General features: G+C 71.7%; 49 protein-coding genes and 2 tRNA genes (2 of these 51 running past the window's edge). 15 read left to right on the forward strand and 36 right to left on the reverse strand.

The annotated features are described in order from the left end of the window. Positions 1-746: the 5' portion of a glycosyltransferase gene (locus tag CI089_RS15615; protein WP_094262336.1), read on the reverse strand. The gene continues 373 nt to the left of window position 1, outside the view; only the first 746 of its 1,119 coding nucleotides appear in the window; it begins with the start codon at positions 744-746; its stop codon lies off the left edge, out of view. Next, positions 743-1,870: a glycosyltransferase gene (locus CI089_RS15620; RefSeq protein WP_256978049.1), complete on the reverse strand. Its 1,128-nt coding sequence runs from the start codon at positions 1,868-1,870 to the stop codon at positions 743-745. Before CI089_RS15620 ends, CI089_RS15615 begins: the two co-directional genes overlap by 4 nt. A 115-nt stretch (positions 1,871-1,985) precedes the next feature. Between CI089_RS15620 and CI089_RS15625 the strand changes: the two genes are divergently transcribed. Both CI089_RS15625 and CI089_RS15630 read left to right on the forward strand, forming a co-directional pair. Beyond that, positions 1,986-3,026 carry a hypothetical protein gene (locus tag CI089_RS15625; RefSeq protein WP_094262337.1) on the forward strand — a complete coding sequence of 347 codons (1,041 nt, stop codon included), beginning with the start codon at positions 1,986-1,988 and terminating at the stop codon, positions 3,024-3,026. Then, positions 3,023-4,300 (forward strand): glycosyltransferase, encoded by a 1,278-nt coding sequence (locus tag CI089_RS15630; RefSeq protein ID WP_094262540.1) that lies wholly within the window; start codon positions 3,023-3,025, stop codon positions 4,298-4,300. The genes CI089_RS15625 and CI089_RS15630 overlap by 4 nt, the downstream gene beginning before the upstream one ends. Positions 4,301-4,307: 7 nt before the next feature. Here CI089_RS15630 and CI089_RS15635 read toward each other — a convergent pair whose 3' ends face one another. From CI089_RS15635 to CI089_RS15645, 3 genes are all read right to left on the reverse strand, one after another. Continuing rightward, positions 4,308-4,940, reverse strand: coding sequence for a flavodoxin family protein (locus CI089_RS15635; protein ID WP_094262338.1), 633 nt, complete (start codon positions 4,938-4,940; stop codon positions 4,308-4,310). 72 nt (positions 4,941-5,012) lie between these two features. After that, positions 5,013-5,987, reverse strand: coding sequence for a squalene cyclase (locus CI089_RS15640; protein WP_094262339.1), 975 nt, complete (start codon positions 5,985-5,987; stop codon positions 5,013-5,015). 19 nt (positions 5,988-6,006) lie between these two features. Continuing rightward, the gene (locus CI089_RS15645; RefSeq protein WP_094262340.1) at positions 6,007-8,061 is read right to left on the reverse strand and encodes a beta-galactosidase; all 2,055 of its coding nucleotides are present in this window, start codon (positions 8,059-8,061) and stop codon (positions 6,007-6,009) included. A gap of 62 nt (positions 8,062-8,123) precedes the next feature. Here CI089_RS15645 and CI089_RS15650 point away from each other — a divergent pair, with 62 nt between their 5' ends. Next, the gene (locus CI089_RS15650) at positions 8,124-8,720 is read left to right on the forward strand and encodes a TetR/AcrR family transcriptional regulator (protein ID WP_094262541.1); all 597 of its coding nucleotides are present in this window, start codon (positions 8,124-8,126) and stop codon (positions 8,718-8,720) included. Positions 8,721-8,861: 141 nt separating this feature from the next. Here the strand turns inward: CI089_RS15650 and CI089_RS15655 are convergent, their stop codons facing one another. The 7 genes from CI089_RS15655 to CI089_RS15685 are packed head-to-tail and all read right to left on the reverse strand — an operon-like array spanning position 8,862 to position 16,541. Beyond that, positions 8,862-9,668: a sugar nucleotide-binding protein gene (locus CI089_RS15655; protein ID WP_094262341.1), complete on the reverse strand. Its 807-nt coding sequence runs from the start codon at positions 9,666-9,668 to the stop codon at positions 8,862-8,864. Between the two features lie 43 nt (positions 9,669-9,711). After that, positions 9,712-10,668, reverse strand: coding sequence for a sugar kinase (locus CI089_RS15660; protein ID WP_094262342.1), 957 nt, complete (start codon positions 10,666-10,668; stop codon positions 9,712-9,714). Then, the gene (locus CI089_RS15665) at positions 10,665-11,327 is read right to left on the reverse strand and encodes a bifunctional 4-hydroxy-2-oxoglutarate aldolase/2-dehydro-3-deoxy-phosphogluconate aldolase (RefSeq protein WP_094262343.1); all 663 of its coding nucleotides are present in this window, start codon (positions 11,325-11,327) and stop codon (positions 10,665-10,667) included. Before CI089_RS15665 ends, CI089_RS15660 begins: the two co-directional genes overlap by 4 nt. Beyond that, a complete protein-coding gene (manD, locus tag CI089_RS15670) occupies positions 11,317-12,558 on the reverse strand; it encodes a D-mannonate dehydratase ManD (protein WP_094262344.1) in 1,242 nt (413 codons plus the stop codon). The genes CI089_RS15665 and manD overlap by 11 nt, the downstream gene beginning before the upstream one ends. Positions 12,559-12,571: 13 nt before the next feature. Continuing rightward, the gene (locus CI089_RS15675) at positions 12,572-13,972 is read right to left on the reverse strand and encodes an MFS transporter (RefSeq protein ID WP_094262345.1); all 1,401 of its coding nucleotides are present in this window, start codon (positions 13,970-13,972) and stop codon (positions 12,572-12,574) included. Between the two features lie 41 nt (positions 13,973-14,013). Further along, a complete protein-coding gene (locus tag CI089_RS15680; RefSeq protein ID WP_094262346.1) occupies positions 14,014-15,018 on the reverse strand; it encodes a zinc-binding dehydrogenase in 1,005 nt (334 codons plus the stop codon). Further along, a complete protein-coding gene (locus CI089_RS15685; RefSeq protein ID WP_094262347.1) occupies positions 15,015-16,541 on the reverse strand; it encodes a mannitol dehydrogenase family protein in 1,527 nt (508 codons plus the stop codon). Before CI089_RS15685 ends, CI089_RS15680 begins: the two co-directional genes overlap by 4 nt. Before the next feature lie 149 nt (positions 16,542-16,690). Here CI089_RS15685 and CI089_RS15690 point away from each other — a divergent pair, with 149 nt between their 5' ends. Continuing rightward, positions 16,691-17,656 carry a LacI family DNA-binding transcriptional regulator gene (locus CI089_RS15690; RefSeq protein WP_094262542.1) on the forward strand — a complete coding sequence of 322 codons (966 nt, stop codon included), beginning with the start codon at positions 16,691-16,693 and terminating at the stop codon, positions 17,654-17,656. 44 nt (positions 17,657-17,700) lie between these two features. On the opposite strand, the gene CI089_RS15695 is transcribed toward CI089_RS15690, so the two are convergent. The 4 genes from CI089_RS15695 to CI089_RS15710 form a co-directional block, all read right to left on the reverse strand. Then, a tRNA-Ser gene (locus tag CI089_RS15695) sits at positions 17,701-17,792 on the reverse strand. A gap of 90 nt (positions 17,793-17,882) precedes the next feature. After that, complete coding sequence (locus CI089_RS15700; RefSeq protein WP_256978050.1) at positions 17,883-19,193, reverse strand: LCP family protein; 1,311 nt, start codon at positions 19,191-19,193, stop codon at positions 17,883-17,885. Between the two features lie 273 nt (positions 19,194-19,466). Continuing rightward, a complete protein-coding gene (locus tag CI089_RS15705; RefSeq protein WP_256978051.1) occupies positions 19,467-21,107 on the reverse strand; it encodes a RecQ family ATP-dependent DNA helicase in 1,641 nt (546 codons plus the stop codon). A 4-nt stretch (positions 21,108-21,111) separates the two neighbouring features. Beyond that, complete coding sequence (locus CI089_RS15710) at positions 21,112-21,873, reverse strand: hypothetical protein (RefSeq protein ID WP_143739020.1); 762 nt, start codon at positions 21,871-21,873, stop codon at positions 21,112-21,114. Between the two features lie 119 nt (positions 21,874-21,992). Here CI089_RS15710 and CI089_RS15715 point away from each other — a divergent pair, with 119 nt between their 5' ends. Both CI089_RS15715 and CI089_RS15720 read left to right on the forward strand, forming a co-directional pair. After that, positions 21,993-24,425, forward strand: a complete 2,433-nt coding sequence (locus CI089_RS15715) for an acyltransferase family protein (RefSeq protein WP_094262350.1) — start codon at positions 21,993-21,995, stop codon at positions 24,423-24,425. A gap of 302 nt (positions 24,426-24,727) precedes the next feature. Beyond that, positions 24,728-25,582 (forward strand): hypothetical protein, encoded by an 855-nt coding sequence (locus CI089_RS15720; protein ID WP_094262351.1) that lies wholly within the window; start codon positions 24,728-24,730, stop codon positions 25,580-25,582. Between the two features lie 57 nt (positions 25,583-25,639). On the opposite strand, the gene CI089_RS15725 is transcribed toward CI089_RS15720, so the two are convergent. The 3 genes from CI089_RS15725 to serS all read right to left on the reverse strand — a co-directional run bounded on the left by CI089_RS15725 (position 25,640) and on the right by serS (position 27,979). Beyond that, positions 25,640-25,727, reverse strand: a tRNA-Ser gene (locus CI089_RS15725). A gap of 48 nt (positions 25,728-25,775) precedes the next feature. Continuing rightward, positions 25,776-26,717: an HAD family hydrolase gene (locus tag CI089_RS15730; protein ID WP_094262352.1), complete on the reverse strand. Its 942-nt coding sequence runs from the start codon at positions 26,715-26,717 to the stop codon at positions 25,776-25,778. After that, positions 26,714-27,979 (reverse strand): serine--tRNA ligase, encoded by a 1,266-nt coding sequence (serS, locus tag CI089_RS15735; protein WP_094262353.1) that lies wholly within the window; start codon positions 27,977-27,979, stop codon positions 26,714-26,716. The genes CI089_RS15730 and serS overlap by 4 nt, the downstream gene beginning before the upstream one ends. A 115-nt stretch (positions 27,980-28,094) precedes the next feature. Between serS and CI089_RS15740 the strand changes: the two genes are divergently transcribed. The 3 genes from CI089_RS15740 (at position 28,095) to CI089_RS15750 (ending at position 31,823) form a co-directional block, all read left to right on the forward strand. Next, positions 28,095-29,285, forward strand: coding sequence for a diacylglycerol/lipid kinase family protein (locus CI089_RS15740; protein ID WP_094262354.1), 1,191 nt, complete (start codon positions 28,095-28,097; stop codon positions 29,283-29,285). A gap of 62 nt (positions 29,286-29,347) precedes the next feature. Then, complete coding sequence (locus CI089_RS15745; RefSeq protein ID WP_094262355.1) at positions 29,348-30,712, forward strand: cryptochrome/photolyase family protein; 1,365 nt, start codon at positions 29,348-29,350, stop codon at positions 30,710-30,712. Between the two features lie 64 nt (positions 30,713-30,776). Next, on the forward strand, positions 30,777-31,823 hold the full coding sequence (locus CI089_RS15750; protein WP_094262356.1) for an LLM class flavin-dependent oxidoreductase: 1,047 nt from the start codon (positions 30,777-30,779) through the stop codon (positions 31,821-31,823). A gap of 566 nt (positions 31,824-32,389) precedes the next feature. On the opposite strand, the gene pheA is transcribed toward CI089_RS15750, so the two are convergent. Continuing rightward, on the reverse strand, positions 32,390-33,352 hold the full coding sequence (gene pheA, locus CI089_RS15755) for a prephenate dehydratase (RefSeq protein ID WP_094262357.1): 963 nt from the start codon (positions 33,350-33,352) through the stop codon (positions 32,390-32,392). Beyond that, positions 33,349-34,245 carry an EamA family transporter gene (locus CI089_RS15760; protein WP_094262544.1) on the reverse strand — a complete coding sequence of 299 codons (897 nt, stop codon included), beginning with the start codon at positions 34,243-34,245 and terminating at the stop codon, positions 33,349-33,351. The genes pheA and CI089_RS15760 overlap by 4 nt, the downstream gene beginning before the upstream one ends. Before the next feature lie 73 nt (positions 34,246-34,318). On the opposite strand from CI089_RS15760, the gene CI089_RS15765 reads away from it, so the two are divergent. Together CI089_RS15765 and pgm are read left to right on the forward strand one after the other, a co-directional pair. Beyond that, the gene (locus tag CI089_RS15765; RefSeq protein WP_094262358.1) at positions 34,319-35,245 is read left to right on the forward strand and encodes a LysR family transcriptional regulator; all 927 of its coding nucleotides are present in this window, start codon (positions 34,319-34,321) and stop codon (positions 35,243-35,245) included. A gap of 52 nt (positions 35,246-35,297) precedes the next feature. After that, complete coding sequence (gene pgm / locus CI089_RS15770) at positions 35,298-36,938, forward strand: phosphoglucomutase (alpha-D-glucose-1,6-bisphosphate-dependent) (protein WP_094262359.1); 1,641 nt, start codon at positions 35,298-35,300, stop codon at positions 36,936-36,938. A 116-nt stretch (positions 36,939-37,054) separates the two neighbouring features. Here pgm and CI089_RS15775 read toward each other — a convergent pair whose 3' ends face one another. Continuing rightward, positions 37,055-37,549, reverse strand: coding sequence for a MarR family winged helix-turn-helix transcriptional regulator (locus tag CI089_RS15775; RefSeq protein WP_094262360.1), 495 nt, complete (start codon positions 37,547-37,549; stop codon positions 37,055-37,057). A gap of 93 nt (positions 37,550-37,642) precedes the next feature. On the opposite strand from CI089_RS15775, the gene CI089_RS15780 reads away from it, so the two are divergent. Further along, entirely contained in the window at positions 37,643-38,572 is a 930-nt protein-coding gene (locus CI089_RS15780; protein ID WP_094262361.1) for an NADP-dependent oxidoreductase, read from the forward strand. A 103-nt stretch (positions 38,573-38,675) separates the two neighbouring features. Here the strand turns inward: CI089_RS15780 and CI089_RS15785 are convergent, their stop codons facing one another. The 11 genes from CI089_RS15785 to CI089_RS15835 form a co-directional block, all read right to left on the reverse strand. Next, positions 38,676-39,311, reverse strand: a complete 636-nt coding sequence (locus tag CI089_RS15785) for a bifunctional 4-hydroxy-2-oxoglutarate aldolase/2-dehydro-3-deoxy-phosphogluconate aldolase (protein WP_094262362.1) — start codon at positions 39,309-39,311, stop codon at positions 38,676-38,678. Next, positions 39,308-40,258, reverse strand: coding sequence for a sugar kinase (locus tag CI089_RS15790; protein WP_256978055.1), 951 nt, complete (start codon positions 40,256-40,258; stop codon positions 39,308-39,310). Before CI089_RS15790 ends, CI089_RS15785 begins: the two co-directional genes overlap by 4 nt. Continuing rightward, entirely contained in the window at positions 40,255-41,103 is an 849-nt protein-coding gene (gene kduI, locus CI089_RS15795; RefSeq protein WP_094262363.1) for a 5-dehydro-4-deoxy-D-glucuronate isomerase, read from the reverse strand. Before kduI ends, CI089_RS15790 begins: the two co-directional genes overlap by 4 nt. Positions 41,104-41,168: 65 nt before the next feature. Next, positions 41,169-41,933 (reverse strand): 2-dehydro-3-deoxy-D-gluconate 5-dehydrogenase KduD, encoded by a 765-nt coding sequence (gene kduD / locus CI089_RS15800; protein ID WP_094262364.1) that lies wholly within the window; start codon positions 41,931-41,933, stop codon positions 41,169-41,171. Next, on the reverse strand, positions 41,930-42,802 hold the full coding sequence (locus CI089_RS15805) for a fumarylacetoacetate hydrolase family protein (RefSeq protein WP_094262365.1): 873 nt from the start codon (positions 42,800-42,802) through the stop codon (positions 41,930-41,932). Before CI089_RS15805 ends, kduD begins: the two co-directional genes overlap by 4 nt. Further along, on the reverse strand, positions 42,799-44,013 hold the full coding sequence (locus CI089_RS15810) for a glycoside hydrolase family 88 protein (RefSeq protein ID WP_094262366.1): 1,215 nt from the start codon (positions 44,011-44,013) through the stop codon (positions 42,799-42,801). Before CI089_RS15810 ends, CI089_RS15805 begins: the two co-directional genes overlap by 4 nt. Positions 44,014-44,033: 20 nt before the next feature. After that, a complete protein-coding gene (locus CI089_RS15815) occupies positions 44,034-44,705 on the reverse strand; it encodes a DUF624 domain-containing protein (protein ID WP_094262367.1) in 672 nt (223 codons plus the stop codon). A 4-nt stretch (positions 44,706-44,709) separates the two neighbouring features. Beyond that, on the reverse strand, positions 44,710-45,630 hold the full coding sequence (locus tag CI089_RS15820; protein WP_094262368.1) for a carbohydrate ABC transporter permease: 921 nt from the start codon (positions 45,628-45,630) through the stop codon (positions 44,710-44,712). Further along, positions 45,630-46,565, reverse strand: a complete 936-nt coding sequence (locus CI089_RS15825) for a carbohydrate ABC transporter permease (RefSeq protein WP_094262369.1) — start codon at positions 46,563-46,565, stop codon at positions 45,630-45,632. Before CI089_RS15825 ends, CI089_RS15820 begins: the two co-directional genes overlap by 1 nt. Positions 46,566-46,657: 92 nt before the next feature. Further along, positions 46,658-47,941 carry an ABC transporter substrate-binding protein gene (locus CI089_RS15830; RefSeq protein WP_094262370.1) on the reverse strand — a complete coding sequence of 428 codons (1,284 nt, stop codon included), beginning with the start codon at positions 47,939-47,941 and terminating at the stop codon, positions 46,658-46,660. Beyond that, the gene (locus tag CI089_RS15835; RefSeq protein WP_256978058.1) at positions 47,938-49,956 is read right to left on the reverse strand and encodes a DUF2264 domain-containing protein; all 2,019 of its coding nucleotides are present in this window, start codon (positions 49,954-49,956) and stop codon (positions 47,938-47,940) included. Before CI089_RS15835 ends, CI089_RS15830 begins: the two co-directional genes overlap by 4 nt. 137 nt (positions 49,957-50,093) lie before the next feature. Between CI089_RS15835 and CI089_RS15840 the strand changes: the two genes are divergently transcribed. From CI089_RS15840 to CI089_RS15850, 3 genes are read left to right on the forward strand one after another with little or no spacing between them, the layout of a single operon-like run. Continuing rightward, positions 50,094-51,977, forward strand: coding sequence for a heparinase II/III-family protein (locus CI089_RS15840; protein ID WP_256978059.1), 1,884 nt, complete (start codon positions 50,094-50,096; stop codon positions 51,975-51,977). Then, positions 51,974-53,089, forward strand: coding sequence for a substrate-binding domain-containing protein (locus tag CI089_RS15845; RefSeq protein ID WP_094262373.1), 1,116 nt, complete (start codon positions 51,974-51,976; stop codon positions 53,087-53,089). Before CI089_RS15840 ends, CI089_RS15845 begins: the two co-directional genes overlap by 4 nt. Beyond that, positions 53,086-54,729 carry an acyltransferase gene (locus CI089_RS15850; protein ID WP_094262374.1) on the forward strand — a complete coding sequence of 548 codons (1,644 nt, stop codon included), beginning with the start codon at positions 53,086-53,088 and terminating at the stop codon, positions 54,727-54,729. The genes CI089_RS15845 and CI089_RS15850 overlap by 4 nt, the downstream gene beginning before the upstream one ends. A gap of 45 nt (positions 54,730-54,774) precedes the next feature. Here the strand turns inward: CI089_RS15850 and CI089_RS15855 are convergent, their stop codons facing one another. The 3 genes in view from CI089_RS15855 to CI089_RS15865 are tightly spaced (at most 9 nt apart) and all read right to left on the reverse strand, a layout consistent with a single transcriptional unit that may run on beyond the window. Continuing rightward, complete coding sequence (locus CI089_RS15855; protein WP_094262375.1) at positions 54,775-55,917, reverse strand: glycerate kinase; 1,143 nt, start codon at positions 55,915-55,917, stop codon at positions 54,775-54,777. 1 nt (position 55,918) lies between these two features. Continuing rightward, the gene (locus CI089_RS15860) at positions 55,919-56,956 is read right to left on the reverse strand and encodes a LacI family DNA-binding transcriptional regulator (RefSeq protein WP_256978060.1); all 1,038 of its coding nucleotides are present in this window, start codon (positions 56,954-56,956) and stop codon (positions 55,919-55,921) included. Positions 56,957-56,965: 9 nt separating this feature from the next. After that, positions 56,966-57,467 carry the 3' portion of a sugar phosphate isomerase/epimerase family protein gene (locus CI089_RS15865; RefSeq protein WP_094262377.1) on the reverse strand. 383 nt of this gene lie beyond the right edge of the window, so only the last 502 of its 885 coding nucleotides appear in the window; its start codon lies off the right edge, out of view — the gene reads right to left on this strand; it ends in the stop codon at positions 56,966-56,968.

Below are 57,467 nucleotides of genomic sequence, written 5' to 3' on the forward strand. Positions count from 1 at the left end.
AGCTCACCGGCCACCGTGATGTCGTCGCCGAGCAGCGGACCGAGCACGTCGTCGGCGTACGCTCGGTCACCGACGCGGCCGGCGATCGTGAGGCGTCGCCCGAGCGCCCGGGCGACGGCCACGGCCAGGTGCGGGGCCTTCTCGGGAACGATGCGGCCGAACCAGACGAGGTCGTCGCCACCGGGACCGGCGGACCAGACGCGCGGGTCCACGCCGTTGGCCAGCAGGGTCGAGGCAACCCCCGCGTGCTGCCATTCCCGGCGGGTGTGCTCGCTGACCGAGAGGAACGTGCTGCCACGGCCCGCGGCGGCGCGGTGCGCGCGCACGAAGTCGTCGTCCACCGGCGTGTGCAGGGTCGTGACCATCGGCACGTCCAGCTGCGGTGCGAGCTGCAGCGGGAGGGCGTGCAGGCAATGGTTCGAGATCACGTCGAAGTCGGCGGCCCGCGCGCCGATCGTCTCGAGCGCACGGCGGAGCATCGGCACGCTGAGCGTCTCGTACGCGGGCGGGTACGTCTTGTCGGTGCGCACCGCGTCGGCATCCCAGCCCAGCTCGGGCATCTCCCAGACGCTGCCGGGCTCGACGTGGTCCGACCCCGTCACCGCGACGAGGGTCACCTCGTGGCCCCGTGCCCGCAGTGCCTCGACCTCCGACCAGACGGCGGCCTCGAGACCGCCGGCGTGTGGCCTGCGGATCGGGAACCGAAGCGGCGCGATCACCGCGATGCGCAGCGAACGCCCCGTCACGAGACACGCTCGCTGCGGAGCCGGCGGTACAGCGCGGCGTGCGCCGCTGCCGTCGCCGCATCCTGCTCCCGGCGACGGGCGCGGCGTCGCTCCATCAGCTCGGCTCGTGCGATCGACCCGGGCCGCGCCGCATCGTCGCACGACAGCAGGGAGCGCAGTGCCGCCGTCAGCGTCTCGACGTCGCCCGGGCGGAAGCTCGCGGTCGAGGCGTCGTCGTGCTGATCGGCGAAGTGTCCGACGTCGGGGACGGCGACCGGCACCCCCAGGTCCCAGCACAGCTCGAGCCACCCCGAGTGGCTGCCGAAACGGTAGGGCAGCACGCACACGTCGAGGCCGCCGAGCGCGGTGTTCAACGCGGCGTCGGGCAACCGGCCCTGCTCGACGAGGACCGCGTACGGGTGTCCGGCCACGGCGGCGCGGACGTCGTCGCGGGCGCCCTGATCGCGGACCGACCGGTGCATCCGGATCTCGGCGACGGCGTGATGCCCGTCGTCGCGGAGGCGCTCGACCGCAGCGATCAGGGTCCGCGCGCTCGTGGGTCCATCGGTGCCGGGGCGGAGGTCCTTCAGGTGCATCCCGATCCGGAGGTCCTCGCTCACCGCCACGATGGACGGGCTCTCGCCGTCGTGCAGGATCGCGGGGTGCGGCAGCACGGCGGCGTCCCGTCCCCAGCGCTCGCGCACCTCGGCGGCGGCTCCTCGGGTCAGGGTCACGAGAGCGTCGGCCCGCGGCACGAGCTCGTCGAGCTGCGCGGCATAGGGGCTCTGGTCGGTGAGCTGCGGATGCGTCAGGTCGTGCACGGTGAACACGACGGCCCATCCCGCCGCGTGCGCGGCCTCGACGCACGCCGTCAGATGACCGGCGGGGAACGATTCGGTGCCGAAATGGACGTGAAGGATGTCGGCGTCATCGGCGTTGCGCCGGATCCAGTCGGGGTCGAGCGCGACGGGAGGCCACCAGACGCCCTCGGCCGCGCCGGGCACGGGCGGGTCGGGCAGCACGTCGATGCCCGCGGCATCCGTCACACGCCGCACGTACGGATGCCCCGCGGGCACCGCCACGACGCGCACGTCGGGTGCACCGGACATGTCGTCCAGGGGCACGCTCGCGGTCACGATGGTCACGACTCTCCTTGCTGGAACCGCCGAGACAAGGGCGATCCGAGTCGGACGCTAGCCGAGCGCGCAGTCCGGCGCCTCGCACTTGCGCGAACCACAGGCGACCGGTAACGATGACCGGATGCCGGTCGACGCCCCTCCCCTGTGCCTGGTCTGGGGCCCCGCCGGACACGGAGTGACCGAGTACGGTGCCGACATCGCCTCAGCCGCCCACCGGGCCGACCCTGCCGTCCGCACCGTCGAGGTGACCGACCTCGACGCCGCGCTGGCGGCGATCGCGCCCGGCGAGCGCGTGCACCTGCACGCGACGGACCGACTGCTCGGAACGAGCCTCGAAGCGGCCGCCGACGCCGTCGAGACGCTCGCCGGGACCTGCCGGCTGACCCTCACGCTGCATGACCTGCCGCAGCCCTCCGACGGCACGAAATACGACCGTCGGGTCGCCGCGTATCGCCGGTTCTTCGCCGCAGCCGACGCCGTGGCCGTCAACAGCGATCACGAACGGCTGCTGGTCTCCGAGCACCTGGGCGACGACCTGCGGCCCCGGGTGATCCCCCTGGGAACCCGCGTCGCCGCCGCCCCCGAGGCCGACGCACCCGTCGCGTCGGCCGACCTCGTCGTGCTCATCGCCGGCTTCGTCTACCCCGGAAAGGGGCACGAGCCCGCCGTGCGCGCCGCGACGGCCGCCGTGGACGCCCTGCGGGCGTCGGGACGGCCGGTCGGCGAGGCGGTCGTCCGCGCTCTGGGCGCCGCGTCGCCGGGCCATGACGGGGATGTCGCAGCACTCGGACGCCTGGCGGCCGACCTCGGCGGTCGCTTCGAGATCACCGGGTTCCTCGGCGACGAGGAGTTCGCCCGGCGGCTGCGCGAACCCGGCATCCCGGTCGCCGCCCACGAGCACGTCTCGGCCTCGCGGTCGATGCTCGACTGGATCGAGGCGGGCCGCCGCCCGCTGGTCGTCCGCTCGCGCTACAGCGACGAGATGGACCGGTTGCGGCCCGGCACCGCGACCCTGTTCGATCCGGCGGAGCTGACCGGCCTGCTCGTCGCCGCGTGGGAGGATCCGGCCTCGACGCGCCTCGTGCCAGGGCACCCGCTGCAGCCGGATCTCGCCGACGCGGCCGGGTCGTACCTCGCGTGGTGGCGCGGGATGCCGCGATGACGGCGGGCCGCCCGGCCGGGGTGCCGCTCCCCGGAAACCGGTGGGACCTCCTCGACGGCCGGTGGCCCGAACAGCCGCCCCGCGTGTCGGTCATCGTCGCCCATTACCGTCAGCCCGAACAGCTCGCGCGGACGCTCGCCGCGCTGCGGTCGCAGGAGCACCCGGCTGACCGGCTGCAGATCATCGTCGCGGACGACGGCTCGCCCGAGCCGCCCTCCGTTCCGGACGGGGTCGAGCTCGTCCGCCACGAGGACCGGGGCTTCCGGCTCGCGGCCGTCCGCAACCTCGGAGCGGCCGCGGCAGGCGGCGACGTGCTCGTGTTCCTCGACGCCGACACGGCGCCCGAGCCCGCCTTCATCCGTGAGCTGACCCGGCTGCCCGCACTCGCGCCGGACTGCGTCACGGTCGGGCGGCGCCGGCACGCCGACCTGCGCGGCGTCGACGCCGCCCGGCTCGCCGAAGAGGCGGCGCGCACGGCGCTGCCCGAGCCGGAATGGCTCGCGGCGGAGTATCGGCGAACCGCGAACCTCCTCCACGCCGACGACCGCAGCTATCGCCACGTCATCGGGGCTGTCATCGCGTGCTCGCGGGTGCTGTTCGACGCGACGGGCGGATTCGACGAGTCGTTCACGTCGTACGGCGGGGAGGACTGGGAGTGGACCTATCGTGCGTGGCTGCGCGGCGCGCTGCTCGCCCACGTGCCCGCGGCCGTCGCCTGGCACGACGGCCCGGATGCCGCCGGACGCGACGAAGGCGCGATCGCGCGCCGCAACGCCGAGACCATCCGGCTCAGCGACCTCATCCCCGTCGCCGGTTCCGCCGGCCGGGGCCTGCGGCCCGCCCACCCCGACGTCGCGGTCATCGCGCCGCCGCACGCGAGCGCCGGGCAGCGGTTCCTCGCGCTCGACAGCACCCTCGCGGCGCTCGGCGCCGCCTCGGCCCGCACCGCGGTCCTCCCCGACGACTCCGAGCCGGATCCCGCGTTCGATCGCGTCCGGGTCATCATCGAGCTGCTCCGCCCGCTCCGCATCGACGCCGACGTCGACATCCTCGCCGTGTCGCTGGCGCGGATCGGCGACGAGGCGCTCGGCGAACTGACGCTGCGCTCCCCCGACGGCGAGCCGCTGGTGCGGATGACGTCGGCGCGCGCCCGCGCCCGGGGCGAGCGCTGGGGCCGTGACGATCTCTTCCCGACGGCGTCGGTGACGACAGCGGAGATTCGCGTCGTCACCGACGAGCCCGATCTCGCCGCCTACCTCGGCGGCTGGGGCTGACCGGCGCTCACTCCGCCGGGTAGCGGGCGGCGCGCAGCACGCGCGCGAGATGCGCCGCGTTGCGTGCGAGAGTGGCGGTCGTCGAGGCGACCGGGTCGGGGGTCTTCTCCAGATCCTTGAAGTCGACCGTCTGCATCGCCTCGCCGTTCCAGTAGGTGCCGCCCTGCGCGGGGATCGTGAACCCGACGTCGTTCAGCCCCTGGAACAGGTCGGCGGTGGCCTTGTGCGCGCCGTCCTCGTTGCCGACCACGGCCACCACGGCGACGCGGTCGAAGAGGATCGGCCGACCGGCGTCGTCCGTCTCGGAGAGTTCGGCGTCGAGGCGCTCGAGCACGCGCTGCGCGAGGCTCGAGGCGTGTCCCATCCAGATGGGCGTCCCGACGACGAGGATGTCGGCGGCGAGGATCTGCTCGCGAACGGAGGGCCACTCGTCTCCCTCCCCCATGTCGGTCTCGACGCCCGGCGCGATGTTCAGGTCGGCGATGCGCACCTGCGTGCCCGAGGCGCCGTGCTCGGCGAGGGCGTCGAGCACCTGCTGCAGCATGAGCTGCGTGCTCGACTCCGCGGGTGCGGGCTTCAGGGTGCAGTTGAGGGCGACGACCCGGAGCGGGGCGTCGGAAGCGGGTAGGTCTGTCGTCATGGCGAGTCCTTTCGTTCGCCGCCATCGTCGGCGACGATCCGTGACGGATGACAGGCCGTTGACAGGACCGCGTCAGGCCGGAACGGCGGCATCCCACCACCGCAGCACGCGCAGGGCGATCATCGTCAGCCAGGGCGACGGCTCGCCCTCGGCGACATCGATGTCGAACCAGACGCGCCCGGCCAGCGGCGTTCCCTGATGCCACGTGCCGTCGGCGGCGCGTGCGTTCCGGACCATGTCGATCGCCTCCGCCAGCCGCGGGTCGGGTGCGGCGCCCTCGAGAAGCGCGGCGGCGCGGAAATGATCGAGGGCGACGAGCGCGCTGTAGCGGTGGCGATTGGGATAGACGAACTCCGTCACGAAGTCGCCGACGGGCTCGCCGGTCGAGGCGCGGAAGGCGAGCCGGCGCGACAGCAGGTACTCCTCCCCGCGGTGCCGGCTCTCGCGGAGGGCCGGGTCGCCCGTGATTCGCTCCCACGCGAGCATGCCGCGCAGAGCGTTGAGCGTCGAGTGGAATGACCCGCGGGTCGACCGCCCCTCCTCCGCCTCGCAGTTCCACCCGCCGTCGGCCAGCTGATGCTCGCGGAACCACCGCGCCAGGCCGCTCATGTCGACACCGAGCCAGGCGCCCGTCGCGAGCGTGTACGAGTTGATGCACACGTCGATCTCGCCGTCCCAGTACGGCAGGTCGTCGTACTCCCACCGGCTGTTGCGCCGGAGCCGTTCCGCGGTGTCGCCGAGGACGGCGGCATCCAGACCCCACTCCCGCAGATCCTTCAGGGTCCAGGTGGTCGCCGTCCAGGGCTGTCCCGGCGCGCGGGCCTCCGGGCTGTCGAAGAACCCCGCGGGGAAGTACGCGCCACCCTCCCACTGACCGTCGTCGCCCTGCTCCCGCAGGAGGCGCGCGCCGTTGCCCTCGGTCGCGACGCGAGCCCGCGTGGCCTGCCACACGGACGGCGGAGCGTCCGCGAGATAACGCTCCACCTGCCAGCGCAGCGACGGGTCGGTGTCCAGAAGCCACGCCAGCGTGCCGTCCGTGTCGGTCATGCGGTCATTGTCGCGCGGCTCAGCCCTCCTGCGCGAGCACCGCGACACCGCGCGGGGCGATCGCGACGGCATCCGCGGAACCTCGCTCGGCGGCACCCGCGATCAGGTCACCCGATGCGGCCACCACCACCTCGGCGTCGGTGCGGTTCGCGAGGAACACGAAGCGCCCACCCTCGTGGCGGCGAATGATCACGTCGACGTCGCCGTCGGCCGCGAGGGGGTCTGCCGCGAGCGCCGGGATGTCGCCGGCCAGGCGGCGCGCGACGTCGGCGGCACCGGCGCGACCGATCGCAGCCGATACGTACGTCGCACTGCCGCCGCTGCCCCGGGTGCTCCGACGCCGAGTGATGGCCGGGGCGCCGTCGAGGTCGCCGCCAACGTAGGTGTCGAGCACCTCGACATCCGGTTCGACGCGCGCGATGCGCTCGCTCCAGTCCCGGACGACCGTGCCGGAGGCGAGGGATGCGGTCTCCCCCGGCAGCATCGGCACGAACTCCTCGATCGTGATGCCGAGCAGCTCGCGCAGCGCACCCGGGTAACCGCCGAGCCACACCCGGTCGTTCTCGTCGACCACGCCCGAGAAGTAGGTCGTCACGAGGTGACCGCCGCCGGCGACGAAGGCGGTCAGGCGCTCGCGCAGCGCGGCCGGGACGACGTGGAGCATCGGAGCGATCACCACCTCGTAGTCGGCGATTTCGGTCGCGACGGGCACGACGTCGACGCGGACGCCGAGGTCGAGGAGCGCCCGGTACCACAGCAGCGTCTCGTCGTCGTAGGCGGGCGACTCGGAGGGGTGCGAGTCACGTCCGCTGACCCACCACGACTCGTAGTCGAACACCAGCGCCACGCGCGCCCGCTCGCGCCGGCTGCCGGTGACCGGCGCCAGGTCGCGCAGCTGCGAACCGAGGTCGACGACATCGCGGAACACCCGGCTCTCGGCGCCGGCGTGCGGGACCATGCCGGAGTGGTAGCGCTCGCCCCCGGCGCGGGACTGCCGCCATTGGAAGTAGCAGACCGCGTCTGCCCCGTGCCCGACGTGGGTCAGGGCGTCGCGGACCAGCTCGCCGGGACGCTTGGGCGGGTTGACCGCACGCCAGTTCACCGCGCTCGGCGCGTGCTCCATGAGGAACCACGGCCGGCCACCGGCGATGTTGCCGGTGAGGTTCGACCAGAACGACAGGTCGTCGCGCCCGAGCTCGCCCGGGCGCAGGTAGTGGTCGTTCGAGACGAAGTCGACGTCGCCGACCCACGAGGGGTAGTCGATGTCGCGGACGTTCTGGGCGACCATGAAGTTCGTCGTGCGCGGGACGCCGGGGGTCACTTCGGCCAGCACCGCGTTCTCGGCACGCAGGTGGTCGCGCACGGCATCCGACGAGAAGCGCTCGAAGTCGAGCTGCTGTCCGGGGTTGCGCTGCGTCGGCGCGGCGCGCGGCGGCAGGATCTCGTCCCACTCCTCGTAGTGCTGCGACCAGAAAGCCGTGCCCCAGGCCTCGTTGAGCGCGTCGAGGGTCGTGTAGCGGGCCCGGAGCCACACCCGGAACGCGCGGGCGGCGTCATCCGAGAAGTCGTACAGGTTGTGGCAGCCGAGCTCGTTCGAGATGTGCCAGGCGACGAGAGCGGGATGGTCGCCGTAGCGCTCGGCGAGGGCGCGGGTCAGCCGCAGCGCGTACTCGCGGAAGACCGGCGACGTCGGCCGCCAGTGCTGGCGCGACCCCGGCCAGAGGGTCGTTCCGTCGATCGTCTGCGGCAGGATCTCGGGATGCCGCTTCGCGAGCCACGGCGGCGGCGACGCGGTGGCGGTCGCGAGGTCGACGTCGATGCCGTTGGCGTGCAGCAGATCGATGACCTCGTCGAGCCAGCCGAAGTCCCACTCGCCCGGACGCGGCTCGAGCAGCGCCCACGAGAAGATCCCGAGCGAGACGATGTTGACCCCGGCCTCGCGCATCAGTCGGACGTCCTCGTCCCACACTTCGCGCGGCCACTGCTCCGGGTTGTAGTCGGCGCCGTAGCGCATCCGTCCCGGGCCGAGCGCCCCGTCCTTCACCCAGCGGTAGGTCGTGTCATCCGTTGCCATGCGATCAGCGTAGACCGAAACACGTGCAGATGCACGGGATTGATGTGATCTACGCTCGGGTCATGCCATCCGACGCCGTCCACCCCCGCGGGCCGTACGCGAAGAGCGCGGCCCGGCGTGCGGAGATCGTGGCGTCGGCGACCGTCGTGTTCGGAACCCACGGTTACCGCGGCGGGTCGCTCCGCCAGATCGCCAAGCAGCTCGATCTGAGCCTCACCACCGTGATGCACCACTTCCCCACGAAGGTCTCGCTGCTGGCAGCCGTCCTCGAGCAGGAGGATGCCGCCGACACCGACTTCCCCGCGCGCGCCGCCCGCGACGGGTTCATCCCGAGCGTGCTCGCGATCGTCGAGCGCAACCTCGCCCGGCGCGAGCTCGTCCGCATGTTCTCGATCGTGTCGGCCGAGGCGACGCACCCCGAGCACGAGGCGCACGCCTGGCTGCTCGAGCGCTACCGCGCCGTCACCGAGACCTACGCGGCAGCCATCGCCGACGACCGCGCCCGCGGCCGACTCGACGCCGACGACGACCCTCGAGCCCTCGCCGACCTCGTGATCAGCGGGTGGGAGGGCATCCAGATCCGCTGGCTGACCGACGACACCGACCCCGTCGCGGCGATGCGCCTGCTGCTCATCGGCCTGCTGCGGCCCCGCGCCTGAGCACGCCGCGCCTGAGCCGATACATTCGTCGGACTGCCGGGGCTGGTGTGGCCTCGGCGCCCGCCACAGGCGACACCGGCACCACCGGCCCGACGGCTGTATCGGCTCCGACGGCCGAATCGGCGTCGCTGGGCGCAGCGATCAGCCGCGGTCGGCGATGACCTGCCCGTACCCCTCGACGAACGTCGGGTACGTGAAGTCGAGCATCGCCGCGAGGCGCGAGCCGTCGAGGACCTTGCCGCGGTCGGCGTCGGGCCCGGCCTCAGCGCGTGGCGGTGCGGCGACCCCGAGGCGATGCGCGATGAACTCGACCACCTCGCCGAGGGTCGCGGGGCGCCGGTCGACCCCGTGCAACAGCGCAGGCGGCGCGTCCGCGTCGAGCAGCTGCGCGATCGCGCTCACGAGGTCGACCTCGTGGATGCGGTTGGTGCGACGGTCGTAGTCGACTGCCTCGCCCGCGAGGACCTGCCGGATCAGCCGCTCGCGACCGGGACCGTAGATCCCGGCGGGCCGCACGACGATCGCGTCGAACAGCTCGCGGGCCACACGCTCCCCGTCGACGAGCTGTTCACCGCGCGCGCTCGTCGGCCGAGGCTCGTCATCCTCGTCGAGAGCACGCTCCGGACCCCACCCCTCGAAGACCCGCGTCGACGACACGAAGACGGTGCGCTCGGGCGGCTTCGGCAGCGCTCGCGCGATGCGCTCCAGCGCGGCGCGGTAGAAGCCGGGGTCATCCCCCGGCGGAAGCGTGACCACCATCGCGTCGACCGCGGGCAGCGTGGTGTCGAGAGGCGCAGACAGGTCGGCGACGATCGGTGTGAACGCAGGCCGGATGCCGCCGGCGCTCCGCCGGATCGCGACGACCTCCTGCCCGGCCTCGACCAGGCTCTCGCCGAGGCGAGTGGCGACCTTGCCGGATCCGACCAGGATCGTACGTCGAGCAGTCATGCCCCCATCCTCGCAGGGGGCGCCGGGGCCGGGGCCGACACGTTCAGCGTTGCACGGGATCGACGCCCGCCGCCTGGAAGCGCTCGAGATCGGCGAGCGTCGGTGACGCCTCCCAATCGCCCGGGCCGAGACAGGCCATGGCGCCGCACGCGTTGCCGCGGCGCAGCGCCTGAGCGACGCCATGGCCCGCGAGCCGCGCGCTGAGGTACCCGGCGACGAACGCGTCTCCCGCGCCGACCGTGTCCAGAGGATCGATCACGAAGCCCGGCGAATCGACGACGCCACCATCGGCGTGAGCGGTCGCTCCATGCGGTCCGCGCTTGATGACGACCTCCGCCACGCCTGCCGCGCGAAGGCTTCGGGCGGCGGTGTCGGGGTCCTCCCCCGTGATGAGCTCGAGCTCCGCCTCGCCGCCGAAGACGATGTCGGAGGCTTCCGCGAGCTCTCTCAGCACCGGTGCCGCGACGCCAGGGCCGGCCAACCGGGCGCGGTAGTTGACGTCGAAGCTCACCGCCACGCCCGCTGCCCGCGCCCGCGACACCGCATCACGGACCGAACCCGCGGCGGATTCGGAGAGCAGCGGAGTGATACCCGTGACGTGCAGCAGCGTCGCGGCCTCGATCCGATCGGGCGGGATATCCCCGGGTGTGAGGCGCGACCCCGCCGAGCCGGTCCGGTAGTAGTGCACGGCCGTCGCCGCGGCGGCCGGTCGCTCTTTCACCATGAGACCCGTCGGAGCATCCGGGTCGACGACCACGCCGACGTCGATGCCCTCGCCACGGAGTTCTCGGACGACGCGCTCACCGAACGGGTCGTCGCCGACACGCCCGAACCAGGCCACCGGCACGCCGAGTCGACGGAGAGCGACGGCGACGTTCGATTCAGCTCCACCGATCCCGAGCGCGAGCGAGCCGATATGCCGCAACGACCCGATCTCCGATGCCCGGATGAGCGCCATGGTCTCCCCGAGCGTCACGACAGACCGCGTCGGCTCGGTCATCGAGCGACACCCCCAGCGCACACCTCGACGAACCGGAGCGCGCGATCGCGAAGCGCCGCGAGGTCCCCACCGTCGAAGGCGTCACCGAGCAGCGGCCCACCGACACTGACGGCCTCCGCCCCGGCATCCAGCCACGCCCGAGCTCCCCCGAGATCGACGCCGCCCGAGGGGACGACCTTGATGCCCGGGAACGGGCCGCGCAGGTCCTTCACGTAACCGAGAGTCACCTGGGTCGCAGGGAAGACCTTGACCGCCGCAGCTCCCGCCGTCCACGACGCGAACAGCTCGGTGGGCGTGAGCCCGCCGGGGACGATCGGGAGGCCCGCCGCGACGGCGCGCTCCACCAGGACCCTCGAGGTGATGGGGGTCACCGCATACGCCGCTCCTGCGTCGATGACCCGCCCGAGCTCATCGACCGTGGTGACGGTCCCGACGCCGATGTCAGCCGCATCGCGGTGACGCTCGACGATCGCGGAGACTCGGTCGAACGTCCCCGGGGTGGTCAGAGTCAGCTCGACGCTCTTCACGCCCGCGTCGATCAGGACATCGAGCACGCGGTCGTAATCCTCGGCCCGCCGCGCCCGCGCCACCACGACCAGACGGCCCTCGCGGGTGAGGTCGGGCATGACGGCACGGGCGCACATCGTCTCACCAGTCATGCATGGTCCCATCGAGCAGCCGATTCACCGGCAGGTAGGCCTTCGTGTACTCGAACGCGTCGGCGGCCGACTCATCCAGCTCGACCCCGAGCCCGGGCGCATCCCCGGGATGCAGGAATCCCCGGTCGTAGACGTAGGAGGTGCGGAACACGTCGAGCGTCGCGTCGTTGTGCGGCATGTACTCCTGGATGCCGAAGTTGTGGAGGGCGAGTCCGAGATGAAGCGCCGCCGCCATCCCGACCGGCGAGATGTCGGTCGGACCATGCATGCCCGATTTGATCCCGTAGATCGCCGCGAAATCGAGGAGCTTCTTCATCGCGGTGACGCCACCGGTGTGTGTGACGGCCGATCGCACGTAGTCGATCAGGCGCTCGGTGATGAGGGTCTGGTAGTCGTAGATCGAGTTGAAGACCTCGCCGATCGCCAGAGGCGTGGTCGAGTACTGCCGCACGGTCCGCAGCGCCGTCTGGTCCTCACCCGGCGTGCAGTCCTCGAGCCAGAACAGGTCGTACGGCTCGACGTCCCGCGCGAAGCGGGCCGCCTCGATCGGCGACATCCGGTGATGGCCGTCGTGGAGGATGCGCAGGTCGGTGCCGAAATCCTCGCGGAGCCGGGAGAAGACGCCCGGCATGTGCGCGAGGTACTTCCGGGTGTCCCAGGCTTCCTCTGCGGGGCGCGCCGCCGACGAGCCGTCGGCGGCGCGCTTGGCCGGCTCGTAGTCGTACTTCGCCCCGGGCTTGTTGCTCGCGACGCCGTAGATCTGGCCGAGGCCCGGGATGCCGGTCTGCACCCGCACCGCCGTCACCCCCGCGTCGACGTACGCACTGACGGCATCCTTCAACGAGGCGTAGTCCGCTCCCGACGCGTGCACGTACACCCGGAGGGCGTCACGGCTCGCGCCACCGAGGAGCTGATAGAGCGGCACCCCGGCCTTCTTCGCCTTGATGTCCCACAGGGCCATGTCGACAGCTGCGATCGCAGCCATCGTCACCGGGCCGCGTCGCCAATATGGCGCTCGGTACAGATACTGCCACGTGTCCTCGATACGGTCCTCGTCGCGCCCGACCAGAGTCGAGGCGACGTGATCGCGGAGGTACGACGCGACCGAGAGCTCGCGACCGTTCAAGGTCGCGTCCCCCCATCCGACGAGGCCGTCGGATGTCGTGATCTTGAGGGTGACGAAGTTGCGCCCCGGGCTGGTGATGCTGACGTCGACGCGGTCGATGCTCATGCGACTTCTCCCCTCACATCGCGGCGCGCGGATCGGTCAGATCGCGCCCCGTCCACTCCGGTGCCCAGATCGCGCCGATGAGGGCCGCCGCGGTGAACAGTCCCATCAGCACCATGACCGGGATGATGCTTCCGGTGGCTGCTGCCACCCAGCCTGCGGCGATGATCGGACCGATGCCCGTCGCGATGATCGCCGCGATCTCGCGCACCATGGCGGTGAGGGTGTACCGGTTGCGCGCGCCGAAGATCTCCGGGATGGAGATGTTCTCCATCGAGGCGAGGCCGAGCACCGAGATGTTGTGGATGATGGCGTACCCCACGAAGATCCACAGGGTCTCGGCGGTGTTGATCATCAGCAGCGTCGGCACGATCAGCACGAGCGACAGCCCGGACATGACGATGTACATGCGCCGACGGCCGAATCGGTCACCGAGGAAGCCGACGAGCGGGATCGTGAGGAACCCGATGAGGGACGAGACGATGACGACCTCGGGTCCGACTTCCTTCGACACCGCGAGAGTGATCGTGATGAACGAGATCAGATAGGTCTGCACGAGGCCCGAGTTGCCCGCCTGGCCGAATCGCAGCAGGAACGACACGATAATCGCCTTGATCGGCTTGCGCTCGAGCGACTCGAGCGTGCGGATGTCGTTGGTCGCGGTTGCGAGCTTGACCATCTCGTCGCGGGAGAGGGCCTTGCCGTCGACGACGTCGGCGCGCTCCTCGAAGACCGGGCTCTCCTTCAGGTTGAACCGCACCCACAGCGCGAAGAGCATGATCACGGCGCTGCCGATGAACGGGATGCGCCACCCCCACTCGATGACGTCGGACTCGAGCATCACGGCGAGCAGGATCGCCCAGATCGCCGAAGCGAACAGCGTGCCGCAGTTGGTCCCCAGAGCGACCAGGGACGCGATGATGCCGCGGCGGTTGTCGGGAGCGTACTCGGAGAGCATGACGCCCGCGCCGGAGATCTCCGCGCCGGCGCCGAAGCCCTGGGCCAGGCGCAGGACGACCAGCAGGATGGGGGCGAGCATCCCCACCTGGTCGTAGGTGGGAAGGAAGCCGATCAGCGTCGTCGCCGCGCCCATCAGAAGGATCGTGTAGAACAGCACCTTGCGGCGGCCCACTCGGTCACCGATGCGGGCGAAGACGAAAGCGCCGACCGGGCGTGCGACGTAGCCGACGCCGTACGTCGCCATGGCCAGGACCACGGCCATGCCGGGGTTGTCCGCTGCGAAGAACAGCTGGCTGAACACCAGCGCGGCGGCGAGCGAATACAGCTGGAAGTCCATGAACTCGAGAGCGGTGCCGAGCCAGCCCGAGACGGATGCCCGGACGAGGTCTCCCATGGATCGTTTGGCGATCGGCGGCGCTGCGGCGGCTGCCCCGGCGGGGGTCGGTGAGTTGCTCATCGCATTACTCCTTCGTAGTGATGTGCGTGAGGTCGGGTGAATCAGAGCGAGAGGAGAACCTTCGCGGAGCGCGAAGAGTCTCGGGCGAGGTCGAACGCGCGGACGGCGTCCACCGCGGGGACCACGTCGGATACGACGGTGTCCAGCGCGTCCGAAGACGCGAGCATCGACACGGCCTCGTCGATCTCGTCGGCGAATCGGAACGCGCCTCGGATCGTGATCTCTTTCGACAGCAGACGCGCGAGGTTGACGCCGATCTCCGCGTCGGGCAGCATCCCGACCTGGACGATCCGGCCTGCGCGACGGACAGCGCGGACGGCCTGAGTCAGCGCCGCGCCGACACCGGAGCATTCGAAGACGACGTCGAACGATTCGTCTGAAATGGTGTCACGGCCCACGAGGTAGCCCTCGACCGCGGCGAGGCGGCGCGCCCGGTCCAGCGGCTCGGCACGCACGTCGCTGACGCCCACGGCTCCGGCGCCCGCCCGCTCGGCGGCCGCAGCGACGAGAAGGCCGATCGGGCCGGCGCCGACCACGAGGACACGCGCGGCCGCGATGTCGCCCGCGATGCCGACGGCATGGAGCGCGACCGCGAGCGGCTCGGCGAGCGCGGCCCGCTCGAGCGGGAGTCCCGCGGGCAGCTCGCGGATCATGAAGTGCTCGACCAGGAGGTACTCCGAGGCGCCGCCCTGCCGGTGCGGATCCGCTGCCGCGCTGCCGAGATAATCGCCACCCGGACGCAGGTGGGGGTGGGCTTCGAGACCCGCGACGTCGGGTCCGAAACGAGCGGGATGGACGGTCACGGGAGTCCCGGGCGCCCAGCGCCCGGACGGGTCGAGGTCGACGGTCGCGGAGAGCTCGTGCCCCGGCGTCAGCGGCTCCCGAATCGTGTACTCGCCGTTCGCGCCGTAAAAGTAGTAGTGCAGGTCGGAGCCGCAGATGCCCACGAAGGCCACGCGCAGCCGCACCTGGCCGGGGCCGGGCTCGGGCACCTGGCGGTCTTCCCAGCGGATGTCCTGCTTGCCGTGGATGGCCAGCGTCTTCATCGGAGCTCCTTCGCGGTCGTGGGTTGTGTCGCATCGGACGCGGCGGACACGCAGTCGTCGAGGGCCGCGTCGATGCCGTGCCGGGCGATCGTGTCGACGAGGTCGCCCACACGATCGATGAACGGGATCTCTTCCGCCAACTGATCGCCGAACAGACGGCGCTCGGCGATGACACGCAGGGCGAGCTCGCGACCAGCAGCCGACTTCGCGGCGAGCTCGGCGAGGCCCTGCTGCGCGGGATCCTTCATGGCACCGGCGTGCGCACCGGGATCGAAGCCCGGCAGCGGCGCGATGCAAGACAGGTAGCCCGCGACCGTCAGGGCGATCAAATGCGGCATCCGGCCTTCCGCGAGAGCGAGCAGCGCCGGCTCTGGAATGCGCTGACGGAGCTTCACCGACCCGTCGCTGCCGACCTGGGAGGTCCGGTGCCCGAGCGCGCTGTTGCCCCAGCGCTCGAACAGCTGTCGCTCGTAGGCGCGGACGTCGACGCCCGACGGCACGCGCACGGACGGCTCGTACTCGTCGCGCAGCACGACCCGCGCGGCAGCCTCGACACCGGCGATCGAGATGGCCTCGGGAATGGTCGCGACGCCCTTCAGCGCGCCGAGGTAGGCGATCAACGAATGCGTGCCGTTGAGGAGGCGCACTTTGAGCTGCTCGTAGCTCCCGACTTCATCGGTGAACACGGCGCCGCCGGCCTCCCACGCGGGGCGACCGCCGGCGAAGCGGTCCTCGATCGCCCACATGGTGAACGGCTCAGCCGGAACCGGTACGGCGTCGAAGGCCCCGAGACGGGTGGTGACGTCGGCGCGCAGAGAGTCGGTGGTGGCGGGAACGATGCGGTCGACCATGCTCGAAGGAAAGGTGACCGCTTCGTCGAGGTACGCCAACGTATCGGCTGCATCCGTTGCCGGCAGTGCCGAGAAGAACTCGCGAACGAGCTTCTCGGTATGCGTGCCGTTCGACGACAGGTTGTCGCAGCTGAGGATCGAGATCGGCGCCCCGCCCGACGCTGCGCGTCGTCGGAGCCCGAGCGCGAGCTGTCCGATCGTCGAGCGCGGGGCCGCTCCACCGAGATCGGCGCGGACCACGGCGTCGTCGGTATCGAGATGCTGCGTCGCGGGCGAATAGCTGTAGCCGCTCTCGGTCACGGTGATGGTCGCGATCCGGATGCGCGGATCGGCGAGGTCGGCGACGACGCGGTCAGGGTCGTCCGCGGCGACGTAGGCGTCGGTGTGCACGCCCGGGATGCTGAGGACCGTGCCCTGGGGTGAGACCGTCGCAACCGCGTAGAGCATGTCCTGCGCGTGCAGCGCGTCGACGATGCCGCGAGAACGCGAGGCGACGCCGACGATCCCCCAGTCGCCCCCGTGCGCGTCCATCGCGGCCGCGGTGTAGACGGCCTGGTGGGCACGGTGGAAGCTGCCGAGCCCCAGGTGCAGGATGCCCGAGGCCCGGGGGCGACTGCCGATCGTGATGCCCGTTCGAGCGTCGCGGCCCAGCCGGGCGTGCCCGGCAATCATGTGTCGGCCCGGTTTCGCACAGCGGCGTCGCGCACCGGAGGATCGGCGATGATCGTCATGCAAAGCATCCTGCTTGTTTTGTACAAGCTTGTCAACCAATTGCACGCCGCGATGCACGATCATGGATGGAGGAAAGAGATGGGGTGAACGTGGCAGCGACTTTGACCGACGTGGCGCGGCAGGCGGGCGTGTCCGTGGCGACGGCGTCTCGCGCTTTCGGCGAGCCCGATCGCCTCGCCGCCGCCACGCGGGAGCGAGTTCTCCGCGCCGCCCACGAGCTCGGCTATGCCAACGCTCAGTCGGGCACGATCCGCCGGACCATCGGAGTGGTCTTCCCCGATGTCGCCAATCCCGTCTACGCGACCACCCTCAAGGCCATCCAGGGCCAGGCCTGGCACGGGCGCCACCGCACTGTCGTGTTCGACGCCGACGAGGATCCGCGCCGCGAGCGCGAGCAGATCGAACGGGCGCGCGAACTCGACGGCATGCTGCTGTGCTCCCCGCGACTGCCCGACGCCGATGTCATCGAACTGGTGGGCAGCACCCCGTGCGTGATCGTGAACCGGCTGATCGACCCTCTGCCGAGCGTGCTGATGGACACCGAGTACGGACCGACGCAGGCCGTAGAACACCTGGCTGCGCTCGGCCATCGGCACGTCGCCTACGCGTCCGGTCCGCGCGGCTCGTGGGCCGATGTGCGGCGCGCCGACGCGGTCGCCCGCGCATGCGACCGCCACGGCATCCGGCTCACCCGCCTGAGCCACCAGGCTGCATCGATCCAAGGAGGACGTGCGGCAGCGGCACCCGCCTCAGCGAGCGGAGCCACAGCCGTGATCGCTTACAACGACCTCGTGGCCCTGGGGGTCGAGGCCGGGATGTCCGAACTGGGGGTCGTCTGCCCCGACGACATCAGCATCGTCGGCATCGACGACATCGATCTGGCGGGCGCCGTCACTCCCGGCCTGACGACGGTCCGCATGCCCATCGACCGCTGCGGCGCGCTCGCGGTCGATCTGCTGCTCCAAGCCCTCGCGTCGGGGAAGAGCCCCGAAACGGTCACCCTGAACTCTCAGCTGATCGTGCGCGCTTCGACGTCCACTCCGCCGCAGCACTGAACGCCGAGAAACGAAGAAGCCCCGGCGGACCGGGGCTCTCGTCGTGGCGGAGACGGAGGGATTTGAACCCTCGGTCCCCTTACGGGGACTCCACCTTAGCAGGGTGGTGCACTAGGCCTGACTATGCGACGTCTCCACGGCATCCGACGCGAGACGGCGCGGATGCACCCGGCAATCATAGCCCGGACTGCCCCAGGCTCCGAATCGAGGGCCGGACGGCGCCGTGTCAGCCCTGGCCCACGGTACAGGTCACCTGTGCCGCCGTCTGGCCCGTGACCGACTCCGGCAGCACGACCGGGGCACCGGCCTCGGGCGCCTCCGTCGCGGGCGCATCCGGCGTCGCCGCGGGGTCGGCGGGAGCCGCGGAATCGGTCGGGGCAGGTGCGGGGGGTGCCGCCTCGCCGACGACCTCGGTGCTGTAGCCGTCGCTCGTCGATCCGCTCAGCTGCACCGGCTGGTTGGCGGCGAGCGCGTCGAACAGCACCTTCGCGGCGCTCTCGACGGGCCGGACGCGCAGCCCGCCGTCGACGTACGCCGTGGGGTACTGCACGAACACGATGTCCTCGTAGGGCACGCTGCGCATGGCGAGGGCGATCTGCACCATCCGCTGCGGGCTCGACAGCGACGAGCTCAGCTTGATCTGTCCGCTGGCGACCTGGTCGACGGCGGTGGTGGCGAGGTTGAGCAGCGCCGTCGGATTGCCGAGCACGCCGTCGGACTGCAGCTTGCGCACCATCGAGCTCATGAACTGCTGCTGGTTCGAGATCCGCCCGAGATCGGAGCCGTCGCCGATCCCGTACCGCGTGCGGAGGAATTGCAGCGCCTCGGTGCCTTGCAGGGTGTGGTTGCCCTTCGCGAGACTCAGGCCCGTGTAGCGGTCGTTGATGTCGGCCGACACGCAGACGTCGACGCCGCCGATCGCGTCGGACATGTTGATGACGCCGGTCCAGCGGGTCGCGGCGGCGAACTGGATGTCGATGCCCGTCAGCTCTTCGATCGTGCTGACGGTGCACGCGAGTCCGCCGTACATGTACGAGACATTGAGCATCTGAGCGCTCATCGCGGAGTACTGGGTGCCGTCCTCGCCGGTGCAGGCGGGGATCGGGACGATCATGTCGCGCGGGAACGAGATGACGGTCACGCGTCGCGGCTCGTCGCTGATGTGCACGAGCATCGTCACATCGTTGCGCTCACCGTCGGTGTCCTTCGCCTGACAGGCACCCGACAGCTCGGCGTTCGCGCCCTCGCACGAGTCGGTGCCGACCACGAGCAGGTTCACGCCGCCCTCGATCTCGCCGATCGTCGGGGGGAGCTGCGAGTCGTCGTCACCGATCGAGACGCCCGCGTCGGCCACGACCTGGGTGGCGTTCCACACGTAGAAACCGCCGACGGCGGCACCGCTCACGACCACGACGGCGACCATGACGCCGAGCACCGCCAGGATCTGGGTCAGCGGGTTCGGCGACCGCAGCTGGCCGTGCCGGGCGACGGGACGACGACGGCGCCGCGACGCCTTCGCATCGGAACGTGCGCTCACGGGTGTCCTCTCGACGAGCAGGCGAGGAGTGCGTTCGGGTGCACGCTCTTCGCGTCGCGCAGGCACTCCCGGTGACCGACTCATCATAGGGACGGATGTCTGGAAAGTCTGTGAGCGCCCCGGACATGCGAGGCGGTGACGCCCCCCCCAGTCAGCCGCCACCGCCCGACATGCTCGTCGCGCTCACCTGCACGCTAACCAGCCGCGAGCGGGCAACCGGCCGGAACGGAGCGAGACTGGTAACCGCTCCCAGGGGCGAGTCGCGTCCGGGGATCAGGCGGGGGCGAGCAGGCCGCGCTCGGCCACCAGCTCCGTGGCGAGCACCTTGTACCCCTGCGATTCGAAGAAGACGGTCACGCGGTCGTCCTCCACCGCCATGACCGTCCCCTCGCCCCACTCGTGGTGGCGGACGACGTCGTCGACGCGGAAGGGACCGCCGGCGTGATCACCCCGTTCCTCCGAGGTGTCCTCGCGCGCCGCGCGGTCGTTCGCGGATGCCGCGCACGTGTCGCAGTTCTCGCACGGCTCGACGTAGTCCTGACCGAAGTAACCGAGCAGCGTCGCCCGCCGGCACCGACGGGTCTCGGCATAGCTGCGGAGCATCTCGATGCGGGAGGCGTCGATGCGTTCCCGCTCGGCCGACCTCTCCAACGCAGCGTCGACAGCGCGCTCCACGGTCATCCCCCGCCGCAGCGCGACCCCGGCGCGACTCGTCCGCACCGCGCCCGCATCCACGAGAACCGTCAGCAGCGCGGTGACGCGACGGGCCGACAGCCCGCCGGCTGCGGCGATCTCGGCGCGCGACCGCGTCCCGCCGGCGATGGCGTCGACGAGTCGCTTGAGCTCGCCGCGCTTCGGTGCCGACGCCGCGAAGAAACGTCGCAGCGACAGGTCTTCGGGTCGGTAGTGGAGCGTCGCCGTCGCAGGCTCGCCGTCCCGACCGGCGCGACCGAGCTCCTGATAGTAGGCGTCGATGGAGTCGGGGATGTCGGCGTGGACGACGAAGCGCACGTCGGCCTTGTCGATCCCCATCCCGAATGCGGAGGTGGCGACCACGACGTCGACCTCGCCGTCGTGGAATGCCTCGTGCACCCCGTTGCGTTCCTTCGCCGACAGGCCGGCGTGGTACGCGACCGCGTTGATCCCCCGTTCCTGCAGCGCCTCGGCGTACTCCTCGGTGCCGCGCCGGGTGGCGGTGTACAGCAGCCCGGGCCCCGGCAGCTTCACTACCTCGTCGATCACGGCGTCGCGCTTGCCCGACTTCTCGGAGTGCCGGCGGACGTTCAGCTCGATGTTCGGCCGGTCGACATCGCCCACGAGGATGGCCGGGTCGTCCATCCCGAGCCGCTCGATGATCTCGGTGCGGACCGGGCTCGTGGCCGTCGCGGTCATTGCGAGGATCGGCGGACGCCCCAGGCGCTCGGAGACCTCGCCCAGCATCAGGTAGTCGGGCCGGAAGTCGTGCCCCCAGGCTGCGATGCAGTGCGCCTCGTCCACGACCAGCAGCGAGACCCCGGCCTCGGCGAGCTCGGCGACGACCTCGTCCTTCGCGAGCTGTTCGGGCGCGAGAAGGACGTACGAGGCCTCCCCTGACCGGATCGCGTCCCAGGCCTCGCGCTGGGCGCGCACGCCCCGGCTCGAGTTCAGGGCGACGCCGTCGGGCGCATCGGGCGCCTCCTCGATGCGCGCGAGCTGGTCCTCCTGCAGCGCGATGAGGGGCGAGACGATCGCGGTCAGGCCGGGCCGGAGGGCCGCGGCGACCTGGTAGACGGCGGACTTGCCCGCGCCGGTCGCCCAGACGACCAGCACGTCGCGCCCGGCGACCGCCGCCTCGATCGCGTCGAGCTGCTGCGGACGCAGCTCCTCGATGCCGAAGGACTCTCGGGCGACACGGGCGATCTCGTCGGGCTGCACCGGCTCAGTCCATCGCGCCGGCCGCGACCGTGCACGCCGCTTGCGCCGGCGCCTCCGGTGTGGAAGGCGCGTCATCAGCGGGCGACAGCCCGCGCCGCTGCACGCGGTCGTACGACGGCTGGCGCAGCGCTCGCACCCAGGGGTAGACCCGGGCGCCGGGTAGCACCCGCCGTCCGGCGTCGAATCGGGGCTGGGCACCCGGCCACGCGGCGCGCGTGAGCCGTATGAGCGCGAACGGACGCCACGGGCCGAGCGGCGAGGCGAACGAGAGCATGAGCCGCCAGTCCGCGGCATCCGGGCCGCCGTCCACGGTCGTCGCCGAGAGCAGCACCGGACCCCGGCGACCGCGGTAGGGCAGCAGGATGCCGAAACGCGCGCGCTCGGGCCGGCGCAGGGGCAGCAGCGCGTAGCGCAGCGGCACGCCCCGTCCTGTCGAGGCGAACTCGATGTCAGCCGCGCCGGCCTCCGGCGACTCGGGGTCAGCGGTGACGCGGAGCGCGAGCCCGAAGATGTCGGGCAGAGCGTCCGGGAGTCCGAGTGATCGCGACAGGCGCGCGACCACCGGCGTCTCTCCGGCGGCCGGCGGGTGGTCGATCCACGAGATCCCGGATCGCCGTTCCGGGCCGACCCAGCGCAGCGTGCCGCTGAACATCGTTCCCCGCACGTGGATCGGACGCGGCCGACGCAGAACCAGCAGAGCGGCGAAGAGCCCGCGGAGCAGCATCCCGGCGACGCGGGCGAGAGGCGCTCGAGGAAGAGCTGTCATAGCACCAGCGAACCCGGTTTCCTGCTCCTTGCGCACAGGGGTTGCGCTGGGATGCCGATGCGCTATCGCCGCAGTGAGATCGCTCCCACTACACTCGGTGGCGCCCTTCCGGACGCCATGTGAACAGCCCGACGCTCCCCCACCCGACGCCGCGACGCGACATCCAGGGCCTCCGGGCCCTCGCCGTCCTCGCGGTCATCGGCGCGCACGCGGCCGGCTGGCCACGCGGCGGTTTCGTCGGGGTCGACGTGTTCTTCGTCGTCTCGGGCTTCCTCATCACCGGCGCGCTGCTGCGCGAGGTGCAGCGGTCGGGCGGCATCCGCCTCGCCGCCTTCGCCGGCCGGCGCGCCCGCCGCATCCTGCCCCTCGCTGTCGTCGTCCTCATCGCCACGGCGGCCAGCGCCTTCGTCGTGTTCAATCGCCCACGCGCCGAGCAGACGCTCGTCGACGCCCTGTGGTCGGCGGGATTCGCCGCCAACTGGCGATTCACCGCGGTCGGCACCGACTACTTCCACGCCGACGACGCCGTCTCGCCGCTCCAGCACTTCTGGTCGCTCGCGGTCGAGGAGCAGTTCTACCTCGCGTGGCCGCTGCTGCTCCTGCTGGCGGTCTCGCTTCTGCCCGCCGCCCGTCGACGCGGCGCCGCGGCGGCCGCGGCCGCGGCGACGCTCGCGGCAGCCGTCGTCGCCACCTCGTTCGCGTGGGCGATGCTGCAGAGCGCGGATGCCGCCGTCGCGGCCTACTTCTCCACCTTCACCCGCGCGTGGGAGCTGGCGATCGGGGCGCTCATCGCCGCGATGGTGCCGCTGCTGCGCCGCATCCCGCCCGTCATCGGCGGACTCGCGTCGTGGGTCGGCGTCGGAGGCCTCATCGTGGCGTTCGCCGTCATCGATCCCGCGGCGGGCGGGTTCCCGGCTCCGTGGGCCGCCCTGCCCGTGGTCGCCACGGCACTCGTGCTCGCGGGCGGCGTGCCCGGCGACCCGCGGCATCGGCACCTCTTCCCGCTGACGAACCCGGTGAGCGTCTTCGCGGGCGACGTGTCGTACTCGCTGTACCTCTGGCACTTCCCGGTCATCGTGTTCGCCGACGTTCTGCTGCCCGCCCGGGAGGCCACGACGGTGCTCGTGCTCGCGATCACGGCCGTCCTCGCCGTGGCCTCGTACCACCTCGTCGAGCGTCCCTTCCGCTTCGCGCCGTACGTGCGGTCGGCGAGCGCCACATCAACGGAGACGGCGCGCGAGGATGCCGCTGCGGCCCCGGTGCCGGCTCCCGATGCCGCGCCGGTTCGGGATGCGGCGCCCGCTCGGAATGCCGCGCCGGCACCGGCGCCGCGCGCGCTCAGCACCCGGCCCGCGGGCTGGACTCCCGGGACGCGCTATTACCCGGGTATGCCCCGCCCCGAGTCCGCGGGCATTGCTCGTCACGATGCGCCCGCACCGATAGCCGCACCCGCACCCGCACCCGCACCCGCGCCCGCGACGGCGACGGCGACGACCACAGAACCTACGTCCGACGCTTCTGCGCCCTGGGCCGCGTGGCGCGCTCGTTTCGGCCCGCCGGCGCTGCTCGCGGCATCCGGGCTCGGCATCGCCGCCCTCGCGGTCGTGCTGGTCGTCCAGAACGTCTTCGGCGGCCTCACGGCATCGCTCGTCGCCTTCCCGCCCGCGGGCGCCGCCGACGCCGCGAGCGACGCGGCCGACGCAGACCCCGGCGACGCGGTCGCCGCCCTGCAGGCAGAGCTCGCCGCGGCCGCGACCGCGAGCGAGTGGCCCGAGCTGCATCCCTCGCTCGACGAGGTCATGACGCGGTCGTCGGCGAGCAACCCGGCGCGCGACTGCTTCTCGCCCGATGTCTCACCGACAGCAGCGGGCTGCTCCTCGGGCAGCTCGGACGCGCCCGTCCACATCTATCTCGTCGGCGACTCGACCGCGATGGCCTACGCCCCGGCGTTCCGCAAGCTCGCCGATGACAGCGACGGCGGCATCCGCGTGACGACGGTGGGCCTCTACGGATGCCGTTTCACCGACGTCGCCGTGCAGAACGACGGCGCGGGCGTGATGGCGGCGTGCCCGCAGCGGAAGGCCGATGTCCGCGCCATGATCCTCGCCGACGCGCCCACCCTCGTCGTGATCTCGAACGCGTACACACTCGGGCACACCCCCGACGGAGCCGACCTTTCGGCTGATGCACTGCTCGCCGCCCAGGAGGCCGAAGCCGACAGCTACGGGATGCCGGGGCGCATCGTCCACCTGGCGCCGCCGCCGGAGGGCGCCGATCTCGGACGCTGCTACTCTCCCGCCGCCTCGCCGTACGGCTGCGCCGCGGGCGTCTCGAGCACGTGGGGCCAGATGGAGTCGGCTGCCGAGCGCGTGGCGGCGGCATCCGGAAATCACGCGGTGAGCTCGCTCGCGTTCACCTGCTGGGAGCTCGTGTGCCCCGCGTTCGCGGGCGACATCCCCACGCGCTACGACCGCACGCACCTGACCGTCGCGTACGCCGAGCACATCGTCCCGGCGCTGCGCGCCGAACTCGCCGCACGCGGGCTGCTCTAGCAGGGCGAGCCGCGGACGGGGACCTTCATCCGTTTGGATGAACTTCGGGCCGGAATGTGCGTGTCGTATGCCAGCGATGGCTGATCCGTCACCCGACTCCGGTCGTGGTCTCGCCCGCGTTTCCGGGCGTCGGCAGCGCCGGATCGTCGCGTCGAAGGCGGCCGCCAGCGATTCGCACGTCCGGGTCTGCGCGAGCGGAGGACTAGTTTGAGGTGCCCGTTCGACGTGGCTGCTCTGGGGGCGCCACCTGACGACGCTCGTCGTGTCTGCGTGGCATCACACCGTTCTATCTGGAGATCCGCATGACCACCACTCCGCCGCCGTCCAGCGCGCCCGAAACGCAGCCCGCTCCGTACTACCCGCCTCAGCCCGCCGGCGTGCCGGCGAAGCGCCGCAACGCCGTCGGCATCGTCGCCCTCGCGGTCTCCGCTGTCGGATTCCTCTTCGCCTGCATACCCGGCGCGCTGCTCCTCGGCTGGATCCTCCTGCCGGCCGGCTTCATCCTGGGCATCGTCGCCGTCTGCCTGTCGGGTCGTGTCAAGTGGCAGGGACTCACGGCGATCATCGTCTCGATCGTGGGAACCATCGTCGGCTTCCTCGTCTTCACCTTCGTCGTCGCCACCGCGCTCTCGGACGCTGTCGATGAGGCGAGGGGCGGAAGCACGACGGTGAACGAAGCCCCCGCCGATGCCGCACCGCAGGCCGAGACGGCCGACGAGGCCACGACCGACGGACCCACCGGCACGCGCGAGGACCCCCTGCCGTTCAGCGCGTCGATCAGCAACAACGACTGGGACGTGACGCTCAACTCTTTCGAGCGCAACGGAAACGATGTCGTGATGGCGGGAAACCCGTTCAACACGGAGCCCGGCGAGGGCACCCAGTACGTCATCCTCGACATGACGGCGACCTACAAGGGAAGCGGCGACGGCAGCTCCATGCTCGTCCAGGTCGAGTACGTCGCCGCGGACGGCACCGTGATCTCCACCTGGGACAGCCTCGTCTCCGGCGTGGAGCCCACCTTCGGCACGGCGAGCCTGCTGGCCGGGGCGTCCGACACCGGCAAGCAGGTGTACCTCGTGCCGTCCTCGCTCGACGGCCTCATCCGCGTGACGCCGGGCATCCTCGGCGACGAGGTCTACTTCCGGCTTCCGTGACCATCAGCTGTTCGGCCGGGTACGTCGCCGTGCCCGGCCGAACAGCCGGCCGGATTCTGGCGGAGGGTGTGGGATTCGAACCCACGGGACATTGCTGCCCACCAGTTTTCAAGACTGGATCCTTCGGCCGCTCGGACAACCCTCCCAGCGGCGCGAACCGCTGAGCTTCGATCCTAGCCGCCCGCGACCCCGGTCAGAGCGAGCGGAGGATGGCCGCGACGCCGCCCTCCTGAACCGACACGGTGGTCTCGGATGCCTCGGCCAGCAGCTCGGTCGCACCCTGCGCCATCGCGATCGCCCGCCCACCGCGCTCGCGCGCCCAGCGGAACATCCCGATGTCGTTGCGGCCGTCGCCCATGACGAGGACGTCGGCCGGCTCGATGTCGAGCCAGGTGCGCACCCGCTCGAGCGCCGTGGACTTGTCCACGCCCTGCGGCGCGATGTCGAGCCACGCCGACCAGCCCACCGCGTACGACACCTTGTTCAGGCCGATGCGGTCGACCAGCTCGACGAAGTCGGAGTCGGTCTCATCGGGAGAGACCACGACGACGCGGCACACCTCCTGCTCCGACAGCTCCGCGAAGGCGACCTTGTCGGCATCGTGGAGGTTCCAGTCGTGGAGCTCCTCGGTGTAGAGGCGGCGCCCGTCGGGCAGCTCGACCATGTAGCGGGCGTGCGGCAGGTGCTGGCGCAGCAGGCCGAGCACCTCGGCCGGATCGAACGTCTCGATGAAGAAGCGCTCGTACGCGAGCACGTCGGCGAAGTCGTCGTCGATCCGCTTGAGGATGACGGCGCCGTTCGAGCACACGACGTAGTCGGGGTTCAGCGCGAGCGACCCGAGGATGCCGTGCGTGCCCTCCCACGAGCGCCCTGTCGCGAGCATCACCTCGTGACCGGCGGCGTGCGCGTCGGCCACCGCCTCGACCACGCCCGGGCTGAGCGTCTCGTCCTCGAGCAGCACGGTGCCGTCGATGTCGAGCACGATCATCAGCCGTGAGGCGCCGGCGACCGCCGGCATGACCTCGGCGACGTCCTCGACGATCTCGGCCGCATCGCGCGGGGCGACGACCTCGATGCCGCCCTCGTCGGGAAGCGCGTCGGGGGCTTGAGTCATCCCGCCGTCTGCGCCGGTCATGCGATCGGCTCCGCGACCTCGAGGCCGCCGAGGTAGGGCCGCAGCACCTCGGGGATCACGACCGAGCCGTCCTCGCGCTGATGGGTCTCGAGAAGGGCGACGATCCACCGGGTCGTGGCGAGCGTGCCGTTGAGGGTCGCCACCGGCTCGGTCTTGCCGCCGTCGGGGCGGTGACGGATGTCGAGGCGACGCGCCTGGTACGTCGTGCAGTTCGAGGTCGACGTGAGCTCGCGGTACGCGCCCTGCGTGGGCACCCACGCCTCGATGTCGTACTTGCGCGCGGCGCTCGAGCCGAGGTCGCCGGCCGCGACGTCGATGACGCGGTACGACAGCCCGAGGTCCTGCAGCATCCGCTCCTGCATCTCGACGAGGCGCAGGTGCTCGGCCTCAGCGTCGCCCGGCGTCGTGTAGACGAACATCTCGAGCTTGTTGAACTGGTGCACGCGGATGATGCCGCGCGTGTCCTTGCCGTACGAGCCGGCCTCGCGCCGGTAGCAGGTCGACCAGCCGGCGTACCGCTTGGCGCCGCGCTCGAGGTCGAGGATCTCGTCCATGTGGTACCCGGCGAGGGGAACCTCGCTCGTACCGACGAGGTAGGCGTCGTCCTCTTCGAGGTGGTAGACCTCCGCCGCGTGCTCACCGAGGAAGCCGGTGCCCCGCATGACCTCGGGGCGCACGAGCGTCGGCGGGATCAGCGGCGTGAACCCGGCGGCGAGCGCACGGTCGAGGCCGAGCATCATGAGCGCGATCTCCAGACGCGCGCCGATGCCGCTGAGGAAGTAGAACCGGCTGCCGGCGACCTTCGTGCCGCGCTCCATGTCGATCGCACCGAGCTTCTCGCCGAGAGCGAGGTGGTCGAGCGGCTCGAAGTCGAACGACGGCGGCTCACCGTGCGTGCGGAGCGTGACGAAGTCGGCCTCGCCGCCCGCGGGCACGTCGTCGATGACGATGTTCTCGATGCGCGCGAGCGCGGCATCGGCGGCCTCCTCGGCCGCGGTGACGGCCTGCTGCGCCTGCTTGACCCGTTCGCTGAGCTGCTTGGCCTCGGCGACGAGAGCGGCCTTCTCGTCCTTCGGGGCCTGCGCGACCTTCTTGCCGTGAGCGTTCTGCTCGGCGCGGAGCCGCTCGAACGTCGTGATGGCCTCGCGGCGCTCGCGGTCGGCGGCGATGGCGTCATCCACGCTCTCCGACGAGTTCCCGCGCTTCACCTGCGAGAGTTTGACCAGGTCGGGCTGTTCACGGAGCAATGCGAGGTCGATCACGCGTCAAGTCTAGGGTCGCGAGCATCGGCCCAGCCGGACCGCGAACACCGGGACCCGCGCGGAGTCACGGCGCAAGGGGCAATCCCGCATCGGCGGCCGCGCCTAGGGTGTAGCCATGGCGACCGAGTCCGACGACACCTCCGCGCGGGAGCGTTCCGACGATCCCACCTCCCCGGCCCCCGATCCGGAACAGGCGGCGGCTCCCGACGACGTCATCCGCGAACCCGAAGACATCGCCCCCGACACGACCGACGGCGAGACCGGCGAGGCTCGCCGCGTCGGCCCCGAGGGCGAGACGGAGCCGATGGCGGGCGGCGCGGAGAAGCCCCACCCCAAGGCGGCCCTCGTCTACAACCCCATCAAGGTCGACGGCGACGCCCTGCGCGAGCAGGTGCTGCGCGCGGCCGAGGCCGCGGGATGGGAGGAACCGCTCTTCTACGAGACGACGGTCGACGACCTCGGCGACGACGTCACGCGTCAGGCGCTCGAGTCGGGCGTGAACGTCGTGCTCGTGGCGGGCGGCGACGGCACGGTGCGTGCGGTGTCGGGTGAGATGAGCGGCAGCGGCATCCCGCTCGCCATCGTCCCCAGCGGGACGGGGAACCTGCTCGCCCGCAACCTCGGCCTGCCCCTCAGCGAGCCCGAGACCATGATCGAGGCGGCCTTCAGCGGTGACCGGACCGCGATCGACGTCGGCTGGGCGCGGATCACCCGTGAGAGCGGCGAGGTCGAGAAGCACGCGTTCGTCGTCATGGGCGGCATGGGGCTCGACGCGGCCATGATCGCCAACACCAACCCGCAGCTGAAGAAGTCGGTCGGCTGGGTCGCGTACGTCGACGGCGCGACGCGCTCGCTCGTCAAGGCCAAGCCGTTCCGCGTCGTCTACCAGCTCGACGGGCACCGCATGCACGCGGCGCGCGTACAGAGCGTGCTCTTCGCCAACTGCGGGTCGCTGCAGGCCGGCATCGCGCTCATCCCCGAGGCCTCGATCACCGACGGGCAGCTCGACGTCGTCATCATGCAGCCGAAGGGCTTCTGGGGCTGGCTGCTCGTGTGGCGCCGCGTCGCGTGGGACAACAGCTTCCTGCGGAAGTTCCGCGCCGGCCGCCGCGTGCTCGCGCTCCGGACGAAGGACAACGCGGTCGTCTACTCGCGGGGCCGCGGCGTCGCGCTCGCCCCGCAGGAGCCGCACCCGGTACAGCTCGACGGCGACGAGTTCGGCGAGGCGAAGCACGTGCAGACCCGCATCGACCCGCGCGGCCTCATCGTCGCCGTGCCGGCCGGCCACACGCTGCCCGGCGACTGAGCCCCGCGCGTCAGCGCTGTCAACCGCTCGCCGTCGCTGGAGTGGCCCGACAGGATGACGGGATGAGCTCGCCTTCGATCGTCTGGTTCCGCGACGACCTGCGCCTGGCCGACCACCCCGCGCTCCGGGCCGCGCTCGACCGCGGCGAACCCGTCGTCGGGCTGTACGTGCTCGACGAGGAGTCCGACGGCATCCGCCCGCTCGGCGGCGCAGCCCGGTGGTGGCTGCACCATTCGCTCGCATCGCTCGCCGACGATCTGCGCGCTCGCGGGTCGCACCTCGTGCTGCGCCGCGGGGCCGCGGCATCCGCCGTTCGATCGCTCGTCGACGACATCGGCGCCGGAGCCGTCTACTGGAACCGCCGCTACGGCGGAGCCGAGCGCACGATCGACGCCGAGCTGAAGGACGGCCTCCGCTCCGGCGGCGTCGAGGTCGAATCGTTCGCCGCCAACGTGCTGTTCGAGCCGTGGACGGTCAAGACCGGCAGCGACACTCCGTTCTCGGTGTTCACCCCGTTCTGGAACGCGGCACGCAACCTGCCCGCCCCGCGCGAGCCGCTCCCCCGGCCTCGCGAGATCCCGGGCCTGCGGTCGGCACCCGCGGGCGACGACCTCGACGATTGGGAGCTGCTGCCCACCCGGCCCGACTGGGCGGGCGGTCTGCGCGAGCGCTGGCAGCCCGGCGAGGCGGCGGCGCGCGCACGCCTCCGTGCGTTCCTCGACGACGACCTCGGCACCTACGACGCCGCCCGCGACGAACCCAGCGCCGGAGCGACCTCGCTGCTCTCGCCACGCCTGCGCTGGGGCGAGCTGAGCCCGCACACCGTCTGGCACGCCGGAATCGAAACCGGCGGCGGCACCGGCGCCCATGCGACCTCCGCCTCGCGCTTCCTCTCCGAGCTCGGCTGGCGCGAGTTCGCGTGGCACACGCTCTACCACTTCCCCGATCTCGCGACGAAGAACTGGCGGAAAGGCTTCGACGCCTTCCCCTGGCCGGCCCTCGACCCGGACCACCTGACGGCGTGGGAGAGGGGCGAGACCGGGGTGCCGATGGTGGATGCCGGGATGCGCGAGCTCTGGCACACCGGATACATGCACAACCGGGTGCGCATGGTGACGGCATCCTTCCTCACGAAGAACCTGCTCATCGACTGGCGACTCGGCGAGCAGTGGTTCTGGGACACCCTCGTCGACGCCGACGGCGCCAGCAACGCCTTCAACTGGCAGTGGGTCGCGGGGTCGGGCGCCGACGCGTCGCCCTATTTCCGCATCTTCAACCCCGAGCGGCAGGCCGAGAAGTTCGACCCGAGGGGGCTCTACATCGGCCAGTGGGCTCCCGACAGCGCCGCGCGCGAGCCGATCGTCGACCTCGCCGAGACCCGCAAGGCGGCGCTGCGGGCGTACGAGGCGGTCAAGCGGGCGCGGTGAGGCGGGTGCGGTGAGGCGCGGGCGCGGGAATGCCTGCGGAGGCCGCACGGTTGACAGAGGCGATATGACTGATGCATCCCGCCCCGCCCTGTCCGTGCTCGACCTCGTGCCCGTGCGCACGGGACAGACCAGCGCGCAGGCGATCGCGGCGTCGCTGACCGTCGCGCAGCGGGCGGACGAGCTCGGCTACCGCCGCTACTGGTTCGCCGAGCACCACAACATGCCCGCCGTCGCCTCGACGACCCCGCCGGTGCTCATCGCGGCCGCGGCGTCGCGCACCTCCCGCATCCGGGTCGGCTCGGGAGGCGTCATGCTCCCCAATCACTCGCCCCTCGTCGTCGCCGAGCAGTTCGCGGCGCTCGAGGCGATCGCCCCCGGACGCGTCGACCTCGGGATCGGCCGCGCTCCCGGCAGCGATCCCGTCATCACGCAGCTGCTGCGTCAGTCGGGCACGACGAGCGATGTCGACCGGTTCCCCGACAACGTCCGCGACATCCTCGCCCTCGTGACCGGCGACGGCGCGACGGTGCGGTTCACCTCGGGCGGGACGTACGACGTCCACGCGACGCCCGCGGCCACGACGACACCGGATGTCTGGCTGCTCGGATCGAGCGACTACTCGGCGCAGCTCGCCGCCGCCCTCGGCCTGCCGTACGTCTTCGCGAACCACTTCTCGGGCGAGGGCCTCGACCGTGCGCTCGGGCTCTATCGCGATCAGTTCCGCCCGTCCGAGACGCTCGACGCGCCGCGGACGTTCCTCACCGCCAACGCCGTCGTCGCCGACAGCGACGCCGAGGCCGAGGCCCTCATGCTGCCGCAGGCCCGGATGATGGCGCGCTTGCGCGGAAACCGTCCACTCATCGCCCTCGAGACCGTCGAGGAGGCCGCGGCCGCCGAGGCCTCGGACCACCTCGCGGCACCCCTGCTCGACGCGCTCCGCTCGCGCTGGTTCGTCGGCACCGGCCCCGAGGCCCAGGCCGCCCTCGCCGCCTTCGCCGCGCAGCACGGCGTCGACGAGGTCATGGTCTCGCCGGTGTCGGCCGCGCACGACGGCGAGCAGCCGGATGCCGCGCCCGCCCGCATCCGCACCCTCGAGCTCCTGGCCGCCTGACCCGCCCCGGCCCCAGTCGACTCGCCACGAAATGCGGGTCCGGCGCCCCCGGCATCCGCACTTCCCGGCGAGTCGACGCGTGGCGCGGCCGGGCTGGGTCGGACCGAGGGCGTCCGAGTGGGCGTGCCGCGTACAGGCTGAGCGCGGGTTCGGGTTCCCGAGACGCCCGGATGCCGTCGATCAGCCTGTTGGCGGGACCCGCACACACCGCGCCCGGCCCGCCGCCGCCCCTGAACGCAGCGCGGTCTCGCCGCTCACCGTCCCGTCGAGTCGCCGAGAAGTGCGGGTGCGAGACCCCTCGTACACGCACAGTCTGGCGACTCGTCGAGGATGGCCGCGGGCCGGATGTGCCGGATGTGCCGGATACAGGCTGAACTTCGGTTCGATCCAACGAGCGACCCGGATCCCGCCGCTCAGCCTGTCGGCGGGACCCGACGCTCAGCTGCCTCAGCCCCCACTCCAGCCCAGCCCCGCCGTCGACTCGCCAAGAACGGCGGGTCCGGAGACCCTGACACCCGCAGTTTGTGGCGACTCGACGGAGACCGGCGACGGGGACCGGCGGCGGGTCAGGCCTCGGGCTCGCCGGAGATCAGGGCGCGCAGCCAGTCGCGCGCCTCGACGAAGACGTCGTCGGAGTAGCGCTGCGGGTAGCGGACGATCGCGCGGTCGGCTCGGGGGTACGACCCGAGGAACAGCACCTTCGGGCTGAAGCGCCGCACGCCCATGAGGGCGTCGGCCATGCGCTCGTCGGCGACGTGGCCGTCGGCGTCGATGACGAACCGGTACCGTCCGAGCGCGTCGCCGATCGGCCGCGACTCGATCAGCGACAGGTTGATTCCGCGAGTCGAGAACTGCTCGAGCAGCTCGAGCAGCGCGCCGGGGTGGTCGTCGGGCAGCTCCGCGATGAGCGAGGTCTTGTCGGCCCCGGTCGGCGACGGCGGCGCGACGGTGCGGCTCACGAGGACGAATCGGGTGACCGCGTGCTCGTTGTCGCCGATGTCGGATGCCAGCAGCTCGAGGTCGTGGTGCTCGAGGATGCCGGGCGGGGCGATCGCCGCGTCGGCGTCGCTGGCCCCGTCGATGAGGCCGAGCGCGGCGGCGACGTTGCTCGCGGCGGGCAGGTGCGCGTGCTCCGGGAGGGTCTTCAGCAGCCACTGCAGGCACTGCGCGTAGGCGACCGGGTGCGCGGCGATGAGCGACACGTCCTCGATCCGCGTGCCGGGGCGCGCCACGAGCACGAAGTTCACGGGAACGAGGTACTCGCCGACGATCCGCAGACCCGGCATCGTGGCCAGCGCGTCCTGCGCCGTCGAGACGCCGCCGTCGACGGAGTTCTCGATCGCGATCATCGCGGCATCCGAGCGTCCGTCCACGACGTCCGCGAGCGCTTCGCCGACGTTGCGCACCGACCGCCAGATCTGGTCGCGCGCCTCGGGCACCTGGGCGAGGGCGGCCTCGGTGAAGGTCCCCGCCGGCCCGAGATAGCTGTAGGTGCGGCGGGCGGGCTGGTCGTCGTGCTCGGGCGTCACGCAACGAGCCTAGACCGGCGCACCCGCGGCACGCGCACCGTCGTCACCAGGACCCCGGCCACGAGCACGGCTCCGCCGACGATCTCGGCGGGGGCGGGGATCTGTCCGAGCAGCGCCGCAGCCGCCGCCATCGCCACGACGGGCGCCAGCAGCACCCACGGCACGACGGCGGCCGACGGGTTGCGCGCCAGCAGGCCGTTGAAGATCGCGTAGCCGACGAGCGTGCACAGACCCGCGGTGTAGACCGTCGAGACGAGGGCGGGGATGCCGAACCCGGCGAGCCCCGCGCCGATCGCTTCCGGCCCCTCGAACACCAGCGCCAGCCCGAGCGCGGGCACCGGCACGACGAGGGCGGACCAGACGGTGAGCGAGAGCGCGCCGAGCGGTCCGCGTCCGGTGACGACGCCGGCGCGGCGGGCGATCACGTTGCCGACGGCCCACGACAGCGCGGCGCCGAGCGCGAGCACGACGGCGAGCGCCGGAGCGTCTCCCCCACGGCCGGCGGCGACGGTCGCGAGCCCGGCGATCCCGAGGCCGACCCCGATCACCTGCCCCGGCGTGGGGCGCTCGCGCAGCACTCCGGCCGCGATGACGACGGTGAACACCGCCTGGGCCTGCATCAGCAGGGCGGCGAGCCCCGGCTGCAGTCCGAGCCCGAGCGACAGGTACAGCAGCGCGAACTGGCCGAGGCTCATGAACAACCCGACCCCGATCACCGACCCCCAGCGAGCCCGGGGCCGCGGAACCACGACCGCGAAGACGGCGACGGCGGCGAACCGGATCGCCACGAAGAGCAGGGGCGGGATGCCGGCCATGCCCCAGTCGATGACGAGGAAGTTGAACCCCCACAGGGCCGCCACCGCAGCCGCCAGGATCATGTCGCGTCGAGTCACGAGGCTCAGTCCACCGCGCCGGACGATCAACGACAAGCAATGCTTTGTCCCCTTGAATCGGTAGCATCGCTTCATGATCGATCTGGATGCCGTCCACTCGCTGCGGACCGTCGCACGGGAAGGCAGCGTCGCGGCGGCGGCATCCGCTCTGGGGTTCACGCCCTCGGCGGTATCGCAGCAGATCAAGCGCCTCGAGCGCGAGACCGGTGTCGCGCTGCTCGAACGGGTCGGCCGCGGTGTCGCGCTCACGGCGGCCGGGACGCAGCTCGTCGTCGGGTCGACCCCGATCCTCGCCGACCTCGAGCGACTGCGCGCCGATCTTCACGCCGGCGTGGGCGCGGACGACGACGGCCGAGTCACCGGCGAGCTGCGCCTCGCCGCGTTCTCGACCGTCGTGCGCGGGCTGCTCGCTCCCGTGCTCGTGGAGCTCGCGGGCGCCCACCCCGACCTGCGTCTGCCCGTGCGGGAGAGCGAGCCGTGGGAGACGGTGGCGCTCGTCGCCTCCGGCCAGCGCGACCTCGGCATCGTGCATCAGTGGGGCGGCGTCGCGCTGGCGATCCCCGAGAACCTCGTCGTCACTCCGCTGTTCACGGATGTCGCCGACGTCATCCTCCATCGCGACCATCCGCTCGCCGGCCGCGAGGTTCTGCGCCCGGCCGACCTCGCGCGCGAGCAGTGGGTCGCGACCTTCGACACGACCATCTGCCGCCAGTGGCTGCGGCGGCTGTTCGACGGCGTCGGCGGGGCGCCCCGGGTGCTGTACGAGTCGATGGAGTTCGAGAACCACCTCGAGCTCGCCCGAACCGGAGCCGTCGTCGCGCTCGTGCCGCGTCTGGGCCGCGGCGACCTCGGGCCCGACCTCGTCGCCGTGCCGACGGCAGCTCCCGCGTCGACGCGCGACATCTCCGCGGTGCACCGGCGCTCGCAGGCCGACTCCCCCGCGCTCCGCGCGGTCCTCACCGCGCTGCTCGCCGCCACGAACGCGCAGGATCGGCCGTGAGTGCCGTGTCAATCCGTCACCGCCGCGCCCGGAAACGGGCAGACTAAGCACCATGAGCCGTGCAGGAGCGCCCGCAGAAGCATCCGACCTCATCGACATCGATGAGCTGATCGCCGCCTACTACGACCGGAAGCCGGATGCCGCGGTCCCCGGGCAGCGCGTCGCGTTCGGCACGAGCGGCCACCGCGGTTCGTCGCTGTCGACGAGCTTCAACGAGGATCACATCCTCGCCACCACCCAGGCGATCGTCGACTACCGGCGCGCGCAGGGCATCGAAGGACCCCTCTTCCTCGGTCGCGACACGCACGGACTGTCGCTTCCCGCCGAGCGCAGCGCCATCGAGGTGCTCGTCGCGAACGGCGTCGACGTGCGGGTCGACTCCCGCGACTCGTGGGTGCCGACGCCCGCGCTCAGCCACGCGATCCTGACCTACAACCGGGGGCGCGCGCTCGACGACGCGGGCCGCGCCGACGGCATCGTCGTGACGCCCTCGCACAACCCGCCGCGCGACGGGGGCTTCAAGTACAACCCCCCGCACGGGGGACCTGCCGACACCGACGCGACCTCGTGGATCGCCGACCGCGCGAATGAGCTCATCGCCGCCGGCCTGGAGGGCGTGCACCGCACCCGTCACGCCGACATCGACCTCGACGCGCTCGGCCAGTACGACTTCCGCGACGCGTACGTGCGCGACCTCGCCACGATCATCGACGTCGACGCGATCAAAGCGTCGGGCGTGCGCATCGGGGCCGACCCGCTGGGCGGCGCCTCGGTGGAGTACTGGGCGCTCATCGCCGAGGTCTACGGTCTCGACCTGACGGTCGTGAACCCCGAGGTCGACCCGACCTGGAAGTTCATGACGCTCGACTGGGACGAGAAGATCCGCATGGACCCGTCGTCGCCCTCGGCGATGGCCGCGCTCGTGGCGCGCCGCGACGAGTACGACATCCTCACCGGCAACGACGCCGACGCCGACCGCCACGGCATCGTGACGCCCGACGCCGGGCTGATGAACCCGAACCACTACCTCGCCGTCGCGATCGACTATCTCTTCGCGAACCGCCCCGGCTGGCCGGCGGATGCCGCGGTCGGCAAGACCCTCGTCTCGTCGATGATCATCGACCGCGTGGCCGAGTCGCTCGGCCGCGAGCTGCGCGAGGTTCCCGTGGGCTTCAAGTGGTTCGTGCCGGGTCTGCTCGACGGCTCCGTCGCCTTCGGCGGCGAGGAGTCGGCGGGGGCGTCGTTCCTGCGCAAGGACGGCAGCGTGTGGACGACCGACAAGGACGGCATCCTGCTGTGCCTGCTCGCCGCGGAGATCCTCGCGGTCACCGGCAAGACCCCCTCGCAGCGCTACGCCGAGCTGGAGGCCCAGTTCGGAGCGTCGGCCTACCAGCGGGTGGACGCCGCGGCGACGCCCGAGCAGAAGGCCGCACTCGGCAAGCTGTCGGGCGACGCCGTGACGGCCACCGAGCTGGCGGGCGAGCCGATCACGGCGAAGCTCTCGCACGCGCCGGGCAACGGTGCAGCGATCGGCGGCCTCAAGGTGCAGACCGAGCACGCGTGGTTCGCCGCGCGCCCCTCGGGCACCGAGGACGTCTACAAGCTCTACGCCGAGAGCCTGCGCGGACCCGAGCACCTCGCCGAGGTGCAGGCCGAGGCCCGTGCCGTGGTCTCGGCCGCGCTCGGCGCCTGAAGGGGCATCCTCGCATCACACCCAATGCACGGCCGAGCGCCGCGTGCACGACCTTCGAGCGCGAGCAGGCCGTGCTCTCGCGGAGAAGTCGTTCACTCGGCGCGCGAGTGCGGTGGTCAGGTCTGACGACGGCGGGATGCCGAACGCGGCGGCGCCGAGCGCAGATGCGTCGTCACGCTGCCGAGGATGCGCGCGAGGTCGGCGGCATCCGCGTCCGACAGCGGCGCGAACAGCAGCCGATGCACCGTCTCGATGTGACCGGGAAACACAGCGGCGAGCACATCGCGCCCCGCACCCGTCAGGGCGACCACCGTGCTGCGCTCGTCGTCGACGGACGGTGACCGCGTGACGTATCCGCGCTGCTCGAGCAGCGTGGCCTGGTAGGTCAGTCCGCTGCGGCTGTACACCACCCCGTCGGCGAGGTCGGTCATGCGCAGGGTGCCGCCCGGGGCGTCGTTCAGCCGCGCCAGCAGCTGGAACTGCACGTAGCTCAGGCCGCCGGCATCCTTCAGCTGCGTCTCGACGGCGGGGCGAAGCAGGCTGCCCACCTCGGTGAAGGCGAGGTAGGCCTCCAGCTGCGTCGACGTCAGGGAGCGTGGCGCGTTTGTCATGGGCTCGATCCTACCTGTTGCTTCACATTCGAAGTAGTGTTACGTTCCTCGTATCGCTTCGAATTCGAAGCACTTAACGCAAAGGATCACATCATGAAGGCATTGCAGTTCTCTCGGACCGGTGGCCCCGACGTCCTGGAGGTCGTCGACATCGACCGCCCCGAGCCGGCCGCGGGTCAGGTCCGCCTCCGAGTAGCCGCATCGGCGTACAACGCGGCGGACGGCGGGATGCGCGCGGGCTTCCTCCCCATCCCGATCGAGCTGCCCCACGTGCCCGGGTACGACGTCTCCGGGCACGTCGACGCGGTCGGCCCGGACGTGACCGGCCTCGCCGTGGGCGACGCCGTCATCGCGTTCCTGCCCATGGAGAGCGACGGCGGGGCGGCGGAGTTCGTACTGGCCCCCGCCGACGCCGTGGTCGCCGCGCCCACGAGCATCCCCCTCGCCGATGCCGCCGCGCTGCCCTCCGTCGCGCTGACCGCGTGGCAGGCTCTCTTCGACGACGGCCGCCTCGAGTCGGGCCAGCGCGTGCTGATCGTCGGCGCCGGCGGTGTCGTCGGAAAGTACGCCGTCCAGCTCGCCAAGCGCGCCGGCATCCACGTCATCGCCACCGCGAGCCCCCGCAGCCTCGACGCCGTCCGCGCCGCCGGAGCCGACCAGATCATCGACCACACCACGACCGACGTGCTGGGCGCGATCGACGGACCGGTCGACGTGCTGCTGAACCTCGCCCCGATCGAGCCCGAGCTGTTCGAGGCCTATGTCGAGGCCGTCGCCGACGGCGGCGCGGTCGTCAGCACGACGGCCTTCATGGCCACCCCGGACGACGAGGCGCGCGGCGTCCGGGCCGCGACGGTGTTCGTCCGCCGCGATCGCGACCGGCTGGCCGAGGTGGTCCGCCTCGTCGACGAGGGCGCGCTCACCGTCGAGGTCACGCGGCGCATCCCCCTCGTCGAGCTCCCCGCACTGCACGCCGAGGCGGCCGAGAGCGGCATCGCGGGCAAGGTCATCGTCCTCCCCTGAGCGATGTCATCCCCGCGTCGCACCCAATGCACGGCCGGGCGCCGGGTGCACGGCCTTCGAGCGCGCGCAGGCCGTGCGCTCGCGGCGAAGCCGTACGCTCGCGTCAGCGCGCGAGGAGCTCGGCCAGGCGGGGCAGCTGCGACTCGTCTTCCAGGGCAGAGCCGACGGCCACCAAGCGCACGCCGGCGTCGAGGAAGAGCCCGGCGTTCGTGGCGTCCATGCCGCCGGTCGCGACGAACCGAACCCCGGGGAACGGACCGCGGATGTGCCGGAACCAGTCCGCGCCGAGCCACTGGGCGGGGAACGCTTTCAGCCAGGTCAGCCCGAGGGCGACCGCGCGCTGCACCTCGCTCGGCGTCGCGACGCCGGGCAGGATCGGGATGCCGCGCTCCCGGGCGGCCCGGACGACGTCGGGGTCCAGGCCCGGCGACACGACGTACGCCGCGCCGGCGTCGGCAGAGACGGCGACCTGCGCGGGCGTCAGGATCGTGCCGGCTCCCACGGCCTTGCCCCGCTCGGCACCGAGACGGGCGACCTCGCGCAGCACCCGCTCGTCCTCGTCGGTCTGCAGCGGCACCTCGACCGAGTCGATGCCCAGGTCCCAGGCGGTCGTCGCGAGGCGCACCGAGCGCTCGAGCCCCATGCCCCGAAGGATCGCCATCAGCGGGGCGCCCGCGAAGACGGCATCCAGCGCGGCGGCCTGGTCGGTGGTTGCGTGGTCGACGAAAGACGCGGTCATGGGGAGGTCCTTTCGAACGGGATGTCGGCGACGGATGACCCCGCCGCGTCGTCGGGGAAGTCGCCCGTGGTAGCCATCGCGAGGGCGGCACGGTCGTGTCCTGCCCGCAGCCGCTCGGCGGAAGCGGCGCCCGCCAGCAGCGCCGCGAGGTAGCCGCCGGCGAACGCGTCGCCCGCTCCCACCGGCTCGACGACGTCGACGACGCGGGCGGGCTCGAACGTCCGCTCGTCGCGGGAGTACAGCGTCGCCCCCACGCCGCCGTCCTTCACGATGAGCTGCGCCGTCTCGGGCAGGAGCTCGCGCGCAGCGTCCGCCGTCGCGGCACCCCACAACGTCTCGGCCTCGTCACGGCCGACGAAGACGATGTCGGCTCGGCGCGCGAGAGCGAGCAGCGGCGTCGCGGCGGCGTCGGCCGACCACAGCGCCGCGCGATGGTTGACGTCGAAGCTGACCGCGACGCCGGCGTCGCGGGCGCGGGCGATGACGCGGTCGAGGAACGCCGGCGCCGTGCCGCCGAGCGCGGCCGTGATTCCCGAGACGTGCACCACGGCGACGCCGTCCCACCCCACACCGTCCGCATCGGCCTCCGAGAGCTGCGCGGCCGCCGACCCCGCCCGGTAGTACGCGACGCCGTGCCCCGGATCCTTCAGGTAGAGCCCGGTCGGGTGATCGGCGTCGACGATGACGCTCGAGACGTCGACGCCGCGCGCACCCACCCGCGACACGACGCGCCGGCCGAGGGCGTCGTCGCCGACCCGGGAGAACCACGCGGTGAGCTGACCGAGCGCGGCGGCGTGCGCGGCGACATTCGACTCCGCTCCCCCGGCGTCGATGCGGAACACCTCGGCGTGCTCGAGGCGCTCCGCCGCAGCCGGCGCGACCATCGCCATGGTCTCGCCCGCCGTCAGCAGCGCCCCACGCAGCACCCCCTGCACGGGCCGGCTCACTTCAGGGTCGTGACGGGAGCGGCATCCATGTCGTCGAACGCCTGGTTCTCGCCGGCCATCGCCCAGATGAACGAGTAGGCAGAGGTCCCGACGCCCGAGTGCAGCGACCAGCTGGGCGAGATGATCGCCTGCCGGTCGGCGACGACGAGGTGCCGGGTCTCCTCCCGCTCGCCGAGCAGGTGGATGACGCGGGCGTCCTCGGGCACGTCGAAGTACAGGTAGCACTCGGTGCGACGGTCGTGGGTGTGGGCGGGCATCGTGTTCCACATCGAGCCCTCGTGCAGCGTCGTCACGCCCATGACGATCTGACAGCTCTGCACGCCGTTCTCGTGGATGTACTGATTCAGCGTGCGGCGGTTGCTCGTCACCTGGTCGCCGAGCTCGCGCACCGTCCCCTCACCCGGTGACACGAGCGCCGCCGGGTAGGCGGTGTGCGCGGGCGCCGAGAACAGGTAGAACTGCGCCCCGGTCGACGCGCCGCCCTCCTCGCGCTCGCCCGCGTCGGCGAAGACGACGTCGCGGATGCCGCGGCCGAGGTACAGGCACGCACCCTTCACGAGCGTGTAGACCTCGCCGTCGGCGGTCACCGTACCGGTGCCACCGACGTTGATGATGCCCACCTCGCGGTGCTCCAGGAAGTAGTCGCTGCGGATCTCCGGGTAGCCCGGAAGCACCAGCTCGCGCCCGGCCGGCACGGCGCCGCCGAGGACGATGCGGTCGTGGTGGGTGTAGACGACGGTGATCTGACCCGGGACGAACACCTCGGGCACGAGGTACTGTTCGCGCAGGTCGGCGGTGGTCATGCCGGGGATCTGCGCGGGGTTGGTCGCGTAACGCTGCTGCATGGGGTTCCCTTCTGGGGGCGAGTCGGCGGGATGCCGGTGATGGAGCGGGGAGAACGGGGATCGGCTCAACGGACGAGCCAGCCCCCGTCGACGGGCACGATCGCGCCGGTGACGTAGGCGGCAGCATCCGAGGCGAGGAAGACGAAGGCGCCCTGCAGGTCGCCGGGGGTGCCCCACCGGCCTGCGGGGATGCGGGCGAGGATGGATGCCTCGCGCCCGGCGTCGGCCCGGATCGGCGCGGTGTTGTCGGTCGCCATGTACCCGGGCGCGACCGCGTTGACGGTCACGCCCGACGCGGCCCACTCGTTCGCGAGCGCCTTGGTGAGACCGGCGACCGCGTGCTTCGAGGCGGCGTAGCCGGGCACGAGGATGCCGCCCTGGAACGACAGCATCGAGGCGACATTGATGATGCGTCCCGACCCCTGCGCGATCATGCGGCGCCCGGCAGCTTGCGACAGGTGGAAGACGGCGTCGAGGTTGACGGCGAGGACGTCGTCCCAGTCGGCTGCCGGGTGCTCGGCCGCGGCGGCGCGACGGATGATGCCGGCGTTGTTGACGAGGATGTCGATGCCGCCGAGCTCGGCGAGCGTCTCGGCGACCGCGTCGGCGAGCTGCTCCGGCGTCGCGGAGCCGAGGTCGAGGCGGATCCGGTGGGCGCGGCGGCCGAGCGCGGTAATCGCATCTGCCGTCTCGGCGGCGTCGCCGCGGTCGAGCAGCGCGACATCCGCGCCGGCCTCGGCGAGCGCGAGCGCTGCGCCCTGGCCGAGGCCGCGGGTCGAACCGGTGACGAGGGCGACGCGGCCGTCCAGCCGGAAGGAGTCGAGGATCATGCGGGGCCTCCGATGAAGGTGGTGGTCAGTTCGCCGAGGCGCTCGATGCGCACGGTGACCGCGTCGCCGGGACGCAGCGGGCGATGGGCGGTCTGCGCGTCGGGCAGCTTCTGCGGGGTGCCGGTCGAGATGACGTCGCCGGGTTCGAGCGTCATGACGCTGCTGAGATACGACACGACGCGCGCGACCGAGAAGATCGTGGTGGCGGTGGACTGCGAGACGGTCACGATGCCGTCGCGGACGACCTCGACGAGCATGTCCTGCGGGTCTCCCGCCTCGTCGGGCGTGACGAGCCACGGCCCGAGCGGCGCGAAGCCGTCGAAGCACTTCCCCATCGCCCACTGGCTCTGCCGCCGCTGCCACGAGCGGTCGGAGACGTCGTTGAGGATCGTGTAGCCCGCGACATGCTCGAGTGCGGTCGCCTCGTCGACATCCTTGGCCCGCCGCCCGATGACCACGGCGACCTCGCCCTCGTAGTCGACGTCGTCCGCGACCGCGGGCACGACGACGGGGTCGGCCGGCCCGCCGAGGGTGTTGGGAGTCTTCACGAAGACGTCGGGGACCGCGGGGTCATCGGCGGCCGGGTCGACGCCGTCGGGCACATGCCCGCGGTAGTTGTAGCCGAGGCAGAGGATCTTTCCGGGCCGCACGGGCGCTTCGAGCCGCACCGACGACAGCGCGGGATCGGCGACGTCCGCACGCGCTGCCGCGCGGTCGAGCGCGTCGCGGCCGGCGGCGAGCAGGTCGGTCAGCGTGGCCGGGCCGAGGTCGACGACGCGGTCGACACCGTCCACGGCGACGACGGCGCCCGACCGGACGGCGCCCTCGGCATCGGCCGCGCGGGCCGCGCGGTAACGGACGAGCCTCACCAGTACGGCTTCCAGCCGGGGCGCGCTGCACGCACGAGGGCCTCGAGGTAGAAGTAGTCGCCCCACAGCGTGCCCTCGTCGACGCCGACCGACTTCGGCAGGTCGTAGACGCTGTGCAGGAGCACCGCATCGGCGGCCTCGGGACTTTCGGGAGTGTAGTTCTCGATGAGCGACGCGAGGATCTCATGGGCCGCCGCACGGTAGCGCGCGGCGGCATCCGGATCGGCATCCGGTCCGTCCCCGAGCACGCCGGCGAGCTCGAACAGCCCCGATACCGCGATCGCGGCGGACGAGCTGTCGCGGGGCGCATCCGCGCCATCGGTGTAGACCATGTCCCAGAAGGGGACCCGGTCGCTCGGGAGGTGCGAGAGGAAGCGTTCGGCGCAGCGGCGCGACGCCTCGAGCAGGGCGGGGTCGCCGGTCGCGCGGTGGTTCATCGCGAAGCCGTAGATGCCCCACGCCTGACCGCGCGCCCAGCACGAGTCGTCGAATGCGCCCTGCTCGGTCGCGCCGCGCAGGGGCTCGCCCGTCTCGGGGTCCCAGTAGAACGTGTGGAAGGTGGTGTCGTCGTCGCGCAGGATGTGGGTGCGCAGCTGGGTCGTGTGGCGGCGCACCGCATCGGCGAAGCGCTCCTCGCCGGTCTGTTCGCCCGCCCAGGTGAGCAACGGCATGTTCATGAGGCTGTCGACGATCGTGCGCCCGCGCTGCGCGGGGTCGGAGAGGTCGCCCCACGCCTGGATGATGCCGGCGGGTTCGAGGAACCGGCGCATGAGGCGATCGGCGGCCGCCAGGGCGGTCTCGCGGGCATCCTCGTCGCCGAGGAGCCGGTAGGGCGCGACGGAGGCGAGGCTGTAGAGGAACCCGAGGTCGTGCGTGTCGAGGTCGTCCTCGTCGCGGAGGCGCCGCGCGAAGTCCGCCGCGTGGGCGAGCCCGGCATCGCGGAAGAAGGTGTCGCCGGTGATCTCCCACGCGATCCACATCATTCCCGGCCAGAAGCTGGTCGTCCACCCGCGGTTGGCCCCCGCGGGGAACCCGCCTGCCGCGGGCCGGATCGGGTACCGGTCGTCGCGCGTCGTGTCGTCGGGGTACGTCGGGCCGAAGGTCTCGATGTTGCGACGCAGCGTGCTCAGGGCGCCGTCGATCGCCGCTTCGATGGCGGCGGGCGCCGTGCCCGCGGACGCGCCGAGGTCGGTTCCGGGGAGGGAAGTCATGTCGAGGGGTTCCTTCGGGTTCAGACGGTCTGGGGCTCGGGGTCGCCGAGCACCGGACGCAGGATGTAGCGGGCGTTGGCCCAGGCGAGATAGAGGGCAGGCGCCGAGGTGAGGCCGATCGCGATGGCCGGCATCGCGACGAACAGTCCCGCCTGCAGTCCGATGACCGCGAGCGACACGAGACTCAGCCACCACCGCCGGACGCTCAGGAACACCGCCGCCCGTGCGATCGAGCGCACGGAGGCGTCCGGTTCCTCGGCCAGCGCCGCGAACGCGACGAGCGCCGTGGCGAGCAGGAGAAGCGTGAGCACCCCGAGCGCCGGGACGACCGCGACACCCGCCTGCAGCGGCGCGAAGAAGCGGACGTCCACGAGCACGACGACGAGGGCGGCCACGACCACCGCTCCCAGCGCGAGGGCCTTGCGCCACGAGCGCTGCCAGCTGCGGACGAACGTCCGCACGACCTGCCCCTCGCCCTCACCGTGAGCGCGGAAAGTCGCGAACGCCGCCGTGATGCCCGGCGCACATAGCGGCGCGACGACGGCGAGCATCGGCCACGACAGCGCGGGGTCGGTGATGACCAGCAGCACCACGAGCGGCAGGCACGACGCGAGCAGCAGCAGGTTCGTCATGAGTCCGAGGTAGACGACGCCGAAGACGGTGGCGTACGTGTTGTGCGAGATGCGCTTCACGGCCTCAGCCCTTCATCCCGCTCGTCGCGATGCCCTCGACGAAGTACTTCTGCCCGAGCAGGAAGATGATCGCGATCGGCACCACCGAGATGACCAGTCCCGCGAACAGCAGGGCGTAGTTGGTGTCGTACAGGTTGCTCACGAAGCTCTTCAGCCCGAGCTGGATGGTCCACAGGTCGGGGTTCCGCAGGTAGATGAGCGGACCGAGGTAGTCGTTCCAGGTGTTCACGAACGTCAGGAGCGTGAGGCTCGCGAGCGCCGGCACCGACAGCGGCAGCATGATGCGGCGCCAGATGCCGTACTCGCTCAGGCCGTCGAGACGCGCGGCTTCGGACAGCTCCTCGGGGATGGTCTCGTAGAACTGCTTCATGAGGAACACCCCGAAGGCGCCGAACGCCTGGATGAGGATGATGGCCCACAGCGTGTTCGAGACCTTGACGTTCGACAGCAGGATGAACTGCGGGATCATGTACGACTGCCACGGCACCGCGATCGTGCCGATGTAGGCCAGGAACAGCACATCGCGGCCGGGGAAGCGGATGCGGGCGAAGCCGTAGGCCGCGAAAGAGCCGGTCAGCACCTGCAGGAAGGTGACGACGACGGCGAGCACGAGCGTGTTGCGGATCCAGGTCAGCATCCCCGACTGGTTCCAGATGTCGACGTAGTTCTGCCAGACGAACACCTCGGGGATCCACTGGATCGGCACCGAGAAGACCTCGTTGGCCGTCTTGAGCGAGCTCATGATCATCCAGAAGAACGGCAGCAGCAGCGCCGCCGCGGCGATGATCAGCGCGATGTAGCCGGCGATGCGACCGATGCGGCGCAGGGGCGAGACCGTGTCGGGCCGGTGGCCGTCGGGCAGGCCGTCGGCCGCGATCTTGCGCAGCGCACGGCGGTCGTCCTGGGGTACGAGAAGATTCGTCATCAGACGTTCCTCCGCTTGTTCCAGATGAACTGGAGGATGGTCACGAGGATGCAGAGGAAGAAGAGCGCCACGGCGGCCGCGGAGGCGTAGCCGAATTGGTTCTCCTCGAATCCCTTGCGGTAGATGAACTGCGAGATCACGAGCGTCGACTGACCCGGCCCGCCCTCGGTCATGACGAGGATCAGGTCGAAGATCTTGAACGAGTTGATCGTGAGCATCACGGTGACGAAGAACATCGTCGGCCGCAGGCACGGGAGCGTGACGTTCACGAAGCGCTCCCAGGCGTTCGCGCCGTCCATGCGAGCAGCCTCGTAGAGCTCGCGCGGGACGGTCTGCAGGCCCGCGAGGAACAGGATCATGTAGTAGCCCATGTCGCGCCAGGTGCTGACGATGACGACGGCGGGCATCGCCCACTCCGACGAGGTGAGCCACCCGGGCGGGTTGGCGATGCCGACGGCGCGGAGGATCTCGTTGACCGGTCCGTACTCAGGGCTGAAGAGCAGGTTCCACACGACCGCGATCGCGACGATCGAGGTGATGTACGGGAAGAACGCCGCCGTGCGGAAGAACGCCACTCCCCGCAGCTTATTGTTCAGCAGCAGCGCGAGACCGAGCGACGCGATGATCGTCAGGGGGATGTGCAGCGTGGCGTAGTAGAGCGTGTTGACGAACGAGATGCGGAAGCTCCCGTCGCCGAGCAGCCGCTCAAAATTGTCGAGCCCCACCCAGTTCGCCGTGCCGAAGATGTTCCAGTTCGTCAGCGACATGTAGGAGAGCGTGACGACCGGCACGAGCGTCAGCAGGGCGAAGCCGACGAAGTTCGGCAGGATGAAGCTCCAGCCCAGCAGCGTGTTGCGCAGGGTCAGCTTCGATCTCCTGCGGCGCTGCGCCGGCTCGGGGCGGCGCGCCTTCGGGGAGGCGGCGGTGGTGGTCATGGTGTCTCCTGGGGAGGACGGCGGGGGATGCGGCCGGCGCGGGGTGCCGCGCCGGCCGCGGGGCGCCGTCGACGGAGCGACGGCGCACGGGATCAGTCGAGACCGACCTCGTTGGCGACACGGTCCTCGGCCTCGCTGATGGCCCGCTCGACCGGGGTCGAGCCCGACAGGATCGCGCTGTGCATGTCGTTGAGGATGTTCTGGATCGCCGCCGTCTTGTTCGACGTCGGGTTCTCGGGGTGGACGTCACCGGTCGACCAGGCGAACTTCGACAGATCGTCGGTCGGCGCGCCCTCGACGGCGAAGTACGCCTCGGTCACGGCGTCGTTCGACGCGGCCGGCGTGATGCCGATCTTCGCCAGCTCCTCGGCGGCCTCGAGGCTCGCGGCGTAGGCGAGGAAGTCCTTCGCCGCCTGCACCTTGGCGCCGTCGATGTTGGCGTTGATCGAGAAGCCCGTCGGGTCACCGAACGTCACCGGCGTGCTGTCCGTGCCGGTCGTCGACGCGTCGAGCTGCGGGATCGGCGCGATGCCCCACTCGAAGTCGTTCGCCTCGCCCGAGGCCTGCTGCGAGATCAGGGTCGCGACGTACCACGTTCCCATCGGCAGCATGGCGGCCTTCTGCGTGCCGAACTCGCCCTGGTAGGTGAGCTGGTTCGCCGTCGAGGTGTTGAAGTCGACCTGGGCGCCGGCAGCCTGCAGGGCGAGGACGCGGTCGTAGTAGTCGGCGAAGTAGCCGTAGTCGCCCGAGAGCACGTCGGTGTCCTCTTGCGCCGAGGCGAAGCCCTGCACGGTCGACTGCCAGCGGTGCTGGTAGGCGCCCTTCGCGACGCCGGCGGTGTTGATCGCCTCGGCGGCCGCGTCGTAGTCCTCCCACGTCCACGATCCGTCGGGATACTCCTGCCCCGCGGCGTCGAAGAGCGCCTTGTTGTAGAACAGCACCCAGCGGTCCTGACGGTAGGGCACGCCGTAGGCGGTGCCGTCGACCTCGTACGACGAGGCGCCGCCGACGCCGTCGGGCAGCTCGACGTCGGAGACGTCCATGAGCTGGCCGCCCTCCTGGAACGTCGTGACGAACTTCACCTCTTTCTGGGTGATGATGTCGGGTCCGACGCCGGCCGCCAGGTCGGCGGTGACCAGCGTGTTGTATTCGGCCGCGTCGTACTGCTTGAGCTCGATCGTGACGTCGGGGTTCTTCTCGTGGAAGGCGTCGGCGAGCACCTGGAACTCGGGAGTGGTGTCGAGGCTCCACCCCGAGAGGGTGAGGGTGACGGGGCCGTCGGCGGTCTGGGCGGGCTCGGATCCCCCGCCGCAGGCGGCGAGCGACAGGGTGGCGACGACCGCCATCCCCGCCGCGGCTGCGAACTTGCGCTTCATGCGTGCTGCTCCTTTGCGATTGCGTGCGAGGTCCCACGTCGGACCTCGAGATGCCGAAGCGCCGGGGCAGGCGGTTCGGAGTCGGTGAGACGGCTCACGGTGCGGGCCCCGTCGGGCCAGGTGACCGTGACCGTGGCGCCGTCGATGTCTACGGCTGCGTGCGGCGCGCTGTGCTCTCCCCCGGCGAGATCGAGCAGGGTGACGACGGGCTCGCCGACACGGACTTCGTGCTCGACGGTGGGCACGAGTGTGCGGACGCCGAGCGGATCGGCGTCCGCCCGAGAGACGAGTCCGGCGACGCCGTGCGGGGTGAGTGAGCGGATACCGCTGCTGCGGCCCCGCGACGACACCCAGGATCCGGTGTCGTCGGTGCCGCCGACGACCTCGTCGCCCGAGAGCGGCCAGCCGCCCACCCGGAGGCGCAGCGAGGCGGCATCCTGCCCGGGAGCGAGCGCGTCGACGACGACCACGCGCACCTCGGAGGATCCGCGGACGAGCGACGTGGTCGTGATGGTGCCGACGGACGTGGCGTCTCCGGCCAGGCCCGATCCGTGGCGGTGCGCGGTGGGGGCGGGTTCGACGAGGTGGGCGTCCCACGTCGATGCGGCGATGCCCAGGTGCCCCTCCGCGTCGCCCTGCAGACGCACCTCCCGCAGTGTCATCGCCGTGCGATGCGTCGCACGCCCGTCGCGCTCGACGAGGGCGACCGACTGCTCGAGGGGTTCGAGCCAGCCGCGCTCGTCGGCGATCGGCGAGGTGGCTGTGGAGTAGCCCAGGCGCGCGTAGAGCGGCGAGTCGGTCGTGCGGGCCCCCGGGAACGCGTGGTCGGTGCCGTGGTTGACGACGCGCACGATGCCGTCGGCGGCGGTGCCCGACACGATCCAGCCGGGCGAGACGATCGCGCGCATCACGTCGCCCTGCTCGATCGGCAACGGCTCGGCCGGCGCGGTCCAGACCGGGTGGTCGGCGGGCAGGAGAAGCCCGAGGAACCCCTTGACCGCCCAGTAGGGAGAGCCCGGGCCCGAGTACGACTGCGCGAGCTCACGCCACGCGCCGTGCCAGCCCATCGTGAGGATGCCGTCGGCGTCGGGCGCGCCACGGTCGGCGAAATGCGTCACAATCCGATCGGCCGCATGGCGCAGGCGCCCGGGGCTGTGCGAGGGCACTTCCGCGATGACGCCGGCCCAGAACGGGGCTGCCGCAGCGAAGCGGTAGATGAGGCTGCGGCCCTGGATGAGGGGCGAGCCGTCACCGCCGACCAGCGCGAGTGCGTCGTGGAGGAACGCGTCGAGGCGGGCGACGTCGGCGTCGTTCCGGTCGCGGGCGAGGTCGGCGGCGCCCGTCATCCGCGCCCACAGGATCGGATAGACGTGGAGCGCCCAACCGACGTAATGGTCGTACGAGCGCTCATCGCCGTCGGAGAGCCAGCCGCCCTCGCGCACGAACGAGTCGTGTCGTGCGAGGTCGGCGGCGATGTCGTCGGCCGACCACGGCCCGCCGACCGACCGCAGGAACGTCTGCACGACGATGCGGAACCAGACCCAGTTGGTCTGCGGGTAGGTGTCGTCCCCCACGACGGGAGCGAGGTAGTCGACGACGCGCTGCTGCGTGAGGGCGTCGAGGTGGTCCCAGATCCAGGGACGGGTGAGATCGAGGACGAGGGCGATGGATGCCGCCTCGACCTTGGCCTGGGCGTGCTCCTCCATCCGGACCCACCGGTCGGGCGCCTCGGGATCGACGCCCGAGGCGATGCCGCGCGAGTAGTGCGCGATGATCTGGTCGACGTCCTCGCCTCGTGCCCCCGCGATGCGGAAGCCGGCGAGCAGGAAGGTGCGCGCGAAACCCTCGAGCCCGTCGACGGCGTGTCCGTAGCCGCCTTCGGCACCCGGGAAGTGGATGCGGCCGGCACCGGGCGTCGCGTGACGGCGGGCGGCATCGAGCAGAGCATCGGCTCGGGCGACCCAGGCGTCTCGGACCGTCTCGCCGTGGGGCGGGTTCGGGTGCTCGGAAGTCACCGGTTCTCCTTCGAAGGGCTTCTCGGTCGTCATCGTTGATCGCGACCGATTCGGAGATTAGCAACCCGTTTCGATCATTGCAAGATTCTCTTCGTTTCCTTATGATCGTTTCTGATCACTTTCTGCAAAGGAGCCCCGTGCAGTGGAACATCATTGGGTTCGCCGGTCCCCTGGCTGCCACGTGCGGCGGAACCCCGGCGCACCTCCGGCCACCCGCCGACGCGCTTCCCGTGCCCACGGCGGAGCGCTGGACTGCGCGAGTCTCGCCTGACGTCGGTCGCCGCCTCGTCGACCGTGCGCGTGCCGACCTCGACGCGCCGTGGCCGCAGCCCCGCGCGAGCGCGGCCGCGCGCGTGCATCGCGACGGCGACCGAGATGGATACGAGCAACAGGTCTTCGCTCGCCAACGACGACTGAGCCGGGCCGTGGTCGCGGCGCTGTCGGACGACGATCCGAGATATCTCGACGAGGTCGCCGACGGCGTGTGGCTGCTCTGCGAGCAGTCGACGTGGTGCTGGCCCGCCCACGATGACACCTATGCGCGGCATGGATCGGTTCTCGCGACCGTCACCGATCCCTTCCTCGATCTCGGCGCGGGTGAGGTGGTCGGACAGCTCGCGTGGATCGATCACGTGCTCGGTCGCCGGCTCGACGAGCGATACCCCGGGCTGCGGCAGCGCATCCGGCACGAGGCCCGCACTCGCGTCATCGAGCCGTTCCTCTCGCGACGCGACTGGCACTGGCTCGGGCTCGACGGGCACGTCCACAACTGGAATCCCTGGATCCACGGGAACGTGCTGGTCGCCGGGCTCGTCCTGTGCGAGGAGGGCGATGAACGCGATCAGCTCGTCGCCCTGGTGGCGCAGGGCCTGGACCGCTACGTCGCCGCGCTGCCGGCAGACGGCGCGATCGACGAGGGATACGCGTACTGGTGGAACGGTGCGTGCCGGGCGCTCGAGGCTCTCGACCTGCTCGCCTACGCCACCGATGGCGCGTGGGATCCGGTGCCCGAGGTGGAGGCCCTGCGCGAAACGGTCGCGTTCCCCCATCGCTCGCACCTCGGCGGCCCGTGGTACGTCAATCTCGCCGATGGCCCGGCCCGTCCCCCGGCGGATCAGCCCTGGCACGCCCTGCACCGGGCGGCTCGCGCCGTCGGAGACGGCGAGGCCCGCCGCCACGCCGTCGCGCAGCACCGCAACGATGTCCCCGCCACCGAGGAAGCCGGGCTCGGTCGCCTGCTGCGCGCGCTGACCGACGACGCGTGGCTCGCGGAGACGCGCGAAGCCAGCCCGTTGCCCGCTGACGTCTGGCTTCCGTCCACGCAGGTCTGGCTCGCCCGCGGCCACGCGGGCAGCGCCAGCGGACTCACCATCGTGATGAAGGGCGGCCACAACGACGAGAACCACAACCACAACGACGTCGGCTCGATCATCGTCGCCTCCGACGGCGTCCCCGTGATCGTCGATGCCGGCCGCCCGACCTACACGGCGCAGACCTTCGGCCCGGACCGATACGACATCTGGACGATGCAGAGCGACTGGCACAGCGTGCCCCGCATCTCGGGCGCGGCACAGCCGCACGGCAGAGCCTTCGCGGCATCCGATCCGGTTCTCGTCCGAACGGATGACACGACCGCGCTGGATCTCGAGATCGGCGGCGCCTACCCCGCCGGGTCGGTACGCTCGTGGCGACGCCGTGCTGCTCACCACCGCTCGGGACACGTCACGATCGACGACCGCTGGGAGGCCGCCGGACCGGATACCGAGGTGCGCCTGCTCCTCGCGGGGTCGGTGACGACCGGCGACGGGTGGGCTCGTGTGAGCCCGCTCGACGGTGCGACCCCGGTCCGGATCACGTGGCCCGCCGGCGCACCGCACACCCTCGTCGTTCGCGAGCTCGACGATCCGATGCTGACCGACGTCTGGGGCGACCGCCTCAGCCGGCTCGCCGTCGACGTCGACGGTCGTACCGAGCTGCGTGTCACGGTAGAACAGGAACGGAACGAGGACGAGCGACCATGACCGACCCCACACCGGCACTGCTGGCCGCCGAACGCCGCGCGCACATCCTGGCGACGATGGAGCGCGAGGGCGCCGTGCGCATCTCGCAGCTGACCGAGGAGCTCGGCGCCGCCACCGTGACCCTGCGACGCGACCTCGCGCAGATGGAGCAGGAGGGGCTGTTGCAGCGCGTGCACGGGGGCGCCATCCCCGCGAACGGGCAGCGCGCCCATTCACCGGCGGGCTCGTCGGGCGCGGAGACCTCGACGGGGTCGATCGCGGTGCTCGTGCCCTCGCTGAACTTCTACTGGCCCGGGGTCGTGCGGGGCATGGAGGCCGCCGCACGTCGTCACGGCTTGAAAGTCCACCTGCGGGGAGCCTCGTACGAGCTGCAGGATGAGCGCCCCGTCCTCGAGCGTCTCGTCGCGAGCGGCGACATCCGCGGCCTGATCGTCGCGCCGAACACCGACACCCCGCATTCGCAGGATGTCGTGCAATGGCTCGCCGCGTGCGGCACCCCGAGCGTCCTCGTCGAGCGCGACGCCATCGTCCAGCCCGCAGGCGTTCCCGTCGAGGCCGTGACGACCGACCACGCCCTCGGCGCAGTTCTCGCGGCGCGCCACCTCGCGGCGCTCGGGCACCGCAAGGTCGGGCTGGTGCTCTCTCGCAATTCCCCCACCTCGCGCAAGATCGCCGCCGGATGGCAGGCCGCGTGCGAAGAGCTCGGGCTCACACCCGCCCAGCACATCGAGACGACGCTTCCCGACCGCGCGAGCGCGGAGTTCTCCGCTGCGGTCGACACGACGCTGGATCGTGCGCTCGGGAGCGGGGTGACCGCCCTGCTGGTGCATTCGGACCCCGAGGCGATGGCGTTCGTCGATCTGGCGCTCAACCGCGGAATCTCGGTGCCCGAAGACCTGTCGATCATCGCCTACGACGACGAGGTCGCCGAACTCTTCACGCCCGCCCTGACCGCCGTCGCCCCACCGCGCGTCAGTGTCGGCGAGACGGCGGTGGAGCTGCTGGTCTCCCGGATGGCCGACCCCGGTCGCCCCACCCGTCGGGTGATGCTCAACCCCACGCTGGTCGTGCGCGAGTCGACCGTCGCCCCGCGCGCAGAAGGTCCAGCGTGATCGATCGTCACGACTACTCGCCGTGGGACTTCTGGTCCACGGCATCCGAGGAGAGCCGGCGGCGTCAGCGCGAGCATCAGACAGCGCTGGCGGACGAGCACGCGGACTGGTCGTTCAGCGACGAGTGCTTCATCTCGGAGCTCGCGGCGCTCGACGCCGAGAGCCTCGACCTGGGCGACCGCTCGTACATCGCGGCAGGGGCGTACCTGACCGGCACCCTGCGCATCGGCTCGGACTGCTCCGTGAACCCCTCGACCGTCGTCCGCGGCGACGTCGTCTTCGGCAACGGCGTGCGGATGGGCGCGCACAGCTCGGTGCTCGGCTTCAACCACTCGATGGAGCCCGGGACGCCCGTCTTCCGGCAACCGCTCACCAGCCGCGGCATCCGCATCGGCGACGACGTCTGGATCGGCTCGCACGTCGTCGTCCTCGACGGGGTCACCGTGGGCGCGTCGGCTGTACTCGCCGCGGGAGCCGTCGTCACGAAGAACGTGCCCGCGGGCGCGATCGTCGGCGGAAACCCCGCTCGGCTGCTGCGCTGGCGGGTGCCGCCGGCGGATGCCGCACCCGAAAGGAATCGGCTGCGTGACCGCGTGGCCGCGTTCGCCGAGACGGCCCGCTCCGACGCGACCGCTCTGCTCTCCCGCTGTGTCGTCCCGGCCTCCGGGCTGTACGCCGACCGGCCGGGGGTCTCCCCGACGGTGCGCGCGCAGGGCGACGCCGTCGAGATCGCCGACCTGTTGCTGGGGTCGACGCCGCCGGGCAGCGATCCGTCCGAGCTGATCGAGCGGCTGCGCGCCTGGCAGGACCCGGCGACGGGCGCCGTTCCCCCGCTCGGCTCGGTCGACATCCCCGGCTGGGACGACGGCGACACGGCCTATCACGTGCTCTCCGTCGGGTACGCTCTCGACCTGCTGGGGTCCGAGTTCGCCCACCCCGTCGGGCTCGTCACCCGAGCGACGGCCGAGTCCCTGATCGCCAGACTCGATGCGCTCCCCTGGGACACCGACCCCTGGAACGCCGGACACCACGTCGATGCGATCGGCACCGCCCTGCTCTGGGCCCGGCGCCGGGGCGACCGGATCGCGCCGGGCGTGACCGAGGCTCTCTTCGGATGGCTCATGACGCATGCGGATGCCGCGAGCGGCATGTGGGGCCGGCCTTCCGCCGACCGCGGCCTGCTGCTCGTCGTCAACGGCTTCTACCGGGCATCGCGCGGGACCTTCGCACAGCACGGCATCCCGGTTCCCCATCCCGAAGCCGTCATCGACACGGTGCTGCGACACGCCCGCGACGAGCGGTGGTTCGCCCCGTCACGGCTCGACGCCTGCAATGTGCTCGACGTCGCCCATCCGCTGTGGCTCACCCGGGCGGCCGGGTACCGCCGCGCCGAGGTAGAAGACCTCGCAGCCCGCCTCCTCGACCAGGTGCTCGGAGGCTGGCACCCGGGCGCGGGGATGAGCTTCCGGCTCGCCGGTGCAGAGCCGGGCCTCCAGGGGACGGAGATGTGGCTCGCGATCGCCTGGTACCTCGCCGACCTGCTCGGAGTCTCGGATGCCCTGGGTTACCGACCGCGCGGCGTCCACCGCCCCGAGCCATCCTCGCATCATTCACTCAATGCACGGCCGAGCGCCCAGTGAACGACCTTCCTGCGTGAGCAAGCCGTGCGCTCGCGGCGAAGCCGTTCACTCGGGCGAGGCGCGGGCGAGCGCGGCGGCCGCGGCGCGGAGCCAGCGGGCGGGGTCGGCGAGCGAGGCCGCGGAGGAGCCCGCGAGGTCGGTCAGCGAGACGGATGACGCGAACGCCGCGGTGTCGGCGTCAGCGGCGATCCGCCCGGCGACGAGGGCGACCGGCACCCGGGCCGCTGCGGCGAGCTCGGCGACGAACGCGGGGACCTTGCCTGCCGCGGACTGCCCGTCGAACGAGCCTTCGCCCGTGATGACGAGGTCGGCTCGGGCGATGGCGTCGGCGAGGCCGATGAGCGCCGCGACCTCGCGAGCGCCGGGGCTCAGGCGCGCGCCCCACGCGAGCAACCCGAACCCGGTGCCGCCGGCGGCTCCGGCCCCCGGCGTGGCAGCAAGCGACGCCCCATCCGGCACGAGGTCGGCGAGCCGACTCAGCGCCGCGTCGGCCGCGGCGACCTGAACCGCGTCGAGCCCCTTCTGCGGCCCGAACACGGCGGCAGCGCCACGCGCACCGAGCAGCGGGTTCGACACGTCACTGAGCACGTCGACGCCCCCCGCGGGAAGCGCACGGAGCCCCGACAGGTCGGCGTGCGCGATGTCGGCGAGGCCTCGCGCGCCGGGGACGACGTCTCGTCCGGCGGCATCCGTGAAGCGGGCGCCGAGGGCGCGCAGCATCCCGGCCCCACCGTCGGTCGACGAGCTCGATCCGATGCCGAGCACGAGGCGGTCGACTCCGGCGTCGAGCGCCGCCGCGATCGCCTGGCCGAACCCGGTGGTGTCGGCGTCGAGGCCGCGGCGCTGCTCGCCCAGCAGCTCGATCCCCGATGTCGACGCCAGCTCGACGACAGCGACGGGGCCGCGCGACGGCACCCCCGATCCGCCCTCGGACGCCGCAGGAAGCAGCAGCCAGGACGCGTCGACGGGCGTCCCCGCCGGGCCGGTGACGGTGATCGGCACTCGGACCGCCCCGGGGATCGCGGCGGCGAACGCGTCGAGCGTGCCCTCGCCGCCGTCGGCCATCGGGCGCAGGTCGACAACGGCTCCGGCGTCGGCGGAGGCCCATCCCGCGGCGAGCTCGCGGGCAGCCTCAGCGGCCGCGATGGACCCCTTGAAGCTGTCGATCGCGACGACGACGCGCGTCACGTCACGCGCTCCGCGGCGGGGTGCTCTCGCGCACGAGCACCTCGAGCGGCAGCGCAGCGGCCGTCTCGTCGGCCTCGGCGTCGACGGCTGCGCGGAGCGCGGTGTACCCGACATCGGGGAGAGGCACGCGGACGGTCGTCAGCGGCGGCGTGACGTCGCGCCCCGTCGGGATGTCGTCGAACCCGGCGAGCGCGATGTCGGTGCCGGGCTCGCGTCCCGCGGCACGCATCGCGGTGAGGGCTCCGATGGCGACGACGTCGCTGATGCCGAACACGACGGTCCCCGGCTCGACGCCGTCGGCGAGGGCCGCTGCCATCGCCTCCGCACCCGACTCGCGGCTGAAACCGCCGCGGTAGACGCGGGGCTCGGCTCCCCCGCCGCTCGTGAAGCCGTCAGCGAAGCCGGCGAGGCGATCATCGCTCGTCACGACGCCCTCTGCTGCAGCGAGCACGATGGCCGAGCGGTAGCCGCGCGCGGCGAGCGCGGCGCCGAGCTCGCGGGCGCCGCCGCGGTTGTCGATCGCGACGCTGCGGATGCCGGGGGCTCCCGGGCCCAACGCGACGACGGTTCCTCCGCTCGCGGCGATGAGGTCGAGCTCGGTTCTCAGCTCGTCCGACATCTCGCGCGAGGTGCGCGACGCGGCGAGGATGATGCCGCGGGGACGTTGACCGCGCAGCGCGCGCACGAGTCGCAGCTCACGCGCCGGATCGCGCTCGGTGATGGCGACCGTGACCACGAGGCCGGCCTCATCGGCGCCGCGCGCGACGCCCGCCGCGAGCTGCCCGAAGTACGGGTCGGCGATGTCGGCCACCAGCAGCGCGACGATCGCGGACGTGCCGCGTGCGGTCGCCTGCGCCGACAGGTTGGCCGTGTAGCCGAGCCGCGCCGCAGCCTGTTCGACGCGTTCGCGATAGGCGTCGGCGACCTTGCGGGTCGAGCCGTTCAGCGCCCGTGAAGCGGTCGCGAGCGACACCCCGGCTTCTCTCGCCACATCGTGCAGCGTGGCCGAGCCACGCGGCGACATCCCCGTCTGTCCCACGAGCCGAGTCTATGCGGTGGCCGTGCGCGCGCCCGAGAGGTGCGGCGTCACGGCCTCACCGAAGGCCTCGGCGGTGCGGCGCACGACGTCGGCGGGATCGGCGGCCCAGATGTCGGCGTTGAAGATCTCCACCTCGATGTCGCGGTCGTATCCCGTCGCCTCGACGGCCCGGGTCAGCGATGCGAAGTCGATGACCCCGTCGCCCGGGTAGTGGCGGCTCAGCAGGACGTCCTCGGGCAGCGGCGTTCGCCAGTCGCACACCTGGTAGGTCGCGATGCGGCCTTCGCGCCCGGCCCGCTCGATGGCGGGCAGGACGTCGGGGTCCCAGAAGATGTGGAACGTGTCGACCGTGGCGCCGACGACCTCGGGCTCGAAGTCGGCCGCGATGTCGAGGGCCTGGCCGAGCGTGGAGACGACGCAGCGGTCGGAGGCGAACATCGGATGCAGCGGCTCGATCGCCAGCGTCACCCCCGCCGCCTTCGCGTGGGGGGCGAGCTCGCCGATCGCATCG

Source organism: Microbacterium sp. Yaish 1 (genome assembly GCF_002245215.1).
Taxonomy (GTDB): Bacteria; Actinomycetota; Actinomycetes; order Actinomycetales; family Microbacteriaceae; genus Microbacterium.

Bases quoted from the DNA above. Each gene is read 5' to 3' on its own strand.
- CI089_RS15660 (WP_094262342.1), bottom strand. From the start codon at position 10,668: ATGACCGAGCCGACGCGGTCTGTCGTGACGCTCGGGGAGACCATGGCG.
- CI089_RS15665 (WP_094262343.1), bottom strand. From the start codon at position 11,327: ATGACTGGTGAGACGATGTGCGCCCGTGCCGTCATGCCCGACCTCACC.
- CI089_RS15765 (WP_094262358.1), top strand. From the start codon at position 34,319: ATGATCGATCTGGATGCCGTCCACTCGCTGCGGACCGTCGCACGGGAA.
- CI089_RS15680 (WP_094262346.1), bottom strand. From the start codon at position 15,018: ATGAAGACGCTGGCCATCCACGGCAAGCAGGACATCCGCTGGGAAGAC.
- CI089_RS15655 (WP_094262341.1), bottom strand. From the start codon at position 9,668: ATGACTGCTCGACGTACGATCCTGGTCGGATCCGGCAAGGTCGCCACT.
- CI089_RS15825 (WP_094262369.1), bottom strand. From the start codon at position 46,565: ATGACCACCACCGCCGCCTCCCCGAAGGCGCGCCGCCCCGAGCCGGCG.
- kduD (WP_094262364.1), bottom strand. From the start codon at position 41,933: ATGATCCTCGACTCCTTCCGGCTGGACGGCCGCGTCGCCCTCGTCACC.
- CI089_RS15630 (WP_094262540.1), top strand. From the start codon at position 3,023: ATGACGGCGGGCCGCCCGGCCGGGGTGCCGCTCCCCGGAAACCGGTGG.
- CI089_RS15785 (WP_094262362.1), bottom strand. From the start codon at position 39,311: ATGACCGCGTCTTTCGTCGACCACGCAACCACCGACCAGGCCGCCGCG.
- CI089_RS15635 (WP_094262338.1), bottom strand. From the start codon at position 4,940: ATGACGACAGACCTACCCGCTTCCGACGCCCCGCTCCGGGTCGTCGCC.
- CI089_RS15650 (WP_094262541.1), top strand. From the start codon at position 8,124: ATGCCATCCGACGCCGTCCACCCCCGCGGGCCGTACGCGAAGAGCGCG.
- CI089_RS15685 (WP_094262347.1), bottom strand. From the start codon at position 16,541: ATGATTGCCGGGCACGCCCGGCTGGGCCGCGACGCTCGAACGGGCATC.
- CI089_RS15750 (WP_094262356.1), top strand. From the start codon at position 30,777: ATGACTGATGCATCCCGCCCCGCCCTGTCCGTGCTCGACCTCGTGCCC.
- CI089_RS15745 (WP_094262355.1), top strand. From the start codon at position 29,348: ATGAGCTCGCCTTCGATCGTCTGGTTCCGCGACGACCTGCGCCTGGCC.
- CI089_RS15780 (WP_094262361.1), top strand. From the start codon at position 37,643: ATGAAGGCATTGCAGTTCTCTCGGACCGGTGGCCCCGACGTCCTGGAG.
- kduI (WP_094262363.1), bottom strand. From the start codon at position 41,103: ATGCAGCAGCGTTACGCGACCAACCCCGCGCAGATCCCCGGCATGACC.
- CI089_RS15810 (WP_094262366.1), bottom strand. From the start codon at position 44,013: ATGACTTCCCTCCCCGGAACCGACCTCGGCGCGTCCGCGGGCACGGCG.
- CI089_RS15830 (WP_094262370.1), bottom strand. From the start codon at position 47,941: ATGAAGCGCAAGTTCGCAGCCGCGGCGGGGATGGCGGTCGTCGCCACC.
- manD (WP_094262344.1), bottom strand. From the start codon at position 12,558: ATGAGCATCGACCGCGTCGACGTCAGCATCACCAGCCCGGGGCGCAAC.
- CI089_RS15720 (WP_094262351.1), top strand. From the start codon at position 24,728: ATGACCACCACTCCGCCGCCGTCCAGCGCGCCCGAAACGCAGCCCGCT.
- CI089_RS15730 (WP_094262352.1), bottom strand. From the start codon at position 26,717: ATGACCGGCGCAGACGGCGGGATGACTCAAGCCCCCGACGCGCTTCCC.
- CI089_RS15740 (WP_094262354.1), top strand. From the start codon at position 28,095: ATGGCGACCGAGTCCGACGACACCTCCGCGCGGGAGCGTTCCGACGAT.
- CI089_RS15645 (WP_094262340.1), bottom strand. From the start codon at position 8,061: ATGGCAACGGATGACACGACCTACCGCTGGGTGAAGGACGGGGCGCTC.
- CI089_RS15675 (WP_094262345.1), bottom strand. From the start codon at position 13,972: ATGAGCAACTCACCGACCCCCGCCGGGGCAGCCGCCGCAGCGCCGCCG.
- CI089_RS15845 (WP_094262373.1), top strand. From the start codon at position 51,974: ATGACCGACCCCACACCGGCACTGCTGGCCGCCGAACGCCGCGCGCAC.
- CI089_RS15625 (WP_094262337.1), top strand. From the start codon at position 1,986: ATGCCGGTCGACGCCCCTCCCCTGTGCCTGGTCTGGGGCCCCGCCGGA.
- CI089_RS15640 (WP_094262339.1), bottom strand. From the start codon at position 5,987: ATGACCGACACGGACGGCACGCTGGCGTGGCTTCTGGACACCGACCCG.
- CI089_RS15820 (WP_094262368.1), bottom strand. From the start codon at position 45,630: ATGACGAATCTTCTCGTACCCCAGGACGACCGCCGTGCGCTGCGCAAG.
- CI089_RS15710 (WP_143739020.1), bottom strand. From the start codon at position 21,873: ATGACAGCTCTTCCTCGAGCGCCTCTCGCCCGCGTCGCCGGGATGCTG.
- CI089_RS15775 (WP_094262360.1), bottom strand. From the start codon at position 37,549: ATGACAAACGCGCCACGCTCCCTGACGTCGACGCAGCTGGAGGCCTAC.
- pgm (WP_094262359.1), top strand. From the start codon at position 35,298: ATGAGCCGTGCAGGAGCGCCCGCAGAAGCATCCGACCTCATCGACATC.